Annotated in this window: 53 protein-coding genes (1 of these 53 running past the window's edge); 36 read left to right on the top strand and 17 right to left on the bottom strand. The window is 34.1% G+C overall.

Annotated elements, in window-relative coordinates; all coding sequences use genetic code 11:
* Positions 1-741, top strand: partial view of a Tex family protein gene (locus C8P70_RS06820; RefSeq protein WP_133712594.1) — the 3' end only. The gene continues 1,389 nt to the left of window position 1, outside the view; only the last 741 of its 2,130 coding nucleotides appear in the window; its start codon lies off the left edge, out of view; the stop codon is at positions 739-741.
* A gap of 111 nt (positions 742-852) precedes the next feature.
* Here the strand turns inward: C8P70_RS06820 and C8P70_RS06815 are convergent, their stop codons facing one another.
* Positions 853-1,068, bottom strand: a complete 216-nt coding sequence (locus C8P70_RS06815) for a twin-arginine translocase TatA/TatE family subunit (RefSeq protein WP_133712593.1) — start codon at positions 1,066-1,068, stop codon at positions 853-855.
* 138 nt (positions 1,069-1,206) lie between these two features.
* Between C8P70_RS06815 and C8P70_RS06810 the strand changes: the two genes are divergently transcribed.
* The 11 genes from C8P70_RS06810 to C8P70_RS06760 all read left to right on the top strand — a co-directional run bounded on the left by C8P70_RS06810 (position 1,207) and on the right by C8P70_RS06760 (position 13,760).
* Positions 1,207-2,139 carry a murein hydrolase activator EnvC family protein gene (locus tag C8P70_RS06810; RefSeq protein WP_243832679.1) on the top strand — a complete coding sequence of 311 codons (933 nt, stop codon included), beginning with the start codon at positions 1,207-1,209 and terminating at the stop codon, positions 2,137-2,139.
* Positions 2,140-2,143: 4 nt separating this feature from the next.
* Complete coding sequence (locus C8P70_RS06805; protein ID WP_133712592.1) at positions 2,144-3,625, top strand: GH3 auxin-responsive promoter family protein; 1,482 nt, start codon at positions 2,144-2,146, stop codon at positions 3,623-3,625.
* A gap of 15 nt (positions 3,626-3,640) precedes the next feature.
* Positions 3,641-5,320: a DUF6909 family protein gene (locus tag C8P70_RS06800; RefSeq protein WP_133712591.1), complete on the top strand. Its 1,680-nt coding sequence runs from the start codon at positions 3,641-3,643 to the stop codon at positions 5,318-5,320.
* A 4-nt stretch (positions 5,321-5,324) separates the two neighbouring features.
* A complete protein-coding gene (locus tag C8P70_RS06795; protein ID WP_133712590.1) occupies positions 5,325-6,302 on the top strand; it encodes a hypothetical protein in 978 nt (325 codons plus the stop codon).
* 4 nt (positions 6,303-6,306) lie between these two features.
* Positions 6,307-6,867 carry a dTDP-4-dehydrorhamnose 3,5-epimerase gene (gene rfbC / locus C8P70_RS06790; protein ID WP_133712589.1) on the top strand — a complete coding sequence of 187 codons (561 nt, stop codon included), beginning with the start codon at positions 6,307-6,309 and terminating at the stop codon, positions 6,865-6,867.
* On the top strand, positions 6,855-7,631 hold the full coding sequence (gene rfbD / locus C8P70_RS06785) for a dTDP-4-dehydrorhamnose reductase (RefSeq protein WP_133712588.1): 777 nt from the start codon (positions 6,855-6,857) through the stop codon (positions 7,629-7,631). Before rfbC ends, rfbD begins: the two co-directional genes overlap by 13 nt.
* Before the next feature lie 33 nt (positions 7,632-7,664).
* Complete coding sequence (locus tag C8P70_RS06780; RefSeq protein ID WP_133712587.1) at positions 7,665-9,068, top strand: O-antigen ligase family protein; 1,404 nt, start codon at positions 7,665-7,667, stop codon at positions 9,066-9,068.
* A gap of 15 nt (positions 9,069-9,083) precedes the next feature.
* Positions 9,084-10,610 carry an oligosaccharide flippase family protein gene (locus C8P70_RS06775; RefSeq protein WP_133712586.1) on the top strand — a complete coding sequence of 509 codons (1,527 nt, stop codon included), beginning with the start codon at positions 9,084-9,086 and terminating at the stop codon, positions 10,608-10,610.
* Positions 10,607-11,707, top strand: a complete 1,101-nt coding sequence (locus C8P70_RS06770; protein ID WP_133712585.1) for a polysaccharide pyruvyl transferase family protein — start codon at positions 10,607-10,609, stop codon at positions 11,705-11,707. The genes C8P70_RS06775 and C8P70_RS06770 overlap by 4 nt, the downstream gene beginning before the upstream one ends.
* A gap of 26 nt (positions 11,708-11,733) precedes the next feature.
* On the top strand, positions 11,734-12,525 hold the full coding sequence (locus C8P70_RS06765) for a glycosyltransferase family 2 protein (RefSeq protein WP_133712584.1): 792 nt from the start codon (positions 11,734-11,736) through the stop codon (positions 12,523-12,525).
* Between the two features lie 65 nt (positions 12,526-12,590).
* Positions 12,591-13,760: an O-antigen ligase family protein gene (locus tag C8P70_RS06760; protein ID WP_166666183.1), complete on the top strand. Its 1,170-nt coding sequence runs from the start codon at positions 12,591-12,593 to the stop codon at positions 13,758-13,760.
* Here the strand turns inward: C8P70_RS06760 and C8P70_RS14185 are convergent.
* Entirely contained in the window at positions 13,750-14,832 is a 1,083-nt protein-coding gene (locus C8P70_RS14185) for a glycosyltransferase (RefSeq protein WP_133712582.1), read from the bottom strand. The genes C8P70_RS06760 and C8P70_RS14185 overlap by 11 nt on opposite strands.
* 152 nt (positions 14,833-14,984) lie before the next feature.
* Here C8P70_RS14185 and C8P70_RS06750 point away from each other — a divergent pair, with 152 nt between their 5' ends.
* The 3 genes from C8P70_RS06750 (at position 14,985) to purD (ending at position 18,690) form a co-directional block, all read left to right on the top strand.
* Entirely contained in the window at positions 14,985-15,968 is a 984-nt protein-coding gene (locus C8P70_RS06750) for a UDP-glucuronic acid decarboxylase family protein (protein WP_133712581.1), read from the top strand.
* On the top strand, positions 15,968-17,317 hold the full coding sequence (locus C8P70_RS06745; RefSeq protein ID WP_133712580.1) for an exopolysaccharide biosynthesis polyprenyl glycosylphosphotransferase: 1,350 nt from the start codon (positions 15,968-15,970) through the stop codon (positions 17,315-17,317). The genes C8P70_RS06750 and C8P70_RS06745 overlap by 1 nt, the downstream gene beginning before the upstream one ends.
* A 98-nt stretch (positions 17,318-17,415) precedes the next feature.
* On the top strand, positions 17,416-18,690 hold the full coding sequence (purD, locus tag C8P70_RS06740) for a phosphoribosylamine--glycine ligase (RefSeq protein ID WP_133712579.1): 1,275 nt from the start codon (positions 17,416-17,418) through the stop codon (positions 18,688-18,690).
* 10 nt (positions 18,691-18,700) lie between these two features.
* On the opposite strand, the gene C8P70_RS06735 is transcribed toward purD, so the two are convergent.
* Positions 18,701-18,931, bottom strand: a complete 231-nt coding sequence (locus C8P70_RS06735) for a DUF6341 family protein (RefSeq protein WP_133712578.1) — start codon at positions 18,929-18,931, stop codon at positions 18,701-18,703.
* A 103-nt stretch (positions 18,932-19,034) separates the two neighbouring features.
* Here C8P70_RS06735 and C8P70_RS06730 point away from each other — a divergent pair, with 103 nt between their 5' ends.
* Positions 19,035-19,970, top strand: coding sequence for a DUF6427 family protein (locus tag C8P70_RS06730; protein ID WP_133712577.1), 936 nt, complete (start codon positions 19,035-19,037; stop codon positions 19,968-19,970).
* Here C8P70_RS06730 and upp read toward each other — a convergent pair.
* The gene (upp, locus tag C8P70_RS06725) at positions 19,965-20,618 is read right to left on the bottom strand and encodes a uracil phosphoribosyltransferase (protein ID WP_133712576.1); all 654 of its coding nucleotides are present in this window, start codon (positions 20,616-20,618) and stop codon (positions 19,965-19,967) included. The genes C8P70_RS06730 and upp overlap by 6 nt on opposite strands.
* 59 nt (positions 20,619-20,677) lie before the next feature.
* Between upp and C8P70_RS06720 the strand changes: the two genes are divergently transcribed.
* The 4 genes from C8P70_RS06720 to C8P70_RS06705 all read left to right on the top strand — a co-directional run bounded on the left by C8P70_RS06720 (position 20,678) and on the right by C8P70_RS06705 (position 24,826).
* Positions 20,678-21,283: a DUF4254 domain-containing protein gene (locus C8P70_RS06720; protein WP_133712575.1), complete on the top strand. Its 606-nt coding sequence runs from the start codon at positions 20,678-20,680 to the stop codon at positions 21,281-21,283.
* Positions 21,284-21,510: 227 nt separating this feature from the next.
* On the top strand, positions 21,511-23,076 hold the full coding sequence (locus C8P70_RS06715; protein WP_133712574.1) for a phosphoethanolamine transferase: 1,566 nt from the start codon (positions 21,511-21,513) through the stop codon (positions 23,074-23,076).
* Positions 23,077-23,205: 129 nt separating this feature from the next.
* A complete protein-coding gene (locus C8P70_RS06710) occupies positions 23,206-24,252 on the top strand; it encodes a glycosyltransferase family 9 protein (protein ID WP_133712573.1) in 1,047 nt (348 codons plus the stop codon).
* 61 nt (positions 24,253-24,313) lie between these two features.
* Positions 24,314-24,826 (top strand): adenine phosphoribosyltransferase, encoded by a 513-nt coding sequence (locus tag C8P70_RS06705; RefSeq protein ID WP_133712572.1) that lies wholly within the window; start codon positions 24,314-24,316, stop codon positions 24,824-24,826.
* Positions 24,827-24,883: 57 nt separating this feature from the next.
* On the opposite strand, the gene C8P70_RS06700 is transcribed toward C8P70_RS06705, so the two are convergent.
* Together C8P70_RS06700 and C8P70_RS06695 are read right to left on the bottom strand one after the other, a co-directional pair.
* The gene (locus C8P70_RS06700; RefSeq protein ID WP_133712571.1) at positions 24,884-26,896 is read right to left on the bottom strand and encodes a DUF5689 domain-containing protein; all 2,013 of its coding nucleotides are present in this window, start codon (positions 26,894-26,896) and stop codon (positions 24,884-24,886) included.
* Positions 26,897-26,907: 11 nt separating this feature from the next.
* Positions 26,908-29,694, bottom strand: a complete 2,787-nt coding sequence (locus C8P70_RS06695) for a carboxypeptidase-like regulatory domain-containing protein (protein WP_133712570.1) — start codon at positions 29,692-29,694, stop codon at positions 26,908-26,910.
* A gap of 130 nt (positions 29,695-29,824) precedes the next feature.
* Here C8P70_RS06695 and C8P70_RS06690 point away from each other — a divergent pair, with 130 nt between their 5' ends.
* Positions 29,825-30,889 (top strand): endonuclease/exonuclease/phosphatase family protein, encoded by a 1,065-nt coding sequence (locus C8P70_RS06690; RefSeq protein ID WP_133712569.1) that lies wholly within the window; start codon positions 29,825-29,827, stop codon positions 30,887-30,889.
* Positions 30,890-30,947: 58 nt separating this feature from the next.
* Here the strand turns inward: C8P70_RS06690 and C8P70_RS06685 are convergent, their stop codons facing one another.
* The gene (locus C8P70_RS06685; RefSeq protein ID WP_133712568.1) at positions 30,948-31,721 is read right to left on the bottom strand and encodes a 5'-methylthioadenosine/adenosylhomocysteine nucleosidase; all 774 of its coding nucleotides are present in this window, start codon (positions 31,719-31,721) and stop codon (positions 30,948-30,950) included.
* Between the two features lie 287 nt (positions 31,722-32,008).
* Here C8P70_RS06685 and C8P70_RS06680 point away from each other — a divergent pair, with 287 nt between their 5' ends.
* From C8P70_RS06680 to C8P70_RS06655, 6 genes are all read left to right on the top strand, one after another.
* Complete coding sequence (locus C8P70_RS06680; protein ID WP_133712567.1) at positions 32,009-33,436, top strand: PSP1 domain-containing protein; 1,428 nt, start codon at positions 32,009-32,011, stop codon at positions 33,434-33,436.
* On the top strand, positions 33,423-33,914 hold the full coding sequence (locus tag C8P70_RS06675) for a gliding motility lipoprotein GldH (RefSeq protein ID WP_133712566.1): 492 nt from the start codon (positions 33,423-33,425) through the stop codon (positions 33,912-33,914). Before C8P70_RS06680 ends, C8P70_RS06675 begins: the two co-directional genes overlap by 14 nt.
* A 21-nt stretch (positions 33,915-33,935) precedes the next feature.
* Complete coding sequence (locus C8P70_RS06670) at positions 33,936-36,239, top strand: transglycosylase domain-containing protein (protein ID WP_133712565.1); 2,304 nt, start codon at positions 33,936-33,938, stop codon at positions 36,237-36,239.
* Between the two features lie 68 nt (positions 36,240-36,307).
* Positions 36,308-37,009: a CoA transferase subunit A gene (locus C8P70_RS06665; protein WP_133712564.1), complete on the top strand. Its 702-nt coding sequence runs from the start codon at positions 36,308-36,310 to the stop codon at positions 37,007-37,009.
* A 20-nt stretch (positions 37,010-37,029) separates the two neighbouring features.
* Positions 37,030-37,686, top strand: a complete 657-nt coding sequence (locus tag C8P70_RS06660; RefSeq protein WP_133712563.1) for a CoA transferase subunit B — start codon at positions 37,030-37,032, stop codon at positions 37,684-37,686.
* 191 nt (positions 37,687-37,877) lie between these two features.
* Positions 37,878-38,888 (top strand): AI-2E family transporter, encoded by a 1,011-nt coding sequence (locus C8P70_RS06655; RefSeq protein ID WP_243832678.1) that lies wholly within the window; start codon positions 37,878-37,880, stop codon positions 38,886-38,888.
* 17 nt (positions 38,889-38,905) lie between these two features.
* On the opposite strand, the gene C8P70_RS06650 is transcribed toward C8P70_RS06655, so the two are convergent.
* Both C8P70_RS06650 and C8P70_RS06645 read right to left on the bottom strand, forming a co-directional pair.
* Positions 38,906-39,748 (bottom strand): universal stress protein, encoded by an 843-nt coding sequence (locus tag C8P70_RS06650; RefSeq protein ID WP_133712562.1) that lies wholly within the window; start codon positions 39,746-39,748, stop codon positions 38,906-38,908.
* A 74-nt stretch (positions 39,749-39,822) separates the two neighbouring features.
* A complete protein-coding gene (locus tag C8P70_RS06645) occupies positions 39,823-40,614 on the bottom strand; it encodes an NAD-dependent epimerase/dehydratase family protein (protein WP_133712561.1) in 792 nt (263 codons plus the stop codon).
* A 107-nt stretch (positions 40,615-40,721) separates the two neighbouring features.
* Here C8P70_RS06645 and C8P70_RS06640 point away from each other — a divergent pair, with 107 nt between their 5' ends.
* A complete protein-coding gene (locus tag C8P70_RS06640) occupies positions 40,722-42,005 on the top strand; it encodes an alkaline phosphatase family protein (RefSeq protein WP_133712560.1) in 1,284 nt (427 codons plus the stop codon).
* A gap of 80 nt (positions 42,006-42,085) precedes the next feature.
* Here C8P70_RS06640 and C8P70_RS06635 read toward each other — a convergent pair whose 3' ends face one another.
* The 6 genes from C8P70_RS06635 to C8P70_RS06610 form a co-directional block, all read right to left on the bottom strand.
* On the bottom strand, positions 42,086-42,604 hold the full coding sequence (locus tag C8P70_RS06635) for an SRPBCC family protein (protein WP_133712559.1): 519 nt from the start codon (positions 42,602-42,604) through the stop codon (positions 42,086-42,088).
* 41 nt (positions 42,605-42,645) lie between these two features.
* Complete coding sequence (locus C8P70_RS06630) at positions 42,646-43,047, bottom strand: DUF1801 domain-containing protein (RefSeq protein WP_133712558.1); 402 nt, start codon at positions 43,045-43,047, stop codon at positions 42,646-42,648.
* 202 nt (positions 43,048-43,249) lie between these two features.
* Complete coding sequence (locus tag C8P70_RS06625; protein WP_133712557.1) at positions 43,250-43,804, bottom strand: DUF1697 domain-containing protein; 555 nt, start codon at positions 43,802-43,804, stop codon at positions 43,250-43,252.
* Between the two features lie 17 nt (positions 43,805-43,821).
* Positions 43,822-44,229 (bottom strand): VOC family protein, encoded by a 408-nt coding sequence (locus C8P70_RS06620; protein WP_133712556.1) that lies wholly within the window; start codon positions 44,227-44,229, stop codon positions 43,822-43,824.
* Between the two features lie 195 nt (positions 44,230-44,424).
* Entirely contained in the window at positions 44,425-44,862 is a 438-nt protein-coding gene (locus C8P70_RS06615; RefSeq protein WP_133712555.1) for an SRPBCC domain-containing protein, read from the bottom strand.
* Between the two features lie 217 nt (positions 44,863-45,079).
* Positions 45,080-46,609, bottom strand: coding sequence for a bifunctional GNAT family N-acetyltransferase/carbon-nitrogen hydrolase family protein (locus C8P70_RS06610; RefSeq protein WP_133712554.1), 1,530 nt, complete (start codon positions 46,607-46,609; stop codon positions 45,080-45,082).
* A gap of 133 nt (positions 46,610-46,742) precedes the next feature.
* Between C8P70_RS06610 and C8P70_RS06605 the strand changes: the two genes are divergently transcribed.
* The 8 genes from C8P70_RS06605 to C8P70_RS06570 all read left to right on the top strand — a co-directional run bounded on the left by C8P70_RS06605 (position 46,743) and on the right by C8P70_RS06570 (position 56,612).
* A complete protein-coding gene (locus C8P70_RS06605) occupies positions 46,743-47,078 on the top strand; it encodes a single-stranded DNA-binding protein (RefSeq protein ID WP_133712553.1) in 336 nt (111 codons plus the stop codon).
* A gap of 73 nt (positions 47,079-47,151) precedes the next feature.
* Entirely contained in the window at positions 47,152-47,841 is a 690-nt protein-coding gene (locus C8P70_RS06600) for a response regulator transcription factor (RefSeq protein WP_133712552.1), read from the top strand.
* Positions 47,831-49,189, top strand: a complete 1,359-nt coding sequence (locus tag C8P70_RS06595; RefSeq protein WP_133712551.1) for a sensor histidine kinase — start codon at positions 47,831-47,833, stop codon at positions 49,187-49,189. Before C8P70_RS06600 ends, C8P70_RS06595 begins: the two co-directional genes overlap by 11 nt.
* 403 nt (positions 49,190-49,592) lie before the next feature.
* Positions 49,593-50,288 carry an MgtC/SapB family protein gene (locus tag C8P70_RS06590; protein WP_133712550.1) on the top strand — a complete coding sequence of 232 codons (696 nt, stop codon included), beginning with the start codon at positions 49,593-49,595 and terminating at the stop codon, positions 50,286-50,288.
* 53 nt (positions 50,289-50,341) lie between these two features.
* Positions 50,342-51,457, top strand: a complete 1,116-nt coding sequence (locus tag C8P70_RS06585) for an efflux RND transporter periplasmic adaptor subunit (RefSeq protein WP_133712549.1) — start codon at positions 50,342-50,344, stop codon at positions 51,455-51,457.
* Between the two features lie 23 nt (positions 51,458-51,480).
* Positions 51,481-54,594 (top strand): efflux RND transporter permease subunit, encoded by a 3,114-nt coding sequence (locus tag C8P70_RS06580; RefSeq protein ID WP_133712548.1) that lies wholly within the window; start codon positions 51,481-51,483, stop codon positions 54,592-54,594.
* 7 nt (positions 54,595-54,601) lie between these two features.
* Positions 54,602-55,900 (top strand): TolC family protein, encoded by a 1,299-nt coding sequence (locus C8P70_RS06575; protein ID WP_208293386.1) that lies wholly within the window; start codon positions 54,602-54,604, stop codon positions 55,898-55,900.
* 55 nt (positions 55,901-55,955) lie between these two features.
* Complete coding sequence (locus C8P70_RS06570) at positions 55,956-56,612, top strand: outer membrane beta-barrel protein (RefSeq protein ID WP_243832677.1); 657 nt, start codon at positions 55,956-55,958, stop codon at positions 56,610-56,612.
* 67 nt (positions 56,613-56,679) lie between these two features.
* Here C8P70_RS06570 and C8P70_RS06565 read toward each other — a convergent pair whose 3' ends face one another.
* Together C8P70_RS06565 and C8P70_RS14230 are read right to left on the bottom strand one after the other, a co-directional pair.
* Entirely contained in the window at positions 56,680-57,369 is a 690-nt protein-coding gene (locus C8P70_RS06565) for an HAD family hydrolase (RefSeq protein ID WP_133712546.1), read from the bottom strand.
* 191 nt (positions 57,370-57,560) lie between these two features.
* Positions 57,561-57,671: T9SS type B sorting domain-containing protein (locus C8P70_RS14230; RefSeq protein WP_133712545.1), on the bottom strand; the 111-nt coding region annotated here is incomplete at its 5' end.

Here is a 57,671-nt window from a genome sequence, read left to right as displayed (position 1 = left end):
CAGACTTTGTTAAAACAGGAATTGGACAATGTAGTAATGCGCTGTGTAAATAAAGTGGGAATTAACTTAAATACAGCAAGTCATTCGCTGCTGAGCTATGTTTCCGGAATTGGAGAAAAATTGGCGGAAAATATTGTAAAATACCGGACTGAAAACGGAGCTTTCAAGAGCAGAAAAGAACTTAAAAAGGTTACGCGATTAGGCGACAAAGCTTATCAACAGGCAGCAGCATTTGTTCGGGTATTAAACAGTGATTATGTGCTGGATAATTCAGCAGTACATCCTGAAGCATATACTTTGGTGGAACGAATGGCAAAAGATTTAAAAGTAAATACAGAGCACTTAATTGGCAATAAATCTCTTATTCAACAAATAAATTCTAATCAATATACCTCATCACTATTTGGAATTCACTATATTCAGGACTTATTAAAAGAATTGGAAAAACCAGGATTGGACCCCAGAAAAAAAGCTAAAGTATTGGAGTTTGATCCGTCTTTGCGTACGATTAATGATGTAGAAGTAGGAAAAGTTTACAATGGAATTGTGAATAATATTACCAATTTTGGATGTTTTGTTGATATCGGAATTAAAGAAAGCGGTTTGGTGCATATTTCCCAACTCAAAGAAGGTTTTGTTTCAGATGTGAATGAAGTAGTAAAACTGCATCAACACGTAGTGGTTAAAGTGTTAGAAGTAGACCATTCCAAAAAACGCCTGCAATTGACAATGAAGTTATAAAGGATTTTAAAGTAAGTACTTGGATTTTTTTGTTTGGTAAAAAAACAGAAAGCACCTTACAAAATAAGAGTAAGGTGCTTTTTTGTTGGTTGAAAACAGTAAAATTTACTGCTATTCTGTTTTATTTTCGTTTGATGTTGTGTCTTTTTTGCTTGTTTGTTGAGCATTTTCGTCTTTGGTAGCGTCTTTAAATTCTTTAATTCCAGTACCAAGCCCTTTCATCAGTTCAGGAATTTTTTTACCTCCGAACAGCAAAAGAATAATAGCGACAATAATAACTATTTGCCATGGTCCTACCATCCCCAAAAAAATATGTAATGAATTCATAGTATTTTGTTTGAAACATTTGATAGCTACAAATATAAAGATAAAAAAAGAATCCGTTTGAGGTTTTATTCCTTTATTTAACGTTTAATAGTTTAAGATTAACATATTGAGTCTTTTTGGTGTGAATTAAAACTAAAAATGAAGAATGCCAATTTTTATAATTGCTATATTTGTGTGGAAAAAGTACAGCGTATGTCTGGGAAAGGGATTAAAAAGAAAAAATGGAAAAATAAACTTTTAAACAAGTATAGGGTTGTTGTGGTGAATGACAGAACGTTTGAAGACGTTTATTCTTTTAAACTCAATCTGTTGAATGTAGTGGGCGGAAGTACAACACTGGTTTTTTTATTAATTCTGTCAACAGTTATCTTACTTGTCCTTACTCCTATAAAAGAATATATCCCCGGATATTCTTCTTCTGAATTAAAACAAAAAACAATCGAACTCGCTTTAAAGGTTGATTCGTTGGAAGAAGAAGCCTATAAAAATACCGCTTATATCCATGCTGTAAAAAAGGCACTCTTGGGAGAAGTCGAAATTACTAAAGAAAGTATTGATTCGTTGAGGTTATCCGGAAACCCCGTCAATGCAATTGAGCATAAACAGCCAAGCGAAAAAGATCTGGAACTTAGAGAATTTGTGCGATTAGAGGATAAATACAATATTTTTACGGAGGAAACACCAAGAGTAAATCAGGTTTTGTTTTCGCCGGTGGATGGTGAAGTAGTCCGAAAATATGATCCGAGTACTTATCATTTTGGAGTTGATTTTCTGGTTTCTAAGAACACCCCTGTAAAAGCAATTGCCAAAGGAACAGTTTTGTTTGTAGATTGGACAATTAAAGACGGACATACTATTATTGTCTTGCACGAAGGAGGCTTGATTTCGGTATATAAACATTTATCAACGTTAACGAAATCCGAGTATGAAACCGTTAAATCCGGTGAAGTTTTAGGTCTTCATGACGGAGAAAAAACAGAAAGCACAACGGAAGATTCTCAATATTTCCATTTTGAACTATGGAAAGATAATTATCCATTAGATGCCACTTTATTTATAGATTTTGAATAAAATTATGTCGATAAAATCATTCGCAGCTAAAATTTTTGCTTCAATAGTACATAACAATACTCAAAAATGGGTTAATAGCCCTGTGGAAACACAATACAAAATATTTTTGTCGTTAGTAAAGCAAGCACAAAATACAGCTTTCGGACAAGAACACAATTTTAGGAGTATTAAAACTCATGAGGATTTTGTAAACAATGTTCCTATAAGAGATTACGAGGCATTAAGCCCCTATATTCATCGGGTAATAGAAGGGGAAGAAAATGTGCTTTGGAAGGGGAAACCGGTTTACTTTGCCAAGACTTCAGGAACTACATCAGGAGCAAAATATATTCCGCTTACTAAAGAATCGATGCCCTATCACATTAAGGCGGCAAGGAATGCTATTTTGGAATACATTTATGAAACCGGAAATGCTGAATTTGTTGATGGAAGAATGATATTTCTGCAAGGAAGTCCGATTTTGGAAGAAAAAAAAGGAATAAAGTTTGGTAGATTGTCGGGAATTGTTGCTCATTACGTACCAGGTTATTTACAGAAGAACCGCTTGCCAAGCTGGCAGACTAATTGCATTGAGGATTGGGAAACTAAAGTGGAAGCAATTGTAGATGAAACTGTAAATCAGGATATGTCTGTTATTTCAGGAATTCCAAGCTGGGTTCAAATGTATTTTGAAAAATTAAAAAAGAAAGAACAAAAGCCGGTAGGGGATATTTTTCCCAATTTTAAGCTTTTTATCTACGGAGGAGTTAATTTTGAACCTTATAGAGCTAAATTTGAAAAGCTGATAGGAAGAAAAGTTCCTTCAATAGAGACATTTCCGGCTTCAGAAGGTTTTTTTGCTTATCAGGATTCGCAAACAGAAAAAGGACTATTGCTATTGCTTGATGGAGGAATTTTTTATGAGTTTGTAAAAGCAAATGAATTTTTTGATGAACATCCGAAGAGATACACTATAGGAGAAGTAGAACTAGGTGTGAATTATGCTTTAATCATTTCTACTAATGCCGGATTGTGGGGGTATAATGTTGGTGATACCGTACAATTTATAAGTAAAAAACCTTATAGAATCGTGGTGTCGGGGAGAATAAAACACTTTATTTCGGCTTTTGGAGAGCACGTAATTGCCAAAGAAGTTGAAACGGCTTTAGAAGAAGCAATCTTGGGAACAGATGTTCAGGTAAATGAATTTACGGTTGCTCCTCAAATTACTCCCGATGAAGGTTTGCCTTATCACGAATGGTTTATTGAATTTGAAACAAAACCGGAAAACATAGAAGATTTTGCTTTAAAAATAGATTTTGCTTTACGAAAACAAAATGTATATTATGATGATTTAATAGCAGGAAAAGTTTTGAAGCCTTTGGTTATAAAATTGGTTAAAAAAGAAGGTTTTCAAAAATATATGAAAAGTATAGGAAAGTTGGGAGGACAAAATAAGTTACCCAGGTTGAGCAACGACAGAAGTATTGCTGACAAGTTACAATAATTAATAAAAAAAAGCATGAAAGAGATAAAAAATACATATCGAACAAGAGCACAAATATCATCCGCAGCAATAGAGCGGATGTATATTACAATGCGACATTTGTTTAACAGAGGTTTTTACAAACCCATGGGAGTTTCCGGGGATACTTTAAGAGAAGGACTGCTGGAACTTCGTCCTGAAATTTACGGATCTATTGCCGAAGAAAAAGTTGAACTCAACGGGTTACTCTATGTTATTGAACGCTTACCTGTTGGAATAGAGGAGTGTAGATATATTAATTTAACATCAGATGAAGGATATTCTTTTTCTCATTTTGAAGCAATAGTTCCTCCAAAGCGAAGAAGAAATTGCTATAGAATTGATGAAGAGCAGATGAACATTGAAATCACAAGAGGAAGATCAGATATATACGATGTTCTGACTCATTTGACTTTTATTTTTATTGAATCGCATAAAATTAAAGACAGAGTTTTAATTGATGAAGACGGAAAGGTAACGCGTGATTGGAAAAAGATTGAATTTAGCGCACAACAAAAAGAGCCGTTAGAATTGGAGGAAAAAGAAGTGATTATTTCTCGTTTGTCAAATGTTTTAGGCAGGTCGTTTTTGGAAGTGCTTTCAGCTTATGAAAAATTTGAAGTTCCCAATAATCCGGATCGTTTTTTAGACGTAATTTATTGGTTGGGAAAACTTGCTATAGAGGAGGATGTTGATAATAATAAGAGAACGATTACATTTAGCCCTTTATTGAGAGAGCGTTTAGGACATCATATTTATGGAGAAATATGGTCAGACAGAATCAAAGGCGTTTTACAGGATAAAGGTATTTTAAACCGACCTATACACATTATCAGCGCAAATATGCATAGTGTGATGAATTCTATTTTTGCTCCTTCGGTAATAAGAAAGGAAATAGAGGTTGAATCTGAACTAGAAATTTATGAAGAATTGAGCAAGTCAGAAAATAGCCATCTTCGCAATTTAGTAAAAGAAAGGGCGTTAAGTGAAGGGATGGTTTTTTTACCAGATGAATCAGGAACCAATATTGATGTTCAGATATTTGATACAGCAAAAATAAACTTTAATAATACTAACTTTGCCGATGTTAAGGTGGAGGAGGAATTTCCTGTTATTATTGTGATGGATTATGCTTTTGGCGAACAGGCTTATGAAACCATAGATGAATTGCTAAAACCTTATCAAAAAAATACATTGATTAATGTAAAATCTGTTTCTGTAATGGGGAAAGCGGGAATTTTAGCAGGGCAGAAAGGAGATATTATGATTCCGTTTGCACATATTAATGAAGGTACAGGTGATAATTATCCTTTTGAAAATGAGTTGACAGCAGATCTGTTTAAAGATTTAGATATTCCGGTTTATGAAGGAACGATGGTAACGGTTTTGGGAACTTCATTACAAAACAAAGATTTGTTGAAGTTTTTCCACGATTCTACCTGGGGAGTAATTGGATTGGAAATGGAAGGTGCTCATTATCAAAAAGCTGTACAATCTGCTTCTAAGATTAGAAAAAGCATAAATCCGGATGTCAAAGTCCGATATGCTTATTATGCTTCCGATAATCCTTTGGAAACAGGAAGTACGTTAGCTTCAGGAGGATTGGGAACAACAGGGGTAAAACCAACCTATTTAATTACGATAAAAATTTTGGAACAGATTTTTAATATAAAATAGCATTATGGAAAATAAAACTCAAAATAATCCGGACCATTTTGACGAGATTACATTTAATGAATTAAAAAGTTTTTTTAAATCGTTGTCAAATTCGGTAGGACTTTGCTTTTATAGAATGGTTCGTTTTATTATTAAAAATGCAATTTACTTGATTTTGCTTATTGCAATTGGTTTTGGATTGGGATATTTTTTGGATCGAACATCAACGGGAGCTGTCGGAGAAAAGACATTTGATTTGACAAATTCCGATAAAACTAAAATGTATGAGGTTGTAGTTGTACCTAATTATGGTTCTATTGATTTTATAATTGACTGGATTAATCATTATGAGGATAAAGAACCACTTACAGAAGGTATTAAAGAAATTAGGATTCAGGGAGTTGAAAATATCTATGATTTAATGGATGAAAATAGAATGAATGTTCACACCCTCTCAGTTCTGAATAGTAAGGTTCAAAGATATCAGGAATTACTGTATAATAGTGCGACAAATAAAAAATACCGCTATCAGAAAATATCTTTCGAGGTATTAGAAAGTTTTGATTTTAATACATTTTTTAAATCTTTTCAAAAGCAAGTTTCAGAAGAGCCTTATTATAAAAGTAGAAAAAATATCGAGCTTGACAGGTTAATTTTTAGAAAAGAAGAATTATTTAAATCTCTTAATCAAATCAATTCTATTCTGGACAAAGGAGAAACGGTACAATCAGACGACCTAGCTAATTTGGTTACTGAAAAGGATAATCTGCTGAAAGTTTTATCAGAAGTTGAGCTTAAAATATTGGAAGGAGAAGAAGTATTATTTGAGGTTTATCGGTTTGAAACGAAGGAAAGCGAAATAGAAAAAGAAAAATCAGAAAAGAAGAGAGTTAGTAAGCTTGGTAAAGAAATAAAGCTTCCTGTGTTATTTGTTTTTTTATTTGTAATCGGAAATTTGGGAGTAAGAACATACAAGAAATATAGAGCTATAAATAAGCAGTAATAATATGAAAGTGACAAAAACTGCTTTAAAAGATTGTTTTATCATTGAGCCTACTGTGTTTTTTGATGAAAGAGGTTGTTTTTTTGAGAGCTATCATCACACAAAGTTTACAAAAACTACAGGACAGGAGATTTGCTGGATACAGGACAATCAATCAGTTTCTTCAAAAGGCGTGTTACGAGGGTTACATTATCAAAGAGGAAAGTATCAGCAGGCAAAATTAGTTCGCGTTATTCAGGGAGAAGTATTAGATGTAATAGTAGATATTCGCCCTGATTCTAAAACCTATGGACAATACATTAAAGAAATTTTGAATGATAGGAATCAAAAACAGATTTTCATCCCCAAAGGTTTTGCACATGGTTTTCTAGTTTTAAGTAATACAGCTATTTTTTCATATAAATGCGATAACTATTACAATAAGGAAGCCGAAGGAGGAATAATCTATAACGATTATGAGCTTAATATTGAATGGAATTTAGAGGGTATTGAAAACCTGATTATTTCAGAGAAAGATTTGTGTCTGCCCTCTTTTAAACACCATTTACCAATATGCGAATTTTAGTTACGGGAGCAAATGGACAGGTAGGGCAGGCATTACAGTCTGTTTCGAGACAATTTGCAGAAATTGATTTTATTTTTTGTGATTCTGCGTTGTTGAATATCACTGATTCTGAAAAATTTAAAGAAGTAGTAAAGTTATACCGCCCGGATGTTTGTTTTAATCTGGCTGCTTATACAGCGGTAGATAGTGCAGAAGATGAGGTAGAAAAAGCTTTTTTAGTAAATTCAGAATCTCTAAAATATATTGCAGAAATTTGTCATCAGAATAAAGTTGTTTTGCTTCACCTTTCTACTGATTTTGTTTTTGATGGGGATAAGGAGAAACCTTATACAGTAAATGATAGTCCTAATCCGATAAATGTCTATGGCGCATCAAAGTTAAAGGGAGAGCAATACATCCAGAAAATAATGCGGGAGTATTATATTGTTCGAACATCTTGGGTGTACTCTGATTTTGGACATAATTTTAAAAACACAATGTTGAGACTGGCGAGGGAGAAAAAAGAAATAAATGTTGTAAACGACCAGATAGGCTGTCCAACGGATGCCTTGGATTTAGCTTGCTATATTGTGGGATTGGTAGAAGAAAAACGTCCATTTGGATTGTATCATTTTTGTGGCGAAAAAATATATTCATGGTATGATTTTGCAGTTGAAATTTTCAAGAAAAATAATATAAATATAACAGTTAATCCAATATCTACTTCGGAGTATCCTGCTAAAGCAAAGAGACCGAAATATAGTGTGTTGAGCAGTAAAGTTTAGAAAACTATTCTTAGTAATATCTTAAAAAAAAGCGTGAATTCATTAAAAAAAATATATGTTTTGTTCTTTTTATTAGGGATTTTCTTTATTCCTTTTAATGAGTTTGATGGTGTTTCTTTTTTAGGAGAATATCAAAACGAAGCGGCCACCTATTTTTTTTTATTTGGTTTTTTTCTAGTTTGCATAGATAGTTTTGTTGAAAAAAAAATAATTTTACCTGTAAGGAGTATTTATTTTAAGATTATTTTATTGTTTTTGGGTTGGATTTTTTTAAGTGCGTTGTTGAATTATCCATCTATTAGTGAAAGTTATTTTAAACAGACAGCAGGGATAAGCCGCTTTTTTAGACAATTAATATCATTTCTTTTATCATCGGTTATTTTTACTGTCTTCTTCTGGAATGTAATTAGAATATATCCTTTAAAAAGAATATTTTCGGTTATTAGGGCTGTGATGTGGTGGAGCTTGGTTTTTGTTTTTATCTATGGTTTTATAGAAATACTAATTGTTGTATTTGGAATTTATCAGCTTATGCCAATACTTTCAGCTTTTGATATTTTCCCTTTTGTAAATACAAAACTTGATCCTGGAGGTAGAGTATCTTCCATTTCTTATGAAGTTCCTGCGCTTGGAAATTATCTGATTATGGTAGCTCCTTGGATGTTTAGTTATATACTTACGTCTAAACAAACTTACATGCGGTTTTTGCCCGTTTCTATGGTTTTGATTCTTATGTTCTTTTCCGGATCTAGGACAGCCTTAATAAATGTTACAATACAGTTGTTGATATTTTTGATATTATTGTTAAGAAGAAGAAAAATAAGAGTGAAAATAGCGAAGATACTAACTTATACTTCACCAGTTTTATTGATACTATTGATAATGAATATTGGAAAAATTTCAGAAATAATAACTCAAAAAGCAGATTCTTTAAATTTTTCTAAAAATCTAACTCAAAGCGTATCTAATAAAACTCGGTTTGGAATGCAATACGCTTCATTAAAAGTATTTATAGACCATCCTGTATTTGGTGTTGGATTAGGACAGGAAACTTACCACAAAAGAAAACATTACCCTGAGTGGGCAACTAAAGATAATTTTGAGTTTGATCTGTTTTTTGAAAATGAGGATGTAAAATCTTTTCCGTCAGGTTATAATATTTATACTCGTTTATTGGCTGAAACTGGAGTTGTAGGTTTTATGATTTTTATAGGTTTAATCTCGTTAGCTATTTTTGATTCTTTTTTTTACTATCGTGCGTTAAGAAATTCCAATAGATTAATTGCATTAACAGTTTTTATATCATTAATAGGACTGTCTTTTAATTGGTTGCAGACTGATTTTTTCAGACAATATGGTTTTTGGTTAATGTTAGCTATATTAATAAAGCTAAAACAACAAGAAAAATTAGGTATAACATTATATAATAAAGCGTAAAGGAAATATCTATCAATGGCATATTCAAATAAATACCAAACCAAAATTAATCTGTTATTTAATGTAATAACTTTTGCGATTAATGCATTAATCGGATTGGTTCTTCCCGCTTTTTTGATAGACAAATTAGGTGTAGGAACATATTCTTTAATTCCGATATCTATGTCTATTACATCGTTTATGCTTATTATAACGGTGGCTATTAATGGAACATTATCGCGCTTTTTGTCAATAGATTTTGCAACAGATTTTAAGTCAGTTAATACAACTTTTTCGACCTCATATTTTGTGTTATTAGGGTTGTTTTTAATTTTTATGCCTCTTCTTTTCCTTTTCGTTTACAATCCTTCTCTTTTTTTAAATATTAGTGAAAATAATATCAATGATTCGAGAATCTTATTTGGAACAATTATTATTGCTTTTGTTTTAAACAGTTTTGCATCGTTATTTAATAGTATAGCTTATGTTAAAAACAGAATTAATCTTCAGAATATTTCTTTGATAATTAATCGCTTAGGAATTATTATTTTTCTGACAGCTTTATTTTTAATAGGATATATTAATGTACAAGCGTACGGAATAGCCGTTTTATTTTCAACTATTATTTCATTTATTTATAGTTATAAAATAGCAAAGAAGTTACATCCTAATTTAGAGATTCGTTTTTCCTTGTTTGATACTTCCAAATTTAAATTATTGAGCAAGCTGGGGTTTTGGTTAATGGTTAATCAAGTAGGAGTTTTACTATTTTTACAAACAGATATTTTAGTCGTCAATAATTTACTTGGAGAAGAAAAATCCGGAATATTCGGGACTTTAATTCAATGGAGTTTCTTAATCAGAACCATAATTGGAATATTTTCTACCGTTTTTGGACCTCTAACTTTAAATTTGTATGCCAACCAGCAAATAGATAAATTAATCGAATTTACTAAACTAACAACCAAATTATTAGGAATATTATCTTCTGTCATTGCAGTTATAATTGTTTACTTTGCAAAAGACATTTTAAGAGTATGGTTAGGAGTGGAATTCGAAGAATACACGTTCATTTTACAAGTTATGATTTTTCATTTAGGATTTAATTTAGCATACAGCTCAATCGTTAATATAAATATAGCTTATAATAAAGCAGAAATTCCAGGGGTAGTAACTTTACTAACAGGAGTATTAAACATTTGCTTAGGTATCGTGTTAATAAAATATACCTCTTTGGGTATACTTGCTGTAGCAATTTCTGGATTCATAAGTTTAACTATTAAAAATTTTGTATTTACGCCTCTCTACGCAGCTAAAATTATGGGTATACAATGGTATACCTATATACGAACTATTTTTTCTTCACTGATTATTACGCTTTTTGGAGTTGGGTTAACTGTGTGTTTTTCATCAGAAAGATTCCAAATTAATAGTTTTATTGAGTTGATTATGGGTTGTATAGTTTTAACTTTAGTATTAGGTGCAGGAGCTTGGTTTTTATTGAGAAAAGAAGAAAAGATACAAGTAAAAGAAGTAATTTTGAGTAAAATTGGCAATCAATGAAAAAGATTTTGTACAGTGGTTTTTATGGTTTTAAAAATACGGGAGATGATGCTTTTTTAGAAGTGGCAGCTTGGGGAAGCAAAGAGTTTTTAAATACAGAAAATATTGTTTTTTTAGCACACGGATTACCAAAATTAGTAAATGACTTTCAAGAACTCGGGAAACCATTATTTAAAGGTTTCGACAGAATACAAGGTCTACGAGAAATGGTCAATGCAGATTATTTTATTTCAGCAGGTGGTTCAACTTTTGTTGATCATAAAAAGCATTATTTAAAGGCATTGGCGGAAATAGCAAAGAAGACGGTTAACAGAAAAATACAAACCGGAGCTATTGGTGTTTCTATCGGACCATTTAAAAATAGTGAATACGAACAAAATGTAATTAAATATTTAAAACAGCTTAATTTTTTGACGTTAAGAGACAACAGATCTTATGAGTATGTAAACACATTAGATTTGCCTTATAAACCAATAGAAGCATTTGATTTGGCAGCTCTATTGCCGCTGGTATATACTGGAATTAATAAATTACCAAAAAATAAAAATAAAAAAATTATAGGAGTAAGCGTTTGCCCTTATGAAAGTATTTCAAAATTAGATGAAATTAAAAACGAAAACAGGAGAAATGAGAGTATAATAAAGTTGCTGAAAAAAATAAATAAAAATAACGAAGACGTTACTTTTCGTTTTTTTGTAATTAACGGACATAAAGTTTTTGGAGATAAAAAACTGACTTTAGATGTAATAAATAAAAGCCAGATTAAGAATTTTGAGTTGGTAGATTATCAAAATTCAGTACTCTCTGCTTGGAATTTAATAGGACAATGTGATGTAATGATAGCAACAAGACTTCATGCTGCTATCTTAGCAGCTTATAATGATGTTCCTTTTATATTAAATGAATATCATCAAAAATGTACTGATTTTTTAACCGATGTAGGGCAACATGAAGATTGGATGGTGGGTGATGCAGAGTATGAAGATGATAAAATAATTAATGTCTTGTCAAGAGTAATAAATAAAGAATCAAAAATTGAAAAGCCTTTATTTATATCCGATACACAAAAAAAATCATTAAAAAACTTTAGCTTTTAGTAATAAAATTAAGTATTAATTATTAAATGAAGATAAAAGTATCTGTCATCATTCCGTGCTATAATTGTGCCGAAACAATTCATCAGTGTGTAGAATCCGCTGTTAATCAGACTTATTCTGTCCACGAAATAATTCTTGTCAATGATGGCTCTACGGATAATACTTTGGAAAAGTTAGATGAAATTCATGAAAAATATAAAGAAGCCCATTTGTTGATAAAAATCATAAGTCAGACGAATCAAGGGCCTTCTGCTGCAAGAAATAGGGGAATAGAAGAATCTACCGGAGATTGGATTGCATTTTTAGATTCTGATGATTATTGGTTTGAGGATAAAACGGAAATTCAGCTTCGAGGACTACAAACTTACCCCGATTCTGTTTTAATTGGTGGAAAGAAAGGACTTCGAAAAAAAGAAATTATTTTGAAAAAAGTGAGCGTTGTAAACTTTCTAAAACTGTGCTTTAAAAACTTTTTTTTGACTTCATCTACTATGGTTAATGCAAGAGTGGCTAAAAATTATAAGTTTAATATTCATCAAAAACATTCGGAAGATTATAGATTTTTTTTAGAGATTTTGGCGGACAAATTTTATGGGATAACGATTGATTTATCTTTGTCGTGCAGCATTGCCAATAAAAGAGATTATGGAGAAGCAGGATTATCTCAAAATATCTTTAAAATGGAAAAAGGAGAATTGTCAAATTTTAAATATTTGTTTGAACAGAAAAAAATTTCTTTTATGAAATATGTAGGATTTTCTCTTTTTTCGATACTGAAATTTTTTAGGAGATGGATAATCATTAATATTTTAAGCTAAGATTGATGAGTGAAAAGTTGTCTAAGATAGGAAGTGTTTTTTTCCTAAGTGTTTATATCTTTTTCTTGGTATTTGGTTTTAAAATTGTAAATATTGCTTTAATTGCTCTTATTTTATTTGTTTTATTAGATTGGAAACGCACAAAAAAAAATATTTATACTTATCTTAAGAGCTATAAAATAGCGTATGCAGTTATAGGTATATTTTTAGGATATCAGTTTTTGCATGGATTGTTCTTTCAAGAATTAGGAGAAAAACGTTTTGGATTATTGGGATTAGTTGCTTTATCTTCTATTGTACTATCTTGGTTGTCAGATATTCGTGTTTTATTGAAAATTTACTTATCTGTATTGACGGTACTTGCGGTAAGGGGAATGGCTAATGTTGCTAATTATTATTTTGATAGTATAAATTTTAATATGGTAGAAGGAGGGCATATTAATGGATTATTATTAGTAAGCCGTCCGTATCTTGGTTTTCTATTGGCCTTAGGTATTCTATTTTGCGCATATTTAATAAGATTCAGTTATGGAAAAATAAAATGGTTTTATTGCGGATTATCTTTTTTTTATATCGTCTATCTCATAGTTATCGGTAATAGAATACAGCTGGTCTCACTAGTTTTTGTTTTGTTGATATATATATTAATTTATTTAAAGACTAATTGGAAATATAAAACATTAGGCTTGATAGCGGTTTGCTTAAGTATATTATCAGTTTTTTATTTTAGTACTACTTTAAAAAAGAGATTCGAATTATCCAGTTTTAATCAAAGTGAAATTATTGAGCAATTAAAAGAACAAGAACCGCGAATTATTATTTGGAGTTGTGCAAAAGATTTAGCAAAAGAAAGAGATTTTAATAAGTTTATTGGACTAGGAAAAGAAAAGCTATTACAAGCGAAAATGGCTGATTGTTATGATGTTAAAACAAAGAATAATAGATTGAGAGAATATTTTATGAAATCTCTTTTTGGAACACATAATCAGTTTATAGAATATTATTTATTAACGGGTTTTTTGGGTTTTCTAACATTTACAGGAGTCTTTTTTTATTTTTGGAAAATACTAAAGAAAGAGTTTATACCGATGGCAATGCTTATTCTTTTATTTAACTTTTGCATGGTAGAAAATTTGATGAATGTTCAGCTGGGCTCTTATTTATTTGGGTTTGTAATATGGCTTTGTTTATCTATAAATCAGACTTTTAAACATAAAAATAATTTTAGTTTTTAATCTTTGATTTAATAAATGCAGCTATTTCATTTTTAAACCTCTCCTCTGTAAATTGATGAGCATGATTACTAATAGAAATAGGATTAAATGATTTAGATTCGAATAAAGTTATAGCATTTATCAAGCTTTCAGCAGATTGTGTATCAAAGAAAATTCCTGTTTCATTTTCGATAACGGTTTCTGTTACCCCTCCCTTTCTATAGGCAATTACTGGTGTTCCACAAGCTTGAGCCTCTAATGGAGCTATGCCGAAGCCCTCTATTCCGGCTTGTATAAAAGCTTTTGCAGAACCAATCAGATGGTTGATTTCTTTATGCCCTGCAAATCCCTTAAAAAAAATATTATCATTAGATCTTTTTCTTATTCTGTTTAATAATTCTCCATCGCCAACAATAATAAGTTTTTTTTTGTTTTTATTAAACGCATCAATAATAATGTCAAACCTTTTAATATGTACTATCCTGCCAACAGCAATGTAGTAATCTTCTTTTTCTATTTTTAAAGTAAAATCTGAAAGGTTAATAGGAGGATATATTACAACAGAGTTTCGATTGTATTTTTCTTTAATCCAATTTTGCACAAATTTTGAGTTTGCAATAATAAAGTCTGGTTTTTGTCCATGGCTTATATCTTTCTTTCTTAAAAAATAGAGCATTGGTTTTATGAAAAAATAGAATTTCCCAAAATATATTGGAGCCTCATCCCAAATATAATTTGCATTTGGAGCCTGAAAATAACTAATATGAATTTGGTTTTTATTTGATTTATTAATTCCTTTAGCTACAGCATGAGAAGATGAAAAAATTAATTGAGAATCAGTATCGATTTGGATTTTCTCAATAGTATTCCAAAATAAAAAGAAAAAAAGTCTAAACTTAAACCCGAATCTTTGGAGGGGAGAGGTAATGATGCTATATTTTAATCCAGGAAAAATGTTTTCTAAGTCAGACCTCTCCATGACATTTACCATTGTATAAACTTTGTCAAATTGTACAGATGCATACAAATCCTTAATGACTCGTTCTGCACCGCCATATTTATCTAGCCAATCTACTATCAGTACTTTCTTCAAATTCTTTTAAGTTAAAAATAATAAATCTCTTTGTTTTTTAGTAAGAAAACAACAACAAGTTATGTTACAAATGTAGATATACAATACACAATATAAAAACATTATATTTAAAATATTGTTTTAAGAATAAAACAAGTTAACTTTGCATTTCTATGAAACGCATACTTATCACGGGAGCAGCAGGTTTTTTAGGGTCACACCTTTGCGATAGATTTATTGCAGAAGGGTTTCATGTTATTGGCATGGACAATCTTATTACTGGAGACTTAAAAAATATCCAGCACCTTTTCGGATTGGAAAATTTCGAATTTTATCATCACGATGTAACAAAGTTTGTACATGTTCCCGGAAAGTTAGATTATATTCTTCATTTTGCATCACCTGCTAGTCCGATAGATTATTTAAAGATCCCGATTCAGACGTTAAAAGTGGGTTCGTTGGGTACTCATAATTTACTAGGGCTAGCCAGAGTTAAAAAAGCTAGAATTCTAATTGCATCAACTTCAGAAGTATATGGAGATCCGCTAATACATCCGCAAACCGAAGAGTATTATGGAAATGTAAATGCAATAGGTCCAAGAGGAGTATATGACGAAGCAAAGCGTTTTCAGGAATCTCTCACTATGGCATACCACACGTTTCATGGACTGGAAACACGCATTGTTCGTATTTTTAATACTTATGGACCTCGAATGAGGCTCAATGATGGAAGAGTAATCCCTGCATTTATCGGACAGGTTTTGAGAGGGGAAGATTTGACAGTTTTCGGTGATGGCTCGCAAACCCGTTCGTTTTGTTATATCGATGATCAGATAGAAGGAATATTCAGACTGTTGTTTTCAGATTATAGTTTGCCTGTGAATATAGGCAACCCGGAAGAAATCTCTATTTTGGATTTTGCAAAAGAAATTTTAGAAATGACTCAGAGCAAGCAAAGAATAATTTTTAATGATTTACCAATAAATGACCCGCTTCAGCGTTGTCCTAATATAGATAGGGCTAAAAATATATTAGATTGGACTCCTAAAATCAACAGAAATGAAGGATTGATGAAAACTTATAAATATTTCAAAGATTTTTCCAATAGTGATTTGATTAAAGAAGAACATAAAGATTTTTCAAAATACATATATTAGTGAGAGCAAGTAACGGTAGGTTTTCAAAATTTATCCGGCCGCTGACAATGATTATTGATCTAGTCATTGTTAATACAATGGCGTTTGTATACTTTCCATTTATAGAGAGAGAGTTTTCTTTTTGCTTTTTATTATCTCTCTCTTGGATAATGCTCTCTTGGCTTACCGATTTTTATGATGTTTATCGGCATACAAGGATTGTCCGTATTGTTGAAAAACTCTTTAAGCAGTTTGTGCTTCAGTTTATAGTGGTTACTTCATTCAACGGTTTCTTTACTCGTTTTACAGAACAAAAAGAACTTTTTATGTATGGGGTTTCTACATTTGTCTTAATTACTCTTGTCAAGTTTGGTATATTTTTCACCTTAAAATATATTCGAAGAGTTTTAGGCGGAAACTTTAGAAATGTAGTTGTTATAGGAGCGGGAAAAGAGATAGAAATGCTTAAAGATTTATTCATTACCCGTACTGATTTAGGATACAGGATATCAAACTCTTTTGAAGGAATAAAAGAAGACAGTTGTTTGGATGAAATAAAAGAATGTATCCTCAATAACAAGATAGATGAAATTTACATCCAGTTTTCATTAGTAAAAGATTCAGATTATCATGATTTATTAGAATTTGCAGATAACAATTTAAAAACCCTGAAATATGTGCCTAATCAAAAGCAAGTATTAACGCACAATCTCAAAGTAGATTATTATGATTTTATCCCCATTGTTCCAAGAAGAGTAATTGCGCTTGATAAAATTTATAACCGATTTGTTAAAAGGTTGTTTGATATTATTTTTTCGCTGTTTACAATTGTCTTTGTTTTGTCGTGGCTAATGCCTTTAATAGCTATTTTAATTAAAACAGAATCCAAGGGACCAATTCTTTTTAAACAAAAACGAACAGGATTAAATGACAAAGAATTCTATTGTTACAAGTTTCGTTCAATGAGACTCAATGAAGAAAGCGATAAAGTTCAAGCCACCAAAAATGATGATAGAATTACTAAGATTGGAGCTTTTATAAGAAAGACGAGTATAGATGAATTTCCGCAGTTTTTTAATGTATTATTGGGTGATATGTCTATCGTAGGACCTAGACCTCACATGGTTGTCCATACAAAAATGTACGCCAAACGAGTAAATAGATTTATGCTGAGACACTTGGTTAAGCCGGGAATAACAGGAATGGCGCAAACACACGGATACAGAGGCGAAATAGAAAGTAATAGAGATATTGTTAACCGGTTTAAATACGATTTGTTTTATCTGGAAAACTGGTCCATTTTTTTAGACTTAAAGATTATTTACCTAACGATTTACAATATCTTTAAAGGAGAAGATAAGGCATATTAACAAAAGTGGATAACTAATCGGTTTTATTGATTGTTGTTTTTTCACTATTCTTCTATTTATAGTTATTTTTGAACTCTAATAACAAACGACACAATTTGATGAAAATATTATTATTAGGATCCGGAGGACGAGAGCATGCATTGGCTTGGAAAATGCTTCAGAGTAATCTTTGCCACAAACTATTTGTAGCGCCGGGAAATGCCGGTACAGCTCAGATTGCAACCAACATTCAGGTAAATCCGAATGATTTTAAAGAAGTAAAAGAAGCAGTATTAGCACACAGTATAAATATGGTTGTGGTTGGACCGGAAGACCCCTTGGTAAGAGGGATTGTCGATTTTTTTAAATCAGACAATCAAATCAGCCATATTCCTGTTATAGGACCCTCTATGAAAGGAGCGCAGTTAGAGGGAAGCAAAGATTTTGCAAAAGAATTTTTGTTTAAACACAATATCCCCACAGCAGCTTATCAAAGTTTTACTAAAGATACCATTGAAGAAGGAAAGATCTTTTTAAAAACACTCACTGCGCCTTATGTACTAAAAGCAGATGGGTTGGCTGCCGGAAAAGGAGTTGTGATTTTAGAAGATATAAAAGAAGCTGAAGCCGAACTTGAAAATATGCTTGTTGATGCCAAGTTTGGAGATGCCAGTTCCAAAGTAGTTATTGAAGAGTTTTTGTCGGGAATTGAGTTGAGCTGTTTTGTGCTGACAGATGGTAAGTCGTATAAAATTTTGCCAACGGCCAAAGATTACAAGCGCATTGGAGAAGGGGATAAAGGTTTGAACACAGGAGGAATGGGAGCGGTATCGCCGGTTCCTTTTGCTACGGACGACTTTATGAAAAAAGTAGAAGAGCGCATTGTAATTCCTACTGTTGAAGGAATTAAAAAAGATCAGTTGGATTATAAAGGGTTCGTTTTTATTGGTTTGATAAAAGTAGGTGAAGATCCGTATGTGATAGAGTACAACGTTCGTATGGGAGATCCCGAGACGGAGGTAGTCATGCCTAGAATAAAATCAGATTTAGTAGAGATATTTCAAGCGTTGGCAAATGAAACATTAGGAGAAAAAGACCTTGAAATCGATGAACACAGTGCAACAACGGTAATGCTGGTTTCAGGAGGTTATCCGGAAGCATATGAAAAGGGAAAAGTAATCAATGGGCTAAAAGAAATAAATAGCGATTCCATTGTTTTTCATGCAGGAACAACCGAAAAAGGAGGAGAAATAGTTACTAGCGGAGGAAGAGTTTTAGCGGTTACTTCGTATGGAAAAACTTTTGAAGAAGCATTAAAAAAATCTTATCAAAACATAGATAAAATAAGCTTTGATAAGATTTTTTACAGAAAAGATATTGGATTTGATCTTTAAAAAGATCTTGCTATTTCAAAAATGAATGAGCGGTTGTATCTTGTTCGTCCTCTTTGTTTTGTCTAAATATATTTAGTTGTTTCAACCAATAGATAAAGAAATAAAAAGTAATAAGGATGAAAATCCAGGTAACAATATTGGCAACCCACCAGTTACTAAGTTCTGTTTTGGCTAACAAGTCCATTGGCCAAAATAGAACTTTTTCAAAAAGAAATCCTAATCCGTTGAAAAATGAGGTCATTTTGTTCTATTTTTTAATTACAAAAAGTTTTTAACTCTAAATATTCGCTATTACTAAACAAGAGCAGGGCGATATATTGATTACAAAAATATAAAATATATACATGTTAGCAAGTATTTTTAGTAAAACAAAACCTATTAATTACATTATACTGACAATTTTAGTTGTTGTATCGTATAGCTTATATATAGGAATAAACCAGAATATAAACTGGACAGGTTATGAAATAGCTAAAAAATCTGTTTTGCTGATTTTACTTCTTTTAACGATGTATCTATCTCAGTGGATTGTTTCGCGAAACAGGTTGGTAAATGACAATGCCTACGCTCCTTTGCTGTTTGTTTCTTTTTTACTTCTTTTTCCTTCCGTTTTAGTCCATACCAAAGTCATCATTTCTAATTATTTTGTGATGCTGGCACTCAGAAGAATATTTTCGCTCCACTCTTTAAAACAGTCAAAAGAAAAAATATTTGATGCCTCATTCTGGATTTTTGTAGCAAGTTTATTTTACTTCTGGAGTATCCTTTTTATTATCTTAGTTTTATTTGCTATTGCGTACTATGGAATCAAAGATTATAAAAATTGGGTTATTCCTTTTTTAGCACTATTTTGTGTAACGATATTTTTAGCACTATATCTTGGTTTTAGTGATGAAAACTATATAGAGTGGTTTTTGACTAAGAGCAGGATTAGTTTTGACTTTTTATATTTTGAAAATATCTATCAAAATATTGCATTGGCAGTTTTTACTTCTATTGCATTGCTGTATTTTATAACACAGCTTTTTTCCATTAAGTCAAAATCTTACAATATGCAGAATATGCATAAAAAGATGATTCTTTCTTTTGTTATTGGAGTGGCAATTTATATAATATCTTCTGATAAAAATAACGGAGTACTGATGTTTACTTTCTTTCCGTTAGCGGTTTTAGGAGCTAATTATATTGAGCGTATTCCTCAGCACTGGCGGAAAGAAGCGAATATATATACCATCTTTTTTATTGGTGTTTTTTTCTGTATTGCTCAGCTTATATTATAGTTTTTGCCCATAAGCCAAATCTCCGGCATCACCTAAGCCCGGAACAATATAATTATCTTCATTCAGGCTGTCATCCAGTGTTGCTACCCAAAGATGAATGTAGTCTGGCAGATTTTGTTCTAAAAAAGCAATACCTTCTGGAGCAGCAATTACTACTGCTATGTGCATTTCTTTAGGAGTGTCTTCTGCAATGAGTTTGTTGATTACGGCAAATAAGGATTGTCCGGTAGCAAGCATCGGGTCTATCAAGATCAAAGTCTTATCCTGAAAAGAAGGAGCAGCTTGATATTCCACTAGTATTTCACCAATCTCTCCCGGTTTGGCATGTTTTCTGTACGCCGATACGAAACCATTTTCAGCATCGTCAAAAAAATTCATAAACCCGGTGTGCAATGCCAGTCCCGCTCGCAGAATAGAGCAGAGTACAACATTGTCTTTTAGGCAGGTAGTTTGTTTAATGCCTAACGGAGTCTGAACAGAAATATCTTTGTAAGGAAGGATTTTGCTTAGCTCATAAGCCATAATTTCGCCTATTCGTTCAATGTTTTTTCTGAATCGCATACTGTCTTTTTGTATATTAACATCGCGCAATTGAGCCAAAAAATGATTTAAAATACTGTTTTTTTCCGAGATATAATGAATTTTCATAACCGTTTAATTAGTTCTATAAAAGTATAAAAACTATATTTGTAAATAAAATTATTAATATGTTTTCAGAATTAGCTTTTCCGATATTTGAAGAAAGTATCCGCGACTATCATAAATATGACAATGTTGATCAACCTATAGATAATCCCTATACAAAGGATAAAATAGAGCACCTTTTATACCTTAAAAATTGGATTGATACGGTGCAATGGCATTTTGAAGACATTATCCGCGATCCGCAGATTGATCCGGTAGAAGCTTTAAAACTGAAACGAAGAATTGATGCTTCTAATCAGGAACGCACAGATATGGTGGAATATATTGACAGTTATTTTCTGCAAAAATATAAAGAGGTACAGGTAAAAGAAAATGCAAAAATCAATTCAGAAAGTCCGGCATGGGCAATCGATAGATTATCAATTTTAGCACTAAAAATTTATCACATGCAAGAAGAAGCAAATCGAGCAGAGGCTTCAGCAGAACACCGGGCAAAATGTCAGGAAAAACTCAATGTTTTGTTAGAGCAAAAAAAGGATCTGACAACCGCTATTGACGATTTGTTAAATGATATTGCCAATGGCGATAAATACATGAAAGTGTATAAGCAAATGAAAATGTATAATGACGAAGAATTAAATCCTGTATTGTATCAAAATAAAAAATAAAAAAACAATCACACAATTCAAAAATACGAAAACAAATGTCTAAATAGGTTATTTTTATCAGACTAGATTAAAATTAATTGTTTTCTGTTAACAAAAAAATCAAAAAAGGAAGTCTCATTAATTATGAGACTTCCTTTTTTGATTTTATTAAAATTTTTTTAGTTAAATTTGTTGTTGTTTTTAGATAATATTTTAATAATTAAGATCTTAACAATTCAAATCAATACATGAAAAAATATTATACAAGCAATAAAGTGAGCAACGAATATAAATCGTATGACAAAAATATATTTGGATTGTTTTTTTTATTGCTCATTCCCAATGTTGTTTTTTATATTTATCTTGATGAGTTTAGAACAACTATTTTTTGTAGTAATCTCATCTTAATGCTTGTGATTTATCTGCTTTATAAAAATAAATATTCAAGAATATTGAGCATTACAGGCTTATTATTATTTGTTGTAAACAATGGAATAGCAATGTTCAATGTTGTTTATTATAGAGATTTATTCAATATTAGTATGGCATTAAGCATTTTGTCAACAAATAGTGGCGAAGCATTAGAAATTTTAAAAGAGTATTATTTTATATTCCTTTTAGGAACGGCATATTTTGGGTTGTTATTTTGTATTGTTAGAAGGCAACCCTTAAAAAACGTAAACGTTCGCCTACTTTTAATCATATCTGTATTATTAACGATTTTACCTTCATATCGATTACATACTACATTTTTAAGCACTAATTTTGGAGCAATGAGCGAAACAAAGACTCCCGATTATTTAATGTGCACACCTATTTATTCTTTTTCTCCGTTTATAGAAGCTATAAGTTTTTTAAATCAGGTTCAATATTTAGAAAATCTAGATTTTAACTACCCCGATTTTACAACCAAACCCAACGATTTAGAAAACATAGTTGTAGTCATTGGAGAATCTGCTCGTAAAGATGCGCTTAGTTTATACGGCAACAGCTATAAAACCACTCCGTTAATAGAAAAAAGAATAGATAACTTGTATGTTTATGACCACGCAATCTCTGCCAGTCCATTTACAAATGCAGCAGTAAGCTTATTGTTGTCAAGACAATTGCCAAATTCAGATTTTAAGGTTGAAAACAATTTAGACAATATTATATCCTTGGCAAATCAGTCCAAGGTTTGGGAAACATATTGGCTTTCAACTCAAGAAAACTTGGGGGTTTATGTCAATTTATTCTCTGTACTTAGTTACAAAGCAAAAAATAAAAAATGGATTCACAAATCTAAATTCGACGAAGAAATTGTTCCTGCATACAGTAAAGCATTACAAGACTCTAATCAAAAGCGTCTCATTTTTATTCACATAAACGGGAGTCATCCTATTTTTTCAAAGAGATACCCAGAAAGTTTTGAAATTTTCAAGGAGAAATCGCAAAATACAAATGAGTATTTTAACAGTATTTATTATACTGATTTTGTGTTGGACAAACTCATAAAAAAATTAGAAAAAACGAATAGTATTTTGTTATATGTATCCGATCACGGATTAACAAATAAAGAAAATAAACTTATGCATTCACCAACTAAAAAAGCATTAGAAGTTCCTTTTTTCATTTGGCATAGCGATAGAGTCAATGATGAATTTAAAAAATCGGGAAGAACAGAGATACCTATATCAACTACAAATCTATATAATATATTGATGGATTATATGGGAATAGAAGGCATTGAGTACAAAGGCGAAAATGCAGAACTAAATATTTTAAAACCGAATTTTAAAGTTGTAAAATACAAAGACTTAGAAGACGGAGAGTAATTATTTTTTACCTTAATAAAATACTTTCTGCTTTAATAAACTTATCTTTTGTTTTCTTTCTTTAAAAAAGATTTACTTTTGCTGTTGTATAAGTTTTAGGTCTTTTTGATTAACAAAAACTAAATTTTAGTGGCAGAATTAAAACACATTGTAATTTTTAGGTTGTCTGCAATGGGCGATGTCGCGATGACAGTTCCGGTGATTCGTGCATTGATTAATCAGCATAAAGACGTACGCGTAACGGTAGTTTCCCGTCCTTTTTTCAAACCATTTTTTAAAGGAATCGATCGTGTAGATTTCTTTTCAGTAGATTTGAAAAAGAGGCACAAGGGCTTTCGCGGATTAATACGGCTGTATCGGGATTTAAAAAAAACGAAAATTGATTATTTTGCTGATTTTCATAATGTTTTGCGTTCACAGATAGTTCGGATGCTGTTTAAATTTGACGGCACAAAAGTAGCTGCGTTAGACAAGGGAAGAGCAAATAAAAAAGCATTGACAAGTTTAAAAAATAAAATTTTTAAACCAGTACCTACCATGTTTGAAAATCATTGTACAACTCTCAGAAAATTAGGGTTTGACATAAATTTAAAACATCCTGTATTTCCGGTTATTCCTGCACTAGCACCAGAATTAGAGCAACATACAGGGAAAAAAGACAGTGTGTGGATAGGAATTGCACCATTTGCGCAATACACAACCAAAGTGTATCCGTTGGATTTGATGCAAAAAGTTATAGATACACTGGCAGAGCAGGAAAAATCAACTCTGTTTTTATTTGGTGGGGGAGAAAAGGAAATAGCCTTGTTAAATCAATTGAAACGTGATAATGATAATGTAATAGTTATTGCCGGAAAAGTTAAGTTCGAAGTGGAACTCAATTTAATCCAGCATTTAGATGTAATGTTATCTATGGATTCAGGTAATGCACATATTGCAGCTATGTATGGCAAAAAGGTAATAACGCTTTGGGGAGCAACGCATCCTTATGCCGGTTTTGCTCCTTTTCATCAGCCGATAGATTATTGTATAACTTCTGATAGAACAAAATATCCGCTTTTACCGACTTCTGTTTACGGCAATAAAAAAGTAGAAGGCTATGAAGAAGCAATGAGAACAATTGATCCGCTGCTAATATGCAGCAAAGTGATGGGTGTGGTGGAGCAGGCAATGTAATTAATCATTGTTGAAGGTATTAATAATAAGAGCTGAAAATATAAATAGTAATTTTATAATTATGAAAATAGAAGATTATATCCGGGATATTCCAGATTTTCCGAAGCCTGGGGTAATTTTTAAAGATATCACGCCTCTGTTGAACAATCATCAGGCTATGGTTGAAACGACAGATCAATTATTGAAATTGGTAGGTGATTCAAAAATAGATAAAGTGGTAGGCATGGAGAGTAGAGGATTCTTTTTTGCAACGCTTTTAGCAGCACGTTTACAAGCAGGATTTGTACCTGTTCGCAAACCTAAAAAGTTACCTTATCAAACTATTGCTCAAGAATATGATTTAGAGTACGGCAAGGATATCTTAGAAATCCATGCAGACGCTATACAAAAGGGAGAAAAAGTATTAATTCACGATGATGTATTAGCAACCGGAGGAACAGCACATGCCGTGTGTAAGCTAATCGAAAAATTAGGAGGAGAAATAGTACAGGTCAACTTTTTAATGGAATTGTCATTCTTACATGGACGCAAAAAATTAGAACCCCATCAGGTAAAAAGTTTATTACAATATTAAAAAAGCGGAAGACAGTTGTAGTATCTTCCGCTTTTTAAGTTATTTCTTTAAAGCTTATTATTCAAAATAAATGCTGTCTATTAGGAGGTCGTACGGCTCGTCTTTTCCTACTTTAAGAGCAAATATTCTGTCATTTCCTGAAGTATTGTAAACATCGGTCATTGTGGTTAAATCCAGCGTCAGTTTTACCCATTCTCCATTCGTATCTATTGTTCCGGTATATTGATTATTTCCTGCTTTGGATAACGTTGTATCTCCTGTTATAGTTCCGGCATTAAATGGGGAATATGTAGAGCCGTCAGAATGAACATTGAAAGAAAGCGATTTACCGGAAGTTCCTTTTACCCACACAATCAATTTTGTTTTTCCTGAAGGTATAGTATTCATATTTTCTAAAGTGAATACATAATCGTTTCCGTTTGGTGTACCGCTAATTTTTAAAGCATCTTTTCCATTGCGTCCCTCGCCCACCGCTTGTGTTGCGTAAGACTGCAGCCCGAAGCTGTTTAAATTTCCGATAAAGGTACTCCAGTCATTGAAATCTGCTAAATAGTCTGAAGGATCCGGATCAGCCGGGTCTACAGGGTCCGGATCCACAGGATCAGTAGGATCTACAGGTGTTCCGTCTTCAAAACGAATTTCATCTATGACTAAATCATATTCACTTTGAATAGAAGCTGTTTTTCCGCCAAATTTAAAAGCAATAAAATCTCCCTGACCTGATTTATTATAGTCGAAACCTTCTATTTTCAATATAATCTTAACCCATTGATCCTTTGTGTCAATGACTCCTGCGTAATCATTAACAAAGTCAGTTTTATTGGTATGAGGGGTTCTCGATATTTTTTTACTTGTAGAAATGTTATTTAAATTATATCCGACATATTCTCCGTCAGCGCGATATAGATTTATTGAAAGTGATCGGTCAGCAGCGGTTCCTTTCATTAAAAAGGAAATCTCTGTTGCATCTGTTGGAACATTTACATTTGAAACTGTAAAAGCATAACCAGTTTTATCCGGTATACCTTTAAATTCTAATCCGGTTGAGTTTTCCCAACCTTTTCCGTTGGATTGCGTCACAAATGTAAGTCCAAAATTGTTTAAAGCTCCCGTAAAAGCATTCCAATCTTCAAAATCAGCGCCAGGGAATGCTAAAAACAGTCCGGGTTCTACTGTAATACTCGGATCATCAGGATCGGTCGGATCTACCGGATCATCTCCAAAGCGATCTTTTGTCAGATTGATGTCTTGTGCTGTTCTTGGATAGAATTGATAAACAACGTTTGATGTTCCGAACCTGGTGATAATCCCTGTTACAGAGCCACTTTTATCACTGACTTTGAGATCTTTTAATCCGTTAGAATACTGTCCCGTACGAATGTATACACTTTTTCCTTCTTTGTCAACCAGCTTTCTCAGGGTGTAGCCTCCGGCGTCAACATTGTTTTTATCGTAAAAAGTACCGCCTACATCACGGCTATCAAATTGAACCTCATCAAAAGTTACCAATTTTCCGATATATGTGTCGGACGATAAAACATCACTGATTGCAATATGATTGTTGTAATCTTTCTCAATCTTATCTGCAGGGATTTCTGTACAGGAGCGGAAAATAATCGATTTATAGGCAGGGTCTTCTATGTAACCAGTATATTTTTCATTGTAGATAGACCCCCCGATATTTAAAACACCATTGTCTATTTTGGTGTATAAGTTTTTCATCTTGATATAGATTTTTCTTCCTACACCGTATTTTGCATATGAATTAGAGATATCTGCTCCTATTTTTGCGGCAAAAGTGTTTTCTTCATTAACGATATAGAGTTCTCTGAAAAAATTACCCCCTTCATCACTGGAAACCACAATTCCGGAGATAACATCGTCTCCCGTATATTGCTGGGCATTTTCAGAAGAAGAGATAGAATAAAAGTCAGAAATATTTTTTGTAACGGTTAAATTAGGTTCATTACACGATACATCCGGATAGGAAAAATCGTCGTTTTTGGCACATCCGCCGAGCACCAGTCCCGCGAATGACAAATATAATATTGATTTAAAAATTGTTTTCATAGTAAAAAGAATTAGAAGTTGTAATAAACATTTACAAAGAAATTACGTCCGTAACCATACCAATATTTGTTTCCAAATGTATTGATTCCACTATTTGTGTTTAGTATTTCTTGTTTATAGTTAGCATTTCTTGTTTGTTCAAATCCTCCGGTTTTGTAATGTTTGTTGAAAATATTATTTATAGAAGCAAAGAATCCGACGATGTTTCGGTTTGGTAGCCGCCATGATTTTCCTCCGGTAAGATTTATTAACGTAAAGTCGTTTAGCTTTTCTTGTTTTAACATAGATTCCATTCTTTCAGGAGAAATGTCAGGTAATTGCTGCCCTGGAAAATTAGGATCCATAACAAAGTTATCGGTTCGTCTGAGCGCTGAAGTATTGATGTAGTTGTTATCCATATAGTTTATATTGGCACTGAGCCACCAAAAACTCGGATCTCTGTATTCTAATCCGAAAGATAATGCCGTTTGCGGACCATTTGCTATTTTGTAATTTTTGAGATAAGCTTTTCCGTAATCAAAAGTTTGTGCTACCTGATCTGAATTCAGTTGGATGGTTGGATTATTGGTGTAAAATGATTGTCCAAAACCTGCGGCAGCTGTCGCTTTAATCGTTTGAGTAATTTGATATTCTGCTCCCAATTCCAAACCTAAATTTCTCTTATTGATTCCGGTCAGAATTTCGGAAACAAATGCACCTCCCGAAGCAGAAAGCAGCTCCCCTTTTTCATCTATTATACCCACTCCGTCAGCATAATAAAAGTTAATTTGAGTGTTGTTTTTAATTTCTGATAAATATCCGGTAAGCCGGGCTTTTAGTTTTGGGGTTCTCACAATATAGCTTCCGTCAATGCTAAAGATATCTTCATTGCTCAAATCTTTAGTTACGGCATTGTTAATTCTAATATTTGAAAAAGTATTTCGGATAGATGGAGCTTGATTGTAATAGGCAACATTTAAATCCAACGCATGCCGACCGGTAATGTGATAGGTTAGTCCTCCTTTAAATCCAAAGCTGTTGAAATCTTTTTTACCGCTTTTTCCGTAAGAATTGTCAGGATAAATCGGACTTTTGTAAATTCCGTCTCTTTCATAAGAAGTATAACCTATATTTTGGGCAACGTAAAAATCAAATTGAGTATAATTGAATTCAAATTGAGAGAAAACATCTATTACATTTGCCAATACATCGTAGTTGTAGCCAAATTTGTCGCTTGTTGTTACAAATCGGTTAGGGTTGTTCAAATCACTGTCTTTTTTATATCCCTCCTGAAAAGTGTCTTGATCTAAAAATCTTTCGCCTCCTAAAAGGTCTATCATCTTTTTAAAATTCGATGACTTTAGATGAGCATAGTTAATTCCGGCACTAAAGGTAATATTATTGTTCAGGTTTGATTTAAAATTTGAATTAAACGAAAGCGTTCTATCTTCTGATCTGTCTTCGTATAAATACACCTGGCTTAATTTGTCTACACGTCCTGTATTTATATTATAAATATTTTCCCAATCTACCTGTCCGCCTTCTATAAAATCAGCTGCTTTTTCTTTGGCAAGCTCTTTGTCCGGCGTCCATTCACCCGTTTTTGAAACATATTTGTTTAATGCATAGCTTGGAAGCTTTCTATAGTAGGCGGGGTCAGGATTATATCCTGCATTATATCCCAGGCGGCTGTTGGCTATATGTCCGAACTGATAAGATGCTGTTGTGGTTAAGTGATTGTTTTCATCAATTTTCCAATAATGGGTAAACATAAAAATAGGTTCTTCCACATCTTTGTACCGAGAATTTCGTTTATCCCCGTTTTGCCAGCCCCAATATGAGTTGTATTTAAACCCTTTTAAATCTACTTGTTCATCGGTTACCGGAGAATTTTTAGCTCTCTTATTTTTAGCGTAAATAGCAGTAAGGTTTAAACTGTGATGGTCATTAAATTTTTTTTCTATAGAAGCGAAAAATGAAAGCGCATCATAGTTTGTCCCCTCCCAGTATCCTTCATTAGCGCCTCGGTAAGAAGCCGATAGGGCATATGCCCATCCATTCTCATTAAGTCCGGAAGAATAAATGGCATACGGTCGCCAGGTATAATTGGTGTTAGAAAGAGAAAAGCCGGCCTTGGCGCCTTTTCTGATGTGAGAAGCTCTGGTTGTAATGGCTTGTGTTCCGAGAATTCCTCCAAAAGTATAATCGGATGGGGTAGATCCGGAATGGAATTCTTGATTTCTTGTAGCATCATTTAGTCCGCCCCAATTGCCCCATTGCGGACGTCCGTCATAAATCTTATTCATGACAATCCCATTTATCAATGTTCTGCCGTATTCGTTATCAAGACCTCTTGTTCTGTAAAAAGCCTGCCCCCAGTTAAAAGCAGCTGCTTGCTGAAAAGGATCTTTGGTGGCTTGTAATAACCCTGATGAGGTTTCGGTGTTGGCATTGTCATCACCTAAGTCGTTTTCGGTTAAGGATATCAATCCTTCTTGCATCTGAGAAGCGTAATCTTCTTCTAAAAGAATTGTTCCGAGATCAATGGCTTGATTCTCTAAAACTTCTACGGGAAAACGTTGCGAAATATATCCTGTATAAGAGATAATCACAACCTGATTTCCGGTATTGATATCTTCCAGAATGAAGATTCCTTCGTCGTCCGTTAAAGAAAAAGTGTTTTTCCCCTGTATTCCTGCCAAAACTGCGTTAATTGGTGTTAAGGATTTTGAGTCAACAACTTTTCCTTTGATAATTCCTTGCGCAAACCCAAACATGGTTTGAAAGACAAGAAATAAACTAAGTAAGAATTTCTTCATAAGTAAAAGGTTAAAGTGCTATTGTTATTAAAGTTTAATACTAATTTCACGTATAAAGGTATATAATTAAAATAATATTAACTATTTTTGTGTACGAAATGTGTAGTTAATTCATCAAAACTTAATGATTATGTTGAAAAAAATTTACAATACACTATTATTTCTATTCTTAATAAACATAGGAATTCAGGCACAGGGAAAGAAATTTCAAATACAAACGATAGCGTTTTACAACTGTGAAAATTTGTTTGATACGATTCGCGATCCAAAAATATATGATGAAGAATGGACGCCTAAAGGCGATCAAGCTTGGACCAGCGACAAATACAATAAAAAAATTAATAATCTGGCTCATGTCATTTCTCAAATAGGAAATGATGAAAACTCTAAAAAGCCTGTCATTATTGGAGTGGCTGAGGTGGAAAACAGAGGGGTTTTAGAAGATTTGATAGAGACAGAATACTTGATAAATGAAGATTACGGCATTGTACATTATGATTCTCCTGACCGAAGAGGGATAGATGTGGGGTTGTTATATCAGAAAAAATATTTTTTACCTACTCATACGTCCTCTTTGCCGCTGTATATCTACGACATGAAAAAAAAGAATAAGAGTACAGGAGAATACGGTACCAGAGTTTATACACGCGATCAACTTTTAGTAACGGGATTGCTGGAAGGAGAAGAGGTACATTTTATTGTAAATCACTGGCCTTCAAGATCAGGAGGAGAAAAGAAAAGCAGTCCGTTTCGAGAGGCTGCCGCTGCATTGAATAAAAAGATAATAGATTCCCTGCAAATGATCAATCCAGATGCGAAGGTAATCACAATGGGAGACATGAATGACGGACCTTATAATAAAAGTATTAAAAAAGTATTACAGGCGGCGGGTAATAAAAAAGAATTAAAAAAAGGAGGATTGTTTAATCCGATGGAAAAGATGTCTAAAGAAGGTATGGGAAGCTTGGCATACCGCGACGCATGGGATCTGTTTGATCAGATTATCTTGACAGAGCCTTACCTCCGTACAGATTACGATTCGTGGAGATATTGGAAAGGAAGTGTGTATAAAAAATCATTTATGATTCAGCCTACCGGACAATATAAAGGATATCCGCTTAGAAACAGCAATAATGAACCGGGATATAGTGATCACTTTCCGGTTTATATCTACCTGATTAAAGAGGCAAAATGAGAACAGTTAATAGATAATTTAGTTAGTCAAATTATTTTTGATTTGCATTTATATTGCCTCAATATAGAGTGTTATTTCCGAGAAGTCTTGTAATTATTTCTTTTCCGTATACAAGAGAGATTTGTTCAATGAAAGCTTGAAAACTAAATGTGGCTTCCTGATTGGCATTATCCGAAATGGTACGGATTACGATAAAAGGAATATCAAACTCGTAGCATACCTGAGCTATTGCTGCTCCTTCCATTTCAACACATAAAACGTGTGGAAGTGCTCGCTGTATTTGTTCTTTCTGTTTGTTGGTAGAGAAAAACTGATCTCCGCTGGCAATTGTCCCTAAGTGTACCGTTGGAGCTGATATGTCAAATTTTTGTAATTCTTGAAGGGAAATAAGAGTCGTTATATTTGTAGAATTAATAACTTGATTAACTTTTTCCATCGCTTTTTGAGTTCGAATAGAATCTGTTTCAAAATAAGACTTTTCCAATAGAGGAATTTCGTATTTAGGTCTAAGAGGAGAAGCATCCATATCATATTGCATTAATTCACTGGCAATAACTACATCTCCTACTTTTACATTAGGGTGGATAGCTCCGGCAACTCCAATAAAGATAATTTCAGTGACTCCAAATTCCAAGAGGAGGGTAGTTACGGTTGCGGCAGCGGCTACTTTGCCTATTCTGGAATAAACTACGACAACACTTTGATTACCCAACATGCCTTGATAGTATATTCTGCCTCCTATTGAGGTTTCGGTTACCTCTTGTAAAAGAGTAAGAAACCCATTAATTTCCTGAGGAATAGCTCCCAAAATACCTATTCGTTGTTGTAGCATAATCAAATATGTGTGTCAAAAGGCAAAAATAAGCAAACTAAATAGATAAGTAAAACGTTAAAGAAGAAGCTTTTTTGTTTTTTAATTTTAAAGAGAATAGCATTTTTCTTTTATAAAAACATGAAAATAAGCCTTTTTATCGATAGATTTTCTTTAACATGAAGCGGTTGGCAGATTACGTGCACTATAAAAAATTAATGAAGTAACTCATAAAAACTGTATCTTTACTCCGAAAAAAATGTTTAAAATATCCTTTTGTAAAGGATTCAATATACAAATACTAAAGAATGGCTTGTACAAATTGTTCGACAGGAAAAGATAGTAATGGGCTGCCCAAAGGGTGCCAAAATCATGGGACGTGCGGAACAGACGGCTGTAATAAATTAGCAGTTTTTGACTGGTTGTCAAATATGGTTTATCCTAGTGGCAGCACAGTTTATAATATAGTTGAAGTTCGATTTAAAAACGGGAGAAAAGATTTTTACAAACATCAGGAAGGAGTATCTTTTTGTATAGGAGATATCGTAGCGACAGAAGCTTCACCGGGACACGATGTGGGAATTATTTCTTTAACAGGAGAACTTGTCAAAGTTCAAATGAAAAAAAAGAAAGTCAACGCAGGAGGAGACTTCCCTAAAATCTACAGAAAAGCCTCGCAAAAAGATATTGATATATGGCAAAATGCCAGAAATAAGGAAGAAATTGTGAGAATGCGCGCTCGTGAGATAGCTATAGAGTTAAATCTGGAGATGAAAATTTCAGACGTAGAGTTTCAGGGGGACGGATCTAAGGCTACCTTTTATTATACTGCTAGCGAAAGAGTAGATTTTAGACAGCTTATAAAAGATTTTGCAAAAGAATTCAGCATCAGAATTGAGATGAAACAAGTTGGTTTCCGTCAGGAAGCGGCGCGCTTGGGCGGAGTCGGCTCCTGTGGACGAGAACTGTGCTGCTCTACCTGGTTAACTGATTTTAGAAGTGTAAATACATCTGCGGCCCGCTACCAGCAATTATCTTTAAATCCGCAAAAACTGGCAGGACAATGCGGAAAGTTAAAGTGCTGTCTAAACTTTGAGCTTGATACTTATCTCGAGGCTCTAAAAGAAATGCCTGATGCGGATACCAAGCTAATGACAACGAAAGGATTGGCAATCTGTCAGAAAATAGATATTTTTAAAGGACAAATGTGGTTTGCTTATGTAAATAACTCTGCCAATTGGTACGTATTGACTACGGAGCAAGTAAAGGAAATTTTAATATTAAACGCTAAAAATGAACAAGGACAAGAGTTAGAAAGCTATATGCTTGAAGCAGATACTAAAGATAACTTTCAATCAGCAGTGGAGCAAGACAGTGTTACCCGTTTTGATCAGCCTAAGCGAAGAAAAAAAACAGCTCGCAAAAAAGTAACCGAAGGAAAAGAGGTTAGACCAAGAGCAAATGATGTGGTAGCAGAAAAGCCAAAAAAAGTAGAAAAGCTTACGGAAGATCAGGAAAGAGATAAAAAGAGAAGAGAACGAAAAAACAAGCCGAAAAATCAGGTAAAAAACCAGGAAAGAAGCGGTAAAGAACAATCCGTAAAAACTGAGCAAGCTGAAAAAGAAGAAGGCAATACTAAAAATGTTAGAAGTAATAATAGAAATTACAAAACAAAAAAGCCAAGGAATGCCAATAATGAAAAAAGCAAACCTAAAAAAGACAATGATAGCAAATAAAAAATATATAGGAATTTTAGCTTGTTTTCTACTGTTTCTAAGTTGCGGCAAAAGCTCTGATGCGGTATACGATAAATATGAAACAACTAACGGAGAATGGAAAAAAGAAGATGTTAAAGCCTTTGTCTTTGAAACTATTGATACAGTAAGCAACCATAATATATTTTTAAATGTTCGGGCAAATAAAAATTATCCGTATAGCAACATGTTTGTTATTTTTAAAATTTATCAGCCGGATTCTTCTGTATTAACCGATACGTTACAATACCAAATGGCTGATCCGGACGGGACATTGCTTGGAAACGGCTTTTCTGATGTAAAAGAAAGCAAATTGTGGCTAAAAGAAAACTTTATATTTTCTCAACAAGGGGATTATAAGTTTACTGTAGAGCAAGCAGTTCGCGAGTTAGGTGAGGTAGAGGGCGTTTCTTCTTTAAAAGGTATTTCTGATTTGGGCATTCGGATTGAGAAAAAATAAATAAAAAGCTTATAAAGTAGTATGAATAAAAGACAACAAAAAAATAAACAAAACAAAGGGTTTAAAAAATATCTTGTTGCATTTTGGCTGTTGTTTATAGGCTGTTTTGCTGCAGTTATATTTTTCTTTTTATGTGCGTCTTGGGGAGTTTTTGGCCCCATGCCAACGTTTGATGAATTGGAAAATCCGGCAAGTAATGTAGCTACCGAGATAATATCTTCTGATGGTAAAACAATAGGGAAATTTTATTTAGAGAACCGTGTTCCGGTAAAATATGAAGATTTGCCTCAGCATTTAGTAGATGCCTTAATAGCTACAGAAGATGAGCGTTTTAGAGAGCATTCAGGGATTGATGCCAGAGGAACACTACGAGCAATTACTTCGGTAGGAAGCAGCGGAGGTGCAAGTACCATTACGCAGCAGCTTGCCAAATTACTATTCCACGGAGAAGGCTCCCGTAGCCTGATGCGTCGTTTAACGCAAAAGGCAAAAGAATGGGTTATTGCTGTCAAATTAGAACGCCAATATACCAAAGAAGAAATATTGACGATGTACTTAAACAAAGCGGACTTTGTTAATAATGCTGTCGGAATTCGTTCAGCAGCAAGAGTTTATTTAGGGAAAGAACCCAAAGATTTGACTGTGGACGAAGCAGCAATGTTTGTAGGAATGTTGCAAAACCCTTCTTATTACAACCCTGTCCGCAGAGCTGAACTAGTCCAAAAAAGAAGAAATGTCGTGCTTCATCAAATGGCTCGGAATGGTTACATAACCCAAGCGGAACGAGAAGAATTTCAGGCTATACCTTTAAAATTAAATTTTACTCCAGAAAGTCATCGAGAAGGAATAGCAACTTATTTCAGGGAATACCTTCGCGATTTTATGCGCAGATGGGTTAAAGAAAATGCAAAAAAAGACGGATCTACTTATGATATTTATAGGGATGGATTAAAAATATATGTATCTATAGACTCGCGTATGCAAAAGTATGCCGAAGAAGCAGTAGAAGAACATATTTCTAACTTACAAGAAGAATTTTTTATTCAGCAAAAAAGAAATAAGAATGCTCCTTTTTACAATATTAGTGAAGAGGAAACCGAAAAAATAATTAATAGGGCAATGAAGACCTCTGAGCGCTGGAGGCAAATGAAAGAACAGGGGAAATCAGAAGATGAAATTCTAAAGTCATTTCAAGAAAAAACAGAAATGAGAGTATTTTCCTGGAAAGGCGAAATAGATACACTGATGACTCCGAGAGATTCTATACTCTATTACAAACACTTTTTACAAACCGGAGTGATGTCGTTAGAACCGCAAACCGGTCATATTAAAGCGTGGGTAGGAGGAATTAACTATAAACACTTTCAATATGATCACGTAGGACAAGGTGCCAGACAAGTTGGTTCTACCTTTAAACCTTTTGTTTATGCTACGGCTATTGAACAGTTGCATTATTCTCCTTGTGACTCAATTATCGATTCTCCTTTTACCATGCCGAAAGGAAGATATGGAATCAGTCAGGACTGGTCTCCTCAAAACTCTTCTCGTACTTATAAGGGGATTATGACGTTAAAACAAGCACTTGCAAATTCCGTAAACACGGTTACTGCCAAACTAATGGATAAAGTAGGTCCCAAAGCTGTGGTGGATATGACCAGAAATCTTGGGGTGTCATCAGACATTCCGCAAACTCCCGCCATAGCCTTAGGAGCAGTAGATATTACTGTGAGCGATATGGTAGCTGCTTTTAGTACATTTGCCAACCAGGGTATTTATGTAAAACCGACTTTTGTTACTCGTATTGAAGATAAAAACGGAGTAGTATTATTCAGTGGAATCCCGGAAACAAAAGACGTGATGAGTAAAGATGTGGCGTATGCCATTATTAAACTGTTAGAAGGAGTTACTGAATCAGGGTCGGGTGTTCGTTTGCGGACAACCTGGCAGGGAACTGGTTATAAAAGAGTAACGGGGCATCCTTATAAATTTACTAACCCAATTGCGGGAAAAACTGGAACAACTCAAAATCAAAGTGATGGCTGGTTTATAGGGATGGTACCCAACCTGGCAACCGGAGTTTGGGTAGGAAATGATGATCGTGCAGCACATTTTAGCGGAATGGTTTATGGACAGGGCGCCACGATGGCATTGCCGATATGGGGGCTTTATATGAAAAAGTGCTATGCAGACAAAACGCTGGAAGTTTCTTCTTCTGATTTTGAAATGCCCGAAAATCTATCAATTCGGGTAGATTGTACAAAAGCTGTACAAGATGAAACAGATGAAAATTCGGAAGAATTAAGCATAAATGAATTTGATTTTTAAAATAGAAAAAACACCTTTACTCAAAGGTGTTTTTTTTATATCTTAGAGCATTAATTAAACCAAAGATTATGATAAATAAAAAAGTTGCAAATGTCCGAGAAGCATTGCATGATCTTGAAGATAATATGACCATTATGCTCGGAGGTTTCGGGTTATGCGGAATTCCGGAAAACTCTATTGCAGAATTAGTTAGCAAAAATGTAAAAGGGTTAACTTGTATTTCAAATAATGCGGGAGTAGATGACTTTGGATTGGGATTATTATTGCAAAAACACCAGATAAAAAAAATGATTTCTTCTTATGTTGGAGAAAATGCGGAGTTTGAAAGACAAATGCTTTCGGGAGAATTGGAAGTTGAGTTAACGCCTCAAGGAACCTTGGCAGAAAAATGCAGAGCAGCTCAGGTTGGAATTCCGGCATTTTATACACCGGCAGGTTATGGAACAGAGGTAGCTGAAGGAAAAGAGGTTAGAGTATTTAATGGAAAACCGCATATTTTAGAGAATGCATTTGATGCAGATTTTGCAATTGTCAAAGCGTGGAAAGGAGATGAGGCAGGAAACCTGATCTTTAAGGGTACGGCAAGAAACTTTAATGCGTGTATGGCAGGAGCAGCCAGGATTACAATTGCAGAAGTAGAAGAATTGGTTCCTGCAGGCGAATTAGATCCGAACCAAATTCACATACCGGGAATTTTTGTGAAGCGGATTTTTCAGGGAGAAAAATATGAGAAGAGAATTGAACAAAAAACAGTTCGCCAAAAGAATTAACCAATCCATAAAAATAAATTATGTTAGATAAAATAGGAATAGCTAAACGAATAGCCAAAGAATTACAAGACGGGTTTTATGTTAATCTGGGGATTGGTATTCCAACTTTAGTGGCTAATTATGTTCCGGAAGGAATGAATGTAGAATTCCAGAGTGAGAATGGAGTTTTGGGAATGGGACCATTCCCTTTTGAAGGAGAAGAAGATGCAGATTTGATTAATGCCGGAAAGCAAACAATTACAACTTTGCCGGGAGCTTCGTTTTTTGATTCCGCTACGAGCTTTGGAATGATTCGCGGAAAACACGTGGATTTAACCATCCTGGGTGCCATGGAAATTTCTGAAAACGGAGATATTGCTAATTGGAAAATACCTCAAAAAATGGTAAAAGGTATGGGAGGAGCTATGGATTTAGTAGCTTCGGCCGAAAATATTATTGTAGCAATGATGCACGTAAATAAGAAAGGAGAGTCGAAAATATTGAAAAAATGTACGTTGCCTCTTACAGGAGTAAATTGCGTTAAAAAAGTGGTGACGGAATTAGCTGTAATGGAGATTACGCCAAGAGGAATAAAGCTTTTGGAACGTGCTCCGGGAGTTACGGTAGAACAAATTGTGAAAGCAACGGAAGCAGAATTGATAATTGAAGGAAACATTCCGGAGATGGTTATAAATTAAGATTAATCCAAAAGCCAAAGCGTCTGCTCTGGCTTTTTTTTATAAAAGACACACCTGTTTTTACAAACAAGATAAATAAGAGCTATGAATAAATTTTTAACCTTACCGTTTTATGTAAAAATGGCTTGTGTGCTGCTGTCTTTAGTTATACTTGCCTATATTGCCATTGTTGCCCAGAATATATAATACCAATGTTTTTAGGCTTATTAATAGCCGTTTTACTCATCCCGGTAAGTAATTTTTTGGAAACCAGAATCAGAATCCCCCGAGTCGTGTCTGCATTACTGGTTGTGTTTTTGTTTGTAGTGATAATTGCATCAGTTTTTGCTGTGATTGGCAGTCAGATTGCCGGGTTGAAGGAAGATTGGCCTGCTTTTCAGAAACAGCTGATGGACAGTGCAGGAATAGTGCAAAATTGGATATACAATCGATTCGGGATTGAACAAGTTCGCCAAATAAGCTATTTGGAAGAAGCAGCTTCTAATTCCTTGGATACAGGAACAAATCTGTTAGGCAAAGCCGTCTCTTCTTTGTCCACTGTACTAATGTTTGTATTTTTCAGCTTGCTCTACGCGGTTTTTTTATTGATTTACAGAAGACATTTAGTCAAATTTTTAATGATTTCTTTCCGCGAAACTCACCAAGAAGTAGTGCTGGATATTGTTACGCAGATTCAAAATATGGTTAAGAAATACTTGATGGGACTTATTCTGCAAATGGCAATTGTAAGTATCATGGCGCTGATTGCTTTTTCCGTTATGGGTATTAAATATAGCTTTATGTTGGCAATCATTACCGGTGTATTGAATGTTTTGCCGTATATCGGTGTTTTAGTAGCATTGATCATTTCTGTTTTAATTACGTTTGCAACGGCATCTGCTACAAAGGTTTTACTCGTTATCTCGGCATACATTGTTATTCATCTGATAGACGGAAATATTGTGATGCCTAAAATTGTGGGATCTAAAGTAAAAGTTAACTCGTTGGTTGTGGTTATTGGTTTGATAATAGGGGAAATGATGTGGGGAATCTTTGGAATGCTTTTAACGATACCTTCTTTGGCAATTTTAAAAATAGTATTTGATCGGGTGAAAAGCTTAAAGCCGTGGGGCTTTTTGTTAGGAGAAGAAAATAATGAAATTCCTCTAATTACTGAACGAGAAAAGGAAACTCATACAGTGGAAATAGAAGAAGAAAAATAGTCTTAAACGGGTTAAGACTATTCTTTAAGTTGTGCTTTATAGACAAAAAAGGGAATTTTTAATTGTTTAGCAAGTCGCTGGGTTGTGCTTTTGGCAAAGAAGCTTTCAAAAAAGCCTTTACTTCGTTGCACTATAGCGACGACATCTACCGTCTCATTTTGAATGAATGTCAGCAGATTTTTTGCAGTATCGGCTGCCGAAAAAATATGAAAAGTAATCGGTGAGTTTTTGTATTTTTCTTTCCAGTGTTGATAAACATCATCACAGGTAAAGCAGTTGGGCTGAGTAATATGTACACATTTTATAGTCATGTTTCTTTCTGTTGCATTTTGAACAATAACGTCCAGCGTTGCTTCTTCATCTTTTGAAAAGAGAGTAGTAAAAATAACTGATTCAACCTTTTTATAGGATGCCTCTTTCGGAATACTTAAAACAGGAATATTTACTTTGGAAATGGTGTTGATTGTATTTGTGCCCAATATTTTTTTATGAAAACCAGAATTGCCGTCTGTTCCCATTACAATGAAATCTATTTCGTTTTCTTTTATAGCATTTTGTATTTCCGGAATTAATAATCCTTCCTTGACTTTAAAGAAGGTTTCAACATGCTGTAAACCCAAATCTTCACGTATTTTGTTTAATGTAGGGCTGTGTGCGTGTATTTGTTCAAGTTTTTCGAATTCGTGTTTTTTGATAACATTGTCTACAAGAGTAGGACTTATCGGTCCAGAAATAACAGGGGGATCGTATACGTGAAGCACATACAAATCAGCCTGATGAAAATCAGCCAGTTGCAAAGCGTATTTAAAAGCGTTATTAGCAGTTTCTGAGTAGTCTGTAGGAAATAATATTTTTTTCATAACTATTTGTTTCTGGTTCAGACAATATACTAAAAATAATAATGAAAAAACGTTTTTGCATCTAAAAATTCAAGCTAGTACTGATAATCTTTACCGGTGTAAACGGCAATTTTATTTCCGGATACTTTTCGAGCCATTTCCCAATCGTTGATTCCAAGAGGAGGAAGATCCAAATTATTTTCATTCGCTTGCTGAGTGTAATAATCCAGTCTGCTTTTGTATTTTGGGGAGACGATATTGTAGATACAATCTGACTGAAATCTGTTTTGTATAATTGCCGTAGTAAAAGAAATAATATCTGCTAGGTGAATCATGTTAACCGGAAGTTCAGGGTTGTCTAAAAAAGCTTTTTTACAGATATAGTGCACTGGTTTGCGATCCGGACCGAATAATCCGCCTAAACGAAGAATACACGCATTTACAAATGAATTGCTTAGCAGTACTTGTTCGGCATCTAGGATTTGTTGTGCTGTTTTTTCGCGGGAATATTGCTGGGTTTCTTCAGTAACAATTTCTTTATTTGGAGCATATACAGAAACAGAACTCATCATGATAACTTTATTTACGTTATTTCTTTGCAGATACGGCATAAGTTTTTCAAAATTTGTACTGTAAGTAGGATGCTCCTCATTCATTCGGGGAGGGATCGTGATAATTAATAGGTCTACCTTGTCAAGAAAAAGATCTAAATATTCTGTTTTGTCATTTTCGAGATCAATATAATACGGTTTTACAGAAATAGTTTCCAAAAGATTTAGTTTAGCTAGGCTGGTAGTCGAGCCATTTACTTCATATCCAAGCTCGACTAAATGCTCAGCCAACGGCATTCCCAACCATCCGCATCCTAAAACTGCTATTTTTGCCATAATACAAATAATACTTTAAGATTAAATTTGTTATAAATGTAAGCAATTACTTTGGGAGCTTGAATTAATCTTTTGATATTTGATAGATAAAAGCATAATATAATACAATGAAAAAAATAATTTTCCCTTTTTTAGTTTTTGCATTGGTCGTTTCCAGTTTTCCGGTTTCAGCCCAAAATAAAGAAAATCAAATTGTTGTTAAACAACGTAAAAACAGTGAGGAGCAAATGAAAAAACCCTATGTGGTTTTAATATCTATTGATGGTTTCAGATATGATTACATTGAGAAATATGAATTAGAGTTTTTAAAGAATATAGGGCAGAAAGGAGCGAGAGCTGAGTCGTTAATTCCGTCTTATCCGTCTGTTACATTTCCAAATCATTACTCTATTGTTACAGGCATGTATCCTGCTCATCACGGTTTGGTAGGAAATAATATGCTGGATCAAAAAACGGGAGCAAGATATTCGCTACGAAACGAAAAAGAAGTCCGTAATCCAAGTTGGTACGGTGGCACTCCGCTCTGGGTTTTGGCAGAACAACAGCAAATGCTTTCCGCTTGTTATTATTGGCCGGGATCTGAAGCCCCTATTCAGGAGACACTGCCTACTTATTATTATGCTTATTCAGAAAAAACGCCGATAGATGAAAGAATAAAAGAAGTGAAAAATTGGTTGGATATGCCCCAAGAAAGCCGACCGCACTTTATTACTTTTTATATGCCTGAAGTAGATCATGCGGGACATCAATACGGACCAGATTCACCGGAAGTAAAAGATGCTGTACACTTTGTAGATGAATCTTTGAAAAAATTATTCGATATATTGAACTCAACGGGATTACCTGTCAATTACATTATTGTATCTGACCACGGGATGATTAATATTGACCAGGATGTTTTACTGGATTTTCCTGTAAAAGTAGATCCGGAAGAATTAGATATTGTAAAAAACGGTACTTATATCAGCGTTTTTGTAAAAAGGGATAAAAATAAAAGCGACAAAATCAAAAAATGGTACAATCAGTTGAAAGAAGGCAAAAACAAGGAGTATTATGATGTTTATTTACACGATGAATTGCCGGAAGAGTTTTATTTTGGAGGCAAAAATGACGTCTATGGCAGAGTAGGAGATATTGTACTGCTTGCAAAAGCTCCGCATTATTTTACCAACCACAAGCTTGCAGGAAGTCACGGATATGATCCGATAAAAGTAAAAGAGATGCAGGCAATATTTTTAGCATATGGACCGCAAATAGCTGAGGGAAGAAAAGTAAAACCTTTCCAAAATGTGGAGATTTACCCATTGATTGCTAAAATACTCCAATTAGATATGCCTAAACATAAAATAGATGGGAGTGGAAAAATTGCAGATGAAATTTTAAAAAGATAAGTAAGAGAGAGTTCTTGATAAAAACAAACACAATCTCTTGAAATCGATTTCAAGAGATTGTGTTTTAAATAAACCTTATCCTATTCCAGAATCTCTTTTAGTTTTTCTAAGCCTTTTTCAAAATCTTTATCCATATTATAAAACAGGCTCATCAAGTTCCAAGGATAAGGTGTTGTCCAGGAAACACCCCATTTTACAAGGGTTTTGTCAGGAGATTGCTCTTCAACGGTGAAATGTGCTTTACTTGGAGTATCGTCAAAATCGTAAAAAAACATATCCGATTCCATTCTTACTCCTTCAACAATTTTAGTAATTACCTGTGCACCTTTTCCGAGCTTTTTACTGTCCCAGCTGTATTTAAAGCCAACTGTTCCGTCTGTTCCTTTGGAAGTTGTTTTCATTTCAGTATCCGATAGTTGCCAAACACCAAAATTATCTTGATTTTTTACGTATTTGATATAATCAAATACTTCCTGTTTGGGCTTGTTGATAATGACTTGTCCTTCACTTGTAGATTCGTTAGGGACGAATAATGCAATAATCAATGGAATAGCAAGAACTATCAGCAATATTAAAATAATTTTTTTAAGTGTTTTCATCATTTTTAGTTTAAAATTTAAAGTTTTGTCTAGAGCCAAATTTACTTTAATCGTTTCAAAACTCCTTTACGTTTTACGATATTCTTATAATCCCATTGTATTTCTTTCGATTTTTTAAGCCATCGTTTAAGATCTTCGATATCAACTTCAACGTTTGAATTGTAAAACACAGAGGCATCTTTAAATTTTTTTCCTCTTATATTTAATTTTTCTTCATTAAAATCCGAGCCGCTCCAAAACATCAATCGCAATCCCTTTTTTTCTTTGGAATATCCCACTATTGGATTGCCATCCAAAAACCAAACGGGGTGTCCGTGCCATATTTTGTTTTCCGCTTCAGAAAGATAGATACTGATAGTTTTTGCAAGTAATTCGCAGATAGTTTTGTCTTCTTTTGTCTGTGAATTGTTATATTCTAAAATATGTTTTGAGATTTCACGCATAATTTATTATTATCTTAGTGGTAGTAAAAGCTCTTCATGTATATTCCAAAAGTAAGGACTGTTCTGTAGACATGTAATCCATATGTACTGTTGTACTGGCAGTTTTTATATCTGCCGGATCAACGAGAACTAAATATTATCATGCGTTATTTTCCTGTTGGTACTCACTGCTACAAACTCAATTAAGAGGTAAAGGTTACTTTTAAGTGTCTGTCATTTTTTTCAGAACTTTTTCAATAGTGTTAAGGTTGCGAGAAGTAAGAGCATTTTTAAGATTTTTTCTGCCCAGTATTTTTCCTAACTCCGATGCAAGCGTATTGCCTTTCGGAACTTTCCAATAGAAGTTATCCATCATTATTTTTGCTTCTTCTCCTTCTGTCTTTTCTGCTTTTTCAAATTCTGACATTAATGTTTTTTCAATTCCGTCAATTCCTGCAAATCCATAAATGTGAAAATTGCTATCAGGATTAAAAGGATTATTACTTAAAATAGATTCTATTTCAATTTTATCTTTTATAAACAAAAATGCCTCGTAAGAAAAATGCTCAGACAAAGCTTTTTCCAACAGTTTTTTTACTTCGTTTTTATTTTTTTCTGATGAAAACAAAATATTTCCCGAAGCTAACACAGACGATACGTTTTTCATTCCTGTATTTTTAAAAACAGAACAGACTTCCGCCATTTTCATGTTTGTTCCTTTTACGTTTACTCCGCGCAAAAAAGCACAGTAGCTATTGTTTATCAGCTTGCTTTTCATAGCATTGTTTTTCAGGCTTATTCCGTAGGCATCTTTGACATGTCCATATAAAAAACTTCCCAGGTATGTCCGTCAAAATCTTCGATTGTTCGCTGTTGCATAAACCCGTAATCTTTCATTTCGCTGGGTTCGGTTCCTCCTGCTTTAATTCCACTTTCTACTATTTTACTCATTTCCTCCAAATGCTCAACAGAAAGTGAAAAAAGTCCTGCCAAATTTGACTTTGTGTCTGCAATAGGCTTGGTTGCAAAGGTTGAAAACTTTTCGTGAGTCAAAAGCATGACATAAATAGCTTCGCTCCACACCATGCATTTTGCTGTGTCGTCTGAAAATTGATGATTGTTTGTAAACCCTAAGGCTGTATAAAAATCCATTGATTTTGTAAGGTCTTTTACTGCTAAATTGATAAAAATTTGTTTTGCCATTTTATTTTGTTTTTAAAATCTTGTCTAAGTTGCTAAGTTGCAACGAAAATCCTTTTTTGTGGTTATCTTATACCATTTTTTCAACCATTTCCGGATTGCCATATTTTTCATTAATACAACCGTTTTACCATTTGTTTTATTAAAAATCAGAGGGTATTTCGTTAGAAAATCTTGATACTTTGATATGTTTAGCCTTTATTTTTTCATATATTCAAAAGCCCCCTTTCGAAGATTAATTCCGTATTCCAAATAAGCTTTCATACAATCGAGAAAATTTGCCCAGCCAAATGTATTTCCAATACACCATTCGAGGTTTTTTTCGGTTAATTCCTTTTCTCCTTCACTAACTTTTATTACGGTGCTTTTGTCGGATTGCTCTGTCAGAGTAATACTTACAACAGTTTCTTTATCCCAAATAAAGGATACAAACTTATTAAGTTGAACTTCTATCACTTGTACGGGAAATTTACCGGGAAAGTCTCCGAATTCCCATATAATTTCTTTTCCGGATTCCATTCTTCCACTGCTTTCCGAAATAAAATATCTCGCTATTTTTTCAGAATCTACAATAGCTTCAAAAACGTCATTTATCGGTTTTTGGATTTGGAGAGAGGCTTTTGCTGTTAGTTTCATATTTGATTAATAATAAAAGGTTTTTCTGTTGGGCACTTTTTTCTGACTAGAATTTAGGACAGATAATTTTGACAAACAAGGTATTAAGGTTTTTTTGTAAAAAAATTGTCATAAGACAAGAAAAAATAGTGCTATGAATCTTGCTTATTTTCATGCAGGCAAAATAAAAAACTGCTTTAAATAAAAAGCAGTTTTATATATTTTACTGAGAGCTAAATTATTTTAGTTTTTTAGTCTGATACAAATCGGTTCGTCTGTCTTTTTTGATTTGGACGCTCCCGTGCTCGTGTAATTCTTTAAGCAGATCTACATTTACATCCACAATTAATGTCATTTCAGTATTTGGGGTTGCTTCTGCCTTTACGCCGTTTGTAGGAAAGGCAAAGTCAGACGGAGTAAATACGGCTGCCTGCGCAAATTGAATGTCCATATTGTTTACCTTAGGCAAGTTACCCACACACCCGGCAATGGCTACATAGCATTCGTTTTCGATAGCTCTGGCTGCAGCGCAGTTTCTAACACGGGTATAGCCATTTTGAGTATCAGTTAAAAAAGGAACAAATAGTATTTCCATTCCTTCGTCAGACAACAGCCGCGATAATTCCGGAAATTCAATATCATAACAAATCATAATACCTATTTTACCGCAATCGGTATCAAAAGTTTGGATTTTTGAACCGCCTTTCATTCCCCAATAATGGGTTTCGTTTGGTGTAATGTGAATTTTGGAATACATTTCGTAAGTTCCGTCTCTCTTGCATAAAAAACCTACGTTATAGAGGACTCCTTCGGGAGACAGATACGGCATACTGCCCGAAATGATATTGATGTTATAGGATATGGCAAATTCTTGAAATTTCTTTTTGATAGATTCCGTATATCGGGCAAGCTCCCTGATTGCATCTGCTTCAGACAGGTGATTGTAGTCTGCCATAAGCGGAGCGATAAAAAGTTCAGGAAACATAGCGAAGTCGCTTTCATAGTCGGATACGGCATTGATAAAAAATTCTGCCTGATCAAAAAACTCCTCTAAATCGTTTAACGGACGCATCTGCCATTGGATAAGTCCCAGCCGTATAACACTTTTTTTGGTGTTAATCAGCTGTACTTCCTTTTCGTAATAAATATTGTTCCATTCCAATAATACGGCATATTCTTTAGAACTTTTGTCACCCTCCAGATAATTGCGCATTAAGCGAACAATGTGAAAATCATTTGCCATTTGAAACGACATAACCGGATCGTGAATTTCTTTGCTTTTTACTTTGTCGAGGTATTGTTTTGGCGTGAGTTCTCCGGCATATTTTGAATAATTTGGAATGCGTCCGGCAAAAACAATTGACTTTAGATTTAACTGTTCACAGATTTCTTTCCGTGCATCGTATAATCGTCGTCCAAGCCTTAATCCTCTGTATTTGGGATGAATAAAAACGTCTATGCCGTATAAAATATCACCTTCAGGATTGTGAGTTTTAAAAGTAAAATTTCCGGTAATCTGCTCATAAGTATGAGAAGACATGGCTTGTTTTTCATCTACAATAAGCGATAGAGCAGAACCAACAACGACATCATCTACTAAAATAACCAGCTGTCCCTCAGGGAAAGCTTTTAATAGTTTTTCTATTTCTTTTTTGTACCAAAACGAATCTTCAAGCTCTTTGTAGGATTCAACCATGGAGCGTTTTAATTCTAAATAGTCGTCAAGGCGCAGATTTCTAAGTTCGACTTTATTTATCGTAGAATCCATATTTTTTTGATGCAATTTACAAAGAAAGTTTAAAATATTCTCTGGCTAATTGACGTGTGTTTTAAAAATATGTTAATAATGGCTTGCTTTTTGTGGCTGTAAATATTGAAATTAACTAATTAAAATAAAGATTATGAGTTCATTAAAAAACAGAGTTCAACTTATTGGACGAGTAGGACAAGATCCGGAAATCAAAGCTTTTGAGCAGGATCGAAAAAAAGCTTCCTTTTCAATGGCGATTAACGAAGTGTATTACAATGATAAGAATGAAAAGGTAGAAAACACCCAGTGGCACAATGTAATTATGTGGGGGAAGCTTGCCGAAATAGCTGAAAAATACGTTGTAAAGGGAAAAGAAGTTGCTGTAGAAGGCAAATTGGTCAACCGAAGTTTTGACGACAAAGAGGGAAATAAGCGTTATGTCACCGAAATTATAGTTTCGGAACTACTGCTTTTAGGTGGTAAATAAACTTTAGAGGTTTCTTTGGTAAAGTGTTTTCCAAAAAGCGTTAACTTGCCATTAATTCTCAAAAAACGAAGTTATGAAACATATTTTGATTGTTGAGGATGATGTGCGGGTTGCAGATTTGCTGCAAAGAAGCTTAGAGGAACAATCTTACAGTGCTGATATAGCATACGATGGCTATATGGGTAAAAAACTTGCATTGAGTAAAAAGTACGATTTAATTATTACCGATGTTGTTTTGCCAGAAGTCAATGGTATTGATTTGTGTAAAGAATTCAAGAAAAGCATTCCGCATGTACCGGTTATTATGCTGACTGCTCTAGGAACAACAGATGATAAAGTAGATGGTTTTGATGCGGGAGCTGACGATTATTTGGTAAAACCTTTTGAATTAAGAGAGCTATATGTAAGAATAAGAGCGTTGATTAAACGGTTTGAGCAAATGGACACAAACTCTTTGTCCGTGCTAACCTACGCTGATTTAGAACTTGATTTAAATGAGAAAAATTTTAAGCGCGGCGGAGAGCAGATCCACCTTACGCCTAAGGAATTTAATTTATTGCAGTATATGATGGAAAATCCGGAACGGGTATTGTCTCGATCTGAAATTTCTGAAAAAGTATGGAATATGCATTTTGATACAGGTACTAATTTTATAGATGTCTACATTAACTATTTGAGAAAAAAGATTGATAAAGATCCTGCTAAAAAAATTATTCATACTAAATCTGGCATGGGTTTTATTTTGAAGAAAAATGAAAATTAAAACGCGATTAACCCTTTGGTTTTCTGTTGTAGCTGCATCAATATTATTGATTTTTGCAGCGGTGGTTTATTGGTCTTCTGCTCAAAACCGAAAAACGGAATTTTATGAGGAGCTGGAAAAAGAGGCCATTACTAAGGCTAAGGTGTTTTTAGAAGCCAAAGTAAAGCCGTCCATTCTGCACAAAATTTACAAAAACAACAGTGAAATTATTAATGAAGTTGAAGTTGCTTTGTACGATTACAATTTTAATTTGTTGTATCACGATGCTGCAGAAATAGACAGGGTAAAGGAAACTCCGGAATTAATTGATGAGATTATAAAAAACAAAAAAATCCGATTTTTTCAGGATAAATGGCAGGTAATCGGTTTTACTTATTCATATGGCAATCAAAATTATATCATTACTGCAACGGCATTAGATGAGTACGGTTATACGAAGTTACAGAATTTGCTTTATACCAGCTTAATTTTGGTAGTTATAGGATTAGTGTTAATTTATTTTGCAGGTGTATTTTTTGCGCAAAAAATACTACAACCACTTCAAAATATCAATCGGGAGATAGACAAGATAAAAGCGTCTAATCTGGATTTGAGAATTTCTGTTGAGAATCAGCAGGATGAATTAGCAGAGCTTGTTGGAGCATTTAATGATATGTTGGATCGGTTGGAAGATTCATTTGTCGCACAAAAGCAGTTTGTTTCCAATATTTCACACGAACTGCGCACACCTCTTGCTGCCGTTATAACGGAAACGGAATTGGCATTGAGTAAAGAACAGGATAAAATATATTATATTGAAACACTGCGAAATACGCTTTCAGATGCTAAGAAGATTGTTCGTTTGTCTGACAGTTTGCTGGATTTTGCCAAGGCGAGCTATGACCCCGAAGAAATAAACTTTAAGCCAACAAGGATGGACGAAGTGGTACTGAACGCCTGTCAAAAATTGCAAAAAGCAAACCCTTCTTATACGTTTAATTTTGTGATTGACGAGAGTCTTGATCGCGAAGAATTACTTTCGGTTAATGGAAATCCATACCTTTTAGAAGTTGCTGTTTTAAACCTTTTGGAAAATGCTTGTAAATTTTCTAAAGATCGGCAGTGCAAGATCAAATTGTCTTATCATCTTGAAAAACTTAAGCTGATGATTATAGATAAAGGGGAGGGCATAAATCCTGAAGATCTAACGCGCATTTTTATACCGTTTTTCAGAGGGAAAAATAAAAATTATACTGGCGGAAACGGAATCGGACTTGCTTTGACCAAAAAAATTATAGATTTACACAAAGCCAAAATTTATGTAGATTCGGAAGTAGGCAAAGGAACTATTTTTAGTGTGTATTTTTAAAACTTACAATTATAAATATTTTATTTAAAGAGTTTTACCATAGGTACATCTTGCAGCAATCGCTCCATTCTTAAAGTTAATTCAATAAGTAAGATTGAGTAAAAAATAAGAGACTCTTTTTACATTTTACAAGCGAAAGCCTATGAACAATTTGCTCAAAAATAAAATTGATTATAGAAAAAATGGATTTTACTAATAACGTTCTATAGATTTTAAAGTTTCTCTAATAGGATTCTAATTATTTTCTAAAGGCTTTCTAATAGCAACCGAATCGCTCCGTTAATAATTTTGCACCAAACAAATAAAGAAACAAAATAGTGATCCCTTGTTAGTATTAGATTATTAATACTCTCTTGTAATGAGTTAATAACAACTTTTTTCAAGAGGGAAAAAGAGTGTTATTATGACTATTACAGTTTTTATTTTCAGATTATCGCTTGCTTTTGTTTTAGGAGCAATTGTAGGTGTAGAAAGACAAATTTTGCAAAAAAGTGCTGGATTGAGAACAAATACTCTGGTGTGTATAGGAGCTGCCGGATTTGTTTTAATGTCTTATCAAATTGGCGGAGACGCTGTAGGCAGAGTTGCCTCTTATGTTGTTAGCGGAATAGGTTTTTTAGGGGCCGGAGTTATCATGAAAGACGGATTTAGCATTAGAGGGCTAAATACTGCCGCTACTATTTGGTGTTCAGCATCAGTGGGGTCAATGTGTGGTGTAGGACTTTGGCAAGAAGCAATTGTTATGGCAGTTTTTATCGTTTTAGTTCACGTTTTGTTGCGCCCTATAGGAACTTTTGTTAATAAAATTTCTTTTCAAACAGAAAGTGATTCAGCAGAAGTTTGTTATGAAGTTATTGTAGGATGTAAAGAACAGGTTGAAAACCACGTCCGTATGCTGGTTCTTGAAAACCTCAAAGACCATAAAGATTTGCAGTTAAAATCACTTAAGAGTACCGATAACGGCAATCCTGCTTTTTCATATCTAAAATTTGAAATGTTTGGGATAGGAAATAAAGATGAGGTTCTGGAAAAAATAACTAGTAAAGTTTCTTTAGAATATGGGGTTTCTGAAGTCACTTGGGAAAGAAAATCTTATTAAGTAGTCGTTAGAATCAATTTTACAATTAACTCGCAAATAAATATACAGATACCATGAAACAAAAACTATCATTTTTTCTTATAATATGCCTTTGTGTATTATTGAGTTTTTGCTCTGATAAAAAGGAACAAACCAGTGACGTTGCACCATACCAAGTGAATAATCAGGTCATTTCCTTAACAGAAAATTCAAACCTCAAAGGCAGAATTAAAGTGACAGAAGTAGAAGTAGAAGATTTTACTTTTGATTTAGTAACTGCAGGTTTAGTAAAAGCAATACCGAACCATTATGCGGAGATTGCCTCTCCTTTTTCAGGGAGAATTATCAAATCGTTTATCAAATTGGGTCAAAAGGTAAGTGTGAACCAACCTTTATTTGAAGTGTCTTCACTAGATTATTTCGAAGCACAAAAGGATTACTTTGATTCCAAACAAGAATACAAGCAAACGTCTTTGAATTTAAAAAGACAAGCAGACTTATTAGCGAACGGAGTTGGAGTTCGCCAAGAGTATGAAGAAGCTGAAACGGAAAACTCAATGGCAAAAGCTGCTTTTGATAATGCTACGGCCGCCATCAAAATATATAATGTTCAACCGACCTCTTTGGTTTTAGGACAGCCATTAATTGTGCGTTCTCCTATTGAAGGGGAAGTATTGGAAAACAATATTGTATTGGGGCAGTACATCAATGATGATGCAGATCCTGTAATTAAAATTGCTGCATTGAACAAAATTTGGATTGTAGGAAAAGTCAAAGAAAAAGACATCCAACATTTGACCAAGTTGAATAAAGTTCAAATAGAGTTATCTGCTTATCCAGGTGAGCCTATCGAGGGAACCATTTACCATGTGAATGAAATTGTAGATGAAGAAACGAGAAGTATCGATGTGTTAATTGAAGTAAATAACAACGATCGCAAGTTAAAACCAGGCATGTATGTGAATGTACGTTTCATTGATCAACCAGAAAAAGTGATTTTAGTTCCTTCTAGAGCCGTATTACAAGGAGAAGATGATTCTTTCGTTTTTGTTGAAGTAGCACCAAACGAATACATCCGTAAAAATGTAGTTATCGGTGGAGTGTCAGGCAATCAGACCGTTATCTTATCTGGTTTAGAAAAAGGAGACAAAATCGTTAGCGAAGGAGGTATTTACTTACCACAACTGTAGTAATCCTATAAAACAGCAAAAAAATGAAAAAAAATATAATAGATACAGCTATACACAAAAGATGGCTTGTTGCTGCTTTGTTTGGCTTACTGTGTATCTTCGGTTATTATTCTTGGAAGCAATTATCCATAGAAGCTTATCCCGATATTGCAGATACAACCTCACAAGTAGTGACGCAAGTACCAGGCTTAGCTGCTGAAGAAATTGAATTACAGATTACAATTCCCATTGAGCGTGCATTAAATGGAATGCCAGGGATGCACGTGATGCGCAGTAATAGTACGTTCGGACTATCCATGATTACGCTTGTTTTTGAGGATGGAGTCGATGATTATTTTGCTCGTCAACGTATTCAAGAACGCCTAAATGCAGTGGAATTGCCTTATGAAGCTGTTCCTGAATTAGATCCTTTAACCTCGCCAATTGGAGAAGTATATCGCTATATTATCGAAGGGGATGGGTATAGTTTACGCGAGCTTACGGATATTCAAAATTTTGTGATTATTCCGAAATTAAATCAAGTTTCAGGTGTAGCAGAAGTAACGAATTTTGGAGGGATTACGACTCAATTTCAAATTGAATTAGACCCACATAAATTAGAACAATACGATTTATCATTAAGTGATGTAACGGAAACAATTGAAGAAAACAACGTAAACTCTGGAGGAAGTGTGTTAACACGTGGAGATTTAGGTTATGTTGTTCGCGGAATTGGGTTGGTGAAGGATTTAGAAGATTTAGGAAAAATCGTTGTAAAAGCGGATAATGGTATTCCCATTTTCTTAAAAGATTTAGGTCGTTTAAAATATGGAAATGTCGAGCGCAAAGGAGTTTTAGGTTATTCTGATAAAGAGCGTAATTACTCCGATAGTATTGAAGGGATTGTCCTTTTATTGAAAGGAGAAAATCCATCAGTAGTACTAGATAAAATCCACCAATATGTAGATGAATTAAACAACGAATTACTGCCAGAAGGCGTTAAGATTCACACGTTTTTAGACCGTACAGAATTAGTAGATACGACGCTACATACCGTATCAACCACGTTGATTGAAGGAATTAGCTTAGTGATTATCGTATTAATTGTGTTCTTGGGTAGTTGGAGAGGAGCTTTACTTGTAGCAATCACCATTCCTGTATCGCTTTTGTTTGCTTTTATCTTAATGCATTTCACCGATATTCCAGCAAATTTATTGTCTTTAGGAGCGATTGACTTTGGTATTATTGTCGATGGTGCCATTGTGATGATGGAGTCCATCCTCAAGAAGCGAGAAGATAATCCGAATGAAGAACTAAAAGAGAAATCAATTGCACAACGTACGAAAGAAGTAGCAAAGCCTGTATTTTTCGCAACGATTATTATTATCACGGCCTATTTACCTCTTTTTGCTTTTGAGCGCGTAGAAAAGAAATTATTTACGCCCATGGCATTTACCGTAGGATTTGCTTTGTTGGGGGCTCTTTTAGTAGCGCTATTCTTAATCCCAGGGTTGGCTTATGCGGTGTATAAAAAACCGAGAAAAATATACCACAATAAATGGTTGGAAAAACTAACGGGATTGTATCATAATCGCATTGAAAAGATTATGAAAAGACCGAAACAAGTGTTTTTACCCATTGTTATTGTATTGGCGATTACAGTTGGATTAACGGTAAAAGTGGGGAAAGACTTTTTACCGCCTCTAGATGAAGGATCTATTTGGTTACAGGTGACTTTACCTCCAGGAATTTCCTTGGAGAAATCCAAAGAGATGAGTGACACACTACGTGCAAGAACAATGAAGTACGAAGAGGTGACTTATGTTATGGTGCAAGCTGGACGAAATGACGATGGTACGGATCCATTTACGCCTTCCCATTTTGAGTGCTCTATTGGAATCAAACCTTATAAAGAATGGCCAAGAGGCAAAACGAAAAATGACCTAATTGAAGAATTGGCTGCAGAATATGAATCGCTTCCTGGATTTACAGTAGGATTCGCACAGCCAATGATTGACGGTGTAATGGATAAGATTTCTGGAGCACATAGTGAATTAGTGGTTAAAGTGTATGGAGAAGATTTCCACGAAACTAGACGTATTGCCAATGAAGTACTAGGAACATTGAAAACAGTAGATGGCGCAGTAGATTTAGCGATTGATCAAGAACCTCCTTTACCACAATTACAAATTCATGCCAATCGAGATAAAATTGCACAATATGGATTGAATGTAGCGGATGTAGCGGAATTGATTGAAGTTGCGATTGGTGGAAAAGCGATTTCTCAAATCTTTATTGGAAATAAGGTGTATGATATTAGTGCGCGTTATACGGAAGAGAGTAGAAATACACCAGAAAAGATTGCCAATCTAATGTTGACTTCGAGTAGTGGAGCGAAGATTCCATTGTCACAAGTGGCGGATGTAAAAACAAGTACAGGAGAAAGTACAATTACACGTGAGATGAATAGACGTCATTTAACAGTGAAATTAAACGTTCGTAACCGCGATTTAGGTTCTTTATTGAAAGAAGCCCAACAAAAAATAGAGGACAACATTACATATGATCACAATAAATTCCACATTGAGTGGGGAGGACAATTTGAAAATCAACACCGTGCATACAACCGTTTGGCGATTATCATTCCGCTTACTTTGTGTTTGATGTTTGTGTTACTATATGGAGCATTTGGTCAATTCAGACAAGCAGGATTATTGATGGTTGTAGTTCCTTTGGCTCTTTTTGGAGGAATGTTAGCCTTGAATGTGAGAGGAATGTCCTTGAACGTGTCTTCAGCCGTTGGATTTATTGCACTCTTTGGGGTCGCAATTCAGAATGGAGTGATTATGATTTCTCATATTAATGACTTGCGCAAGAAAGGACATGCCCTGTTAGAAGCTGTATTGTTGGGAGCGGAACAGCGATTTAGACCGGTATTAATGACCGCAACTGTAGCGGTTTTGGGATTATTCCCTGCTTCTATGGCAACGGGAATCGGTTCAGATGTTCAACGTCCATTGGCAACAGTAATTGTATATGGATTGTTATTCGCTACTATCTTAACCCTTTTTGTATTGCCTGCTTTGTATTATTTAGTAGAACGCAAATGGGGAAAAGACAGTGACTTTGTGAAAGTAGAGGAAACAGAAGAAAACTAGCATTGAGATGAATATTATAAAGAAATATATAAGTATAAGTGCGATGTCAATCGTTTGCGGCAGCACGATGTATGCGCAAAATGGGCATACGGAGGAAGCGACAAATAAAAGCACACTGACCTATAAGGAGTTTCTATCCAAAATGGTAGTAAACAACTTGAGCTATGCTGCAGAAAAGTATAATATCAACATTGCAGAGGCAGAAGTACAAGCAGCTAAAGCATTTCCCGATCCAGAATTGAGTTTTGGTTGGGCAGATAATCAGCAGAAGCGCATGCAAATGGGGTATGGATTTGAAGCGGAATTATCTTGGGATTTGGAGCTTGGAGGAAAGCGAAAAGCAAGAAAGAACTTAGCACACGATCAGAAAGTATTAGCAGAATTAGAATTGCAAGAATTCTTTCACACGCTGCGTGCAGAATCAACGATTACCTTTTTGGAGGCCATGCAAAACAAGATGTTGTATGATATTCAAAAGGATTCGTATGAATCAATGCGTCAGGTAGCCCAATCGGATAGTATTCGCTATTCTTTGGGACAAATTAGCCAAGTCGATGCGATTCAAAGTAAGTTGGAAGCCAAGTCGATGCTTAATGACTTACAAGATGCAGATGATGCTTGGGAAAATAGTTTGATTGAAGTGCGCAACATCATTAGTGCACGTCGAATTGATTCGATTTATCTACCCGTAGGGGATTTTAATCAATTCGTTCGATTGTTTGCTTTGGAGGATCTTATTGTAACCGCTCAGAATAATCGTGCAGATTTTCTAGTTGCTCAACAAAATAAAGTAGTTGCGGGGCGTCAAGTTGCGTTAGCGAGAGCAGAACGCGTGATTGATTTAGGGTTGAATTTAGGGGTTGAAAACAATTCATTTGTCAAAAATGCAGTGGCTCCTACACCTGGGAATACCGTAGTGAAAGCTGGTATTTCGGTTCCTTTGAAATTTTCAAATCGACGTGATGCAGGGTTGAAAACCGCTTTGTATGAAGAAAGACAAGCAGAGTTGGAATACGACATGGTAGAATTGGAATTGGAAAAAGAAATCACTCAGGCGTATCGCAATTATCTAACCAAGCAAAAGCAAATTCAACGTTTTGAAAATGGCATGTTAGATGAAGCTAAACAAGTATTTGAGGGAATTAAGTATAGCTATCAACGTGGTGCTAGTAGCTTATTGGAAGTGTTAGATGCACAGCGTACGTATAACGAAACCCAACAAGCGTATGCAGAGACTTTATTCGGTTATGCAGAATCGTTGGTGGAGTTAGAAAAAGCTGTTGGAATTTGGGATATTGATTTTTAAGAAGCGTAGGATGAAACACATTATATTCAGTTTAATAGTATTAACTGGGCTTTCTATGAAAGCACAGGACTTCAATGAAGATCTAAAAGGAAGAACCTCTTTTAGTGTAAAAGCGGGTTGGTTACGATCCACACTAAAAGGTGATGACGTGAATGAATTAGCCGTAGAGGGTAAAATAGATAAACGCAATAACTTTTTTGTAGGCGTAAGTGTAGATAATAGTATCGGAACTTATTTTGGATTAAAACACGAATTGTACTATCAGAATTACGGCGCAGATTTTAAACGATCGCTAGATGATCATACGTTTGATGCCACGTTAGAGATGCACAGTTTGCGTTTGAATCCTATTAGCCCTACGTTTAAAATAGGGGGATTGCAAGTGTATGCAGGACCTTATATCAATATGTTGTTGTACTCTTCGATTACGGCTGTAGATGAAGAAGGAAAAACATATAAAGATCACGGAATTTTTGGCTCTACTGAAGATGACCAAGAAGATAGTAAATATTTACAAAAAATGGATTACGGAATCACGGCTGGAATTGAGTATCAATTTGAATTTGGCATGGTTCTTGGAATTAAATATACAAAAGGGTTTACCAGTATTTTTGATAATGCCAATACATTTGGAGTAGATAAAAATAAAGGAATGAAGGATATAAAAATATATAATCAAACTTTTGGATTGTATTTAGGATATCGTTTTTGATGGGAAATCTTGCTATGAAAAAGAAATAAAAAACTCCTTCCACTGTTATGAGAAGGAGTTTTTTATGTTACAGCAATATTTTTTTAATTTCTGATAGCTTTGTAATGGTTTTGAAATTAGCATGTTCCACAGCGTGGTCAATATGTTCATGCAACCAAGTCGTATGAAACGGAACATGTACGGCATAGGCTCCTAATTCTAAAACAGGTAAAACATCCGAGCGCAGCGAGTTGCCAATCATAATAAACTCCTTTGGTTGTACATCCAAGCGTTTGAGCAATTTTTCATAATCTATTTTTTCCTTATCTGTCATTACTTCAATATGGTGAAAATAAGGACCTAATCCCGATTTATGCAGTTTTCGATGCTGATCTTTTAAATCTCCTTTTGTAGCTACTACTAAACGGTATTTGCCTTGCAATTCGCCTAAAATATCCTCTACATCATCTAACAGTTCAATCGGCTTAGTGAGTAATTCTTTTCCTATATTGAGGATTTTTTCTATTGTATTAGCTTTTATAGTACCTTTAGAAATGTAGTTTGCTGCTTCAATCATTGAAAGAGTAAAGCCTTTTATGCCATAACCGTATAAGGGTAAATTATCTATCTGGGTTTTAAACAATATTTGGGAAATGCTCTGATGGGTAAGGTAATCTTCCATTAGAATGCAGAATTCGCGTTCTGCATTGCTGAAAAAAGGTTCATTGACCCAAAGTGTATCATCTGCATCAAAAGCTACAACTTTAATTGATTCCATTGTTTTTGAAATTATTTTTTTGAAGTAGCACAAAGATAGTGTTTAGAATGTGATTGTTATTTATTATAAAGGTTAATCATAAATACAATTTTTGTTCGATTGCTCTCGATTTTTTAAAGTTAATCCCCGGTAAGTAAAATTACAAAATACTTATCCGGGGATAACCAAATCTAACCAAAAAAACTAATAAGTTATTTATTGATCTGCACCCATCCGGTTCGCGTTTTACCGTGGGCGATAATTACATAATAATACGTTCCATCCGGAAGCTGTTTGCCTTGTTTATTTTGTCCGTGCCATTG

The organism is Myroides indicus (genome assembly GCF_004364575.1).
GTDB classification, from domain to species: domain Bacteria; phylum Bacteroidota; class Bacteroidia; order Flavobacteriales; family Flavobacteriaceae; genus Flavobacterium; species Flavobacterium indicum_A.
The sequence above is the reverse complement of the archived record's forward strand: the minus strand, read 5'-3'. Positions and strand labels throughout refer to the sequence as shown.

Coding starts and splice junctions, on each gene's coding strand:
- C8P70_RS06670 (WP_133712565.1), top strand. CDS start 33,936: ATGAATAAAAGACAACAAAAAAATAAACAAAACAAAGGGTTTAAAAAA.
- C8P70_RS06630 (WP_133712558.1), bottom strand. CDS start 43,047: ATGCGTGAAATCTCAAAACATATTTTAGAATATAACAATTCACAGACA.
- C8P70_RS06810 (WP_243832679.1), top strand. CDS start 1,207: ATGAAGAATGCCAATTTTTATAATTGCTATATTTGTGTGGAAAAAGTA.
- C8P70_RS06770 (WP_133712585.1), top strand. CDS start 10,607: ATGAAAAAGATTTTGTACAGTGGTTTTTATGGTTTTAAAAATACGGGA.
- C8P70_RS06720 (WP_133712575.1), top strand. CDS start 20,678: ATGTTTTCAGAATTAGCTTTTCCGATATTTGAAGAAAGTATCCGCGAC.
- C8P70_RS06650 (WP_133712562.1), bottom strand. CDS start 39,748: ATGAAAAAAATATTATTTCCTACAGACTACTCAGAAACTGCTAATAAC.
- C8P70_RS06565 (WP_133712546.1), bottom strand. CDS start 57,369: ATGGAATCAATTAAAGTTGTAGCTTTTGATGCAGATGATACACTTTGG.
- C8P70_RS06625 (WP_133712557.1), bottom strand. CDS start 43,804: ATGAAAAGCAAGCTGATAAACAATAGCTACTGTGCTTTTTTGCGCGGA.
- C8P70_RS06590 (WP_133712550.1), top strand. CDS start 49,593: ATGACTATTACAGTTTTTATTTTCAGATTATCGCTTGCTTTTGTTTTA.
- C8P70_RS06615 (WP_133712555.1), bottom strand. CDS start 44,862: ATGAAACTAACAGCAAAAGCCTCTCTCCAAATCCAAAAACCGATAAAT.
- C8P70_RS06610 (WP_133712554.1), bottom strand. CDS start 46,609: ATGGATTCTACGATAAATAAAGTCGAACTTAGAAATCTGCGCCTTGAC.
- C8P70_RS06775 (WP_133712586.1), top strand. CDS start 9,084: ATGGCATATTCAAATAAATACCAAACCAAAATTAATCTGTTATTTAAT.
- C8P70_RS06655 (WP_243832678.1), top strand. CDS start 37,878: ATGTTTTTAGGCTTATTAATAGCCGTTTTACTCATCCCGGTAAGTAAT.
- C8P70_RS06795 (WP_133712590.1), top strand. CDS start 5,325: ATGGAAAATAAAACTCAAAATAATCCGGACCATTTTGACGAGATTACA.
- C8P70_RS06585 (WP_133712549.1), top strand. CDS start 50,342: ATGAAACAAAAACTATCATTTTTTCTTATAATATGCCTTTGTGTATTA.
- C8P70_RS06815 (WP_133712593.1), bottom strand. CDS start 1,068: ATGAATTCATTACATATTTTTTTGGGGATGGTAGGACCATGGCAAATA.
- C8P70_RS06700 (WP_133712571.1), bottom strand. CDS start 26,896: ATGAAAACAATTTTTAAATCAATATTATATTTGTCATTCGCGGGACTG.
- C8P70_RS06690 (WP_133712569.1), top strand. CDS start 29,825: ATGTTGAAAAAAATTTACAATACACTATTATTTCTATTCTTAATAAAC.
- purD (WP_133712579.1), top strand. CDS start 17,416: ATGAAAATATTATTATTAGGATCCGGAGGACGAGAGCATGCATTGGCT.
- C8P70_RS06750 (WP_133712581.1), top strand. CDS start 14,985: ATGAAACGCATACTTATCACGGGAGCAGCAGGTTTTTTAGGGTCACAC.
- C8P70_RS06600 (WP_133712552.1), top strand. CDS start 47,152: ATGAAACATATTTTGATTGTTGAGGATGATGTGCGGGTTGCAGATTTG.
- C8P70_RS06665 (WP_133712564.1), top strand. CDS start 36,308: ATGATAAATAAAAAAGTTGCAAATGTCCGAGAAGCATTGCATGATCTT.
- C8P70_RS06645 (WP_133712561.1), bottom strand. CDS start 40,614: ATGGCAAAAATAGCAGTTTTAGGATGCGGATGGTTGGGAATGCCGTTG.
- C8P70_RS06580 (WP_133712548.1), top strand. CDS start 51,481: ATGAAAAAAAATATAATAGATACAGCTATACACAAAAGATGGCTTGTT.
- C8P70_RS06570 (WP_243832677.1), top strand. CDS start 55,956: ATGAAAGCACAGGACTTCAATGAAGATCTAAAAGGAAGAACCTCTTTT.
- C8P70_RS06675 (WP_133712566.1), top strand. CDS start 33,423: ATGATAGCAAATAAAAAATATATAGGAATTTTAGCTTGTTTTCTACTG.
- C8P70_RS06605 (WP_133712553.1), top strand. CDS start 46,743: ATGAGTTCATTAAAAAACAGAGTTCAACTTATTGGACGAGTAGGACAA.
- C8P70_RS06640 (WP_133712560.1), top strand. CDS start 40,722: ATGAAAAAAATAATTTTCCCTTTTTTAGTTTTTGCATTGGTCGTTTCC.
- C8P70_RS06680 (WP_133712567.1), top strand. CDS start 32,009: ATGGCTTGTACAAATTGTTCGACAGGAAAAGATAGTAATGGGCTGCCC.
- C8P70_RS06730 (WP_133712577.1), top strand. CDS start 19,035: ATGTTAGCAAGTATTTTTAGTAAAACAAAACCTATTAATTACATTATA.
- rfbC (WP_133712589.1), top strand. CDS start 6,307: ATGAAAGTGACAAAAACTGCTTTAAAAGATTGTTTTATCATTGAGCCT.
- C8P70_RS06635 (WP_133712559.1), bottom strand. CDS start 42,604: ATGAAAACACTTAAAAAAATTATTTTAATATTGCTGATAGTTCTTGCT.
- C8P70_RS06800 (WP_133712591.1), top strand. CDS start 3,641: ATGAAAGAGATAAAAAATACATATCGAACAAGAGCACAAATATCATCC.
- C8P70_RS06765 (WP_133712584.1), top strand. CDS start 11,734: ATGAAGATAAAAGTATCTGTCATCATTCCGTGCTATAATTGTGCCGAA.
- C8P70_RS06685 (WP_133712568.1), bottom strand. CDS start 31,721: ATGCTACAACAACGAATAGGTATTTTGGGAGCTATTCCTCAGGAAATT.
- C8P70_RS06715 (WP_133712574.1), top strand. CDS start 21,511: ATGAAAAAATATTATACAAGCAATAAAGTGAGCAACGAATATAAATCG.
- C8P70_RS06705 (WP_133712572.1), top strand. CDS start 24,314: ATGAAAATAGAAGATTATATCCGGGATATTCCAGATTTTCCGAAGCCT.
- C8P70_RS06575 (WP_208293386.1), top strand. CDS start 54,602: ATGAATATTATAAAGAAATATATAAGTATAAGTGCGATGTCAATCGTT.
- C8P70_RS06695 (WP_133712570.1), bottom strand. CDS start 29,694: ATGAAGAAATTCTTACTTAGTTTATTTCTTGTCTTTCAAACCATGTTT.
- rfbD (WP_133712588.1), top strand. CDS start 6,855: ATGCGAATTTTAGTTACGGGAGCAAATGGACAGGTAGGGCAGGCATTA.
- C8P70_RS06660 (WP_133712563.1), top strand. CDS start 37,030: ATGTTAGATAAAATAGGAATAGCTAAACGAATAGCCAAAGAATTACAA.
- C8P70_RS06620 (WP_133712556.1), bottom strand. CDS start 44,229: ATGGCAAAACAAATTTTTATCAATTTAGCAGTAAAAGACCTTACAAAA.
- C8P70_RS06805 (WP_133712592.1), top strand. CDS start 2,144: ATGTCGATAAAATCATTCGCAGCTAAAATTTTTGCTTCAATAGTACAT.
- C8P70_RS06595 (WP_133712551.1), top strand. CDS start 47,831: ATGAAAATTAAAACGCGATTAACCCTTTGGTTTTCTGTTGTAGCTGCA.
- upp (WP_133712576.1), bottom strand. CDS start 20,618: ATGAAAATTCATTATATCTCGGAAAAAAACAGTATTTTAAATCATTTT.
- C8P70_RS06735 (WP_133712578.1), bottom strand. CDS start 18,931: ATGACCTCATTTTTCAACGGATTAGGATTTCTTTTTGAAAAAGTTCTA.